General features: G+C 50.9%; 37 protein-coding genes and 1 rRNA gene. 19 read left to right on the top strand and 19 right to left on the bottom strand.

Annotated features, from left to right (window positions below):
* The coding region (locus tag Q320_RS0109100; protein WP_027468745.1) for a retention module-containing protein at positions 1-2,522 on the bottom strand (2,522 nt) is incomplete at its 3' end.
* A 224-nt stretch (positions 2,523-2,746) separates the two neighbouring features.
* Here Q320_RS0109100 and Q320_RS20780 point away from each other — a divergent pair.
* From Q320_RS20780 to Q320_RS0109115, 3 genes are all read left to right on the top strand, one after another.
* Positions 2,747-3,412, top strand: a complete 666-nt coding sequence (locus Q320_RS20780; protein ID WP_211251210.1) for a helix-turn-helix transcriptional regulator — start codon at positions 2,747-2,749, stop codon at positions 3,410-3,412.
* 176 nt (positions 3,413-3,588) lie between these two features.
* Entirely contained in the window at positions 3,589-4,293 is a 705-nt protein-coding gene (locus tag Q320_RS0109110; protein ID WP_027468746.1) for a transglutaminase-like cysteine peptidase, read from the top strand.
* A 22-nt stretch (positions 4,294-4,315) separates the two neighbouring features.
* The gene (locus Q320_RS0109115; protein ID WP_084282519.1) at positions 4,316-6,286 is read left to right on the top strand and encodes an EAL domain-containing protein; all 1,971 of its coding nucleotides are present in this window, start codon (positions 4,316-4,318) and stop codon (positions 6,284-6,286) included.
* Positions 6,287-6,453: 167 nt separating this feature from the next.
* On the opposite strand, the gene Q320_RS19235 is transcribed toward Q320_RS0109115, so the two are convergent.
* Both Q320_RS19235 and Q320_RS0109130 read right to left on the bottom strand, forming a co-directional pair.
* Positions 6,454-8,352 carry a putative bifunctional diguanylate cyclase/phosphodiesterase gene (locus tag Q320_RS19235; RefSeq protein WP_084282521.1) on the bottom strand — a complete coding sequence of 633 codons (1,899 nt, stop codon included), beginning with the start codon at positions 8,350-8,352 and terminating at the stop codon, positions 6,454-6,456.
* Positions 8,353-8,579: 227 nt separating this feature from the next.
* Complete coding sequence (locus Q320_RS0109130; RefSeq protein ID WP_027468748.1) at positions 8,580-9,047, bottom strand: NanQ anomerase/TabA/YiaL family protein; 468 nt, start codon at positions 9,045-9,047, stop codon at positions 8,580-8,582.
* Positions 9,048-9,154: 107 nt separating this feature from the next.
* Between Q320_RS0109130 and Q320_RS0109135 the strand changes: the two genes are divergently transcribed.
* Complete coding sequence (locus Q320_RS0109135; protein WP_051534627.1) at positions 9,155-9,607, top strand: GNAT family N-acetyltransferase; 453 nt, start codon at positions 9,155-9,157, stop codon at positions 9,605-9,607.
* A 47-nt stretch (positions 9,608-9,654) separates the two neighbouring features.
* Here Q320_RS0109135 and Q320_RS0109140 read toward each other — a convergent pair whose 3' ends face one another.
* From Q320_RS0109140 to kdpF, 7 genes are all read right to left on the bottom strand, one after another.
* Positions 9,655-12,546: a valine--tRNA ligase gene (locus Q320_RS0109140; RefSeq protein ID WP_027468750.1), complete on the bottom strand. Its 2,892-nt coding sequence runs from the start codon at positions 12,544-12,546 to the stop codon at positions 9,655-9,657.
* A 127-nt stretch (positions 12,547-12,673) separates the two neighbouring features.
* On the bottom strand, positions 12,674-13,366 hold the full coding sequence (gene kdpE, locus Q320_RS0109145; protein ID WP_027468751.1) for a two-component system response regulator KdpE: 693 nt from the start codon (positions 13,364-13,366) through the stop codon (positions 12,674-12,676).
* Positions 13,363-16,038, bottom strand: coding sequence for a DUF4118 domain-containing protein (locus tag Q320_RS0109150; RefSeq protein ID WP_027468752.1), 2,676 nt, complete (start codon positions 16,036-16,038; stop codon positions 13,363-13,365). Before Q320_RS0109150 ends, kdpE begins: the two co-directional genes overlap by 4 nt.
* Positions 16,039-16,400: 362 nt before the next feature.
* A complete protein-coding gene (gene kdpC, locus Q320_RS0109155; protein WP_027468753.1) occupies positions 16,401-16,982 on the bottom strand; it encodes a potassium-transporting ATPase subunit KdpC in 582 nt (193 codons plus the stop codon).
* A 220-nt stretch (positions 16,983-17,202) separates the two neighbouring features.
* Positions 17,203-19,263, bottom strand: coding sequence for a potassium-transporting ATPase subunit KdpB (kdpB, locus tag Q320_RS0109160; protein WP_035853316.1), 2,061 nt, complete (start codon positions 19,261-19,263; stop codon positions 17,203-17,205).
* A 331-nt stretch (positions 19,264-19,594) separates the two neighbouring features.
* The gene (kdpA, locus tag Q320_RS0109165; protein ID WP_444542287.1) at positions 19,595-21,385 is read right to left on the bottom strand and encodes a potassium-transporting ATPase subunit KdpA; all 1,791 of its coding nucleotides are present in this window, start codon (positions 21,383-21,385) and stop codon (positions 19,595-19,597) included.
* Complete coding sequence (kdpF, locus tag Q320_RS21290; RefSeq protein ID WP_084282523.1) at positions 21,386-21,475, bottom strand: K(+)-transporting ATPase subunit F; 90 nt, start codon at positions 21,473-21,475, stop codon at positions 21,386-21,388.
* A 473-nt stretch (positions 21,476-21,948) separates the two neighbouring features.
* On the opposite strand from kdpF, the gene Q320_RS19240 reads away from it, so the two are divergent.
* Complete coding sequence (locus tag Q320_RS19240) at positions 21,949-22,764, top strand: type 1 glutamine amidotransferase (protein WP_051534628.1); 816 nt, start codon at positions 21,949-21,951, stop codon at positions 22,762-22,764.
* Between the two features lie 184 nt (positions 22,765-22,948).
* Here Q320_RS19240 and Q320_RS0109185 read toward each other — a convergent pair whose 3' ends face one another.
* From Q320_RS0109185 to Q320_RS19245, 3 genes are all read right to left on the bottom strand, one after another.
* Positions 22,949-24,385: a hypothetical protein gene (locus Q320_RS0109185; protein WP_027468756.1), complete on the bottom strand. Its 1,437-nt coding sequence runs from the start codon at positions 24,383-24,385 to the stop codon at positions 22,949-22,951.
* Entirely contained in the window at positions 24,357-24,812 is a 456-nt protein-coding gene (locus Q320_RS0109190) for a DNA polymerase III subunit chi (protein WP_027468757.1), read from the bottom strand. Before Q320_RS0109190 ends, Q320_RS0109185 begins: the two co-directional genes overlap by 29 nt.
* 68 nt (positions 24,813-24,880) lie before the next feature.
* Complete coding sequence (locus Q320_RS19245) at positions 24,881-26,350, bottom strand: leucyl aminopeptidase (protein WP_035853318.1); 1,470 nt, start codon at positions 26,348-26,350, stop codon at positions 24,881-24,883.
* 206 nt (positions 26,351-26,556) lie between these two features.
* Here Q320_RS19245 and lptF point away from each other — a divergent pair, with 206 nt between their 5' ends.
* The 5 genes from lptF (at position 26,557) to Q320_RS0109220 (ending at position 32,548) form a co-directional block, all read left to right on the top strand.
* Entirely contained in the window at positions 26,557-27,618 is a 1,062-nt protein-coding gene (gene lptF, locus Q320_RS19250) for an LPS export ABC transporter permease LptF (protein ID WP_035853320.1), read from the top strand.
* 4 nt (positions 27,619-27,622) lie between these two features.
* Positions 27,623-28,696, top strand: a complete 1,074-nt coding sequence (gene lptG / locus Q320_RS0109205) for an LPS export ABC transporter permease LptG (RefSeq protein ID WP_027468758.1) — start codon at positions 27,623-27,625, stop codon at positions 28,694-28,696.
* Between the two features lie 88 nt (positions 28,697-28,784).
* Positions 28,785-29,798 carry a UDP-glucose 4-epimerase GalE gene (galE, locus tag Q320_RS0109210; RefSeq protein ID WP_027468759.1) on the top strand — a complete coding sequence of 338 codons (1,014 nt, stop codon included), beginning with the start codon at positions 28,785-28,787 and terminating at the stop codon, positions 29,796-29,798.
* 135 nt (positions 29,799-29,933) lie between these two features.
* The gene (locus tag Q320_RS21840; protein WP_027468760.1) at positions 29,934-31,868 is read left to right on the top strand and encodes a pilus assembly FimT family protein; all 1,935 of its coding nucleotides are present in this window, start codon (positions 29,934-29,936) and stop codon (positions 31,866-31,868) included.
* Positions 31,862-32,548, top strand: a complete 687-nt coding sequence (locus tag Q320_RS0109220) for a type II secretion system protein (RefSeq protein WP_027468761.1) — start codon at positions 31,862-31,864, stop codon at positions 32,546-32,548. The genes Q320_RS21840 and Q320_RS0109220 overlap by 7 nt, the downstream gene beginning before the upstream one ends.
* Here Q320_RS0109220 and Q320_RS0109225 read toward each other — a convergent pair.
* The 5 genes from Q320_RS0109225 to ispB all read right to left on the bottom strand — a co-directional run bounded on the left by Q320_RS0109225 (position 32,545) and on the right by ispB (position 36,537).
* Positions 32,545-33,417: a sulfate/molybdate ABC transporter ATP-binding protein gene (locus Q320_RS0109225; protein ID WP_027468762.1), complete on the bottom strand. Its 873-nt coding sequence runs from the start codon at positions 33,415-33,417 to the stop codon at positions 32,545-32,547. The genes Q320_RS0109220 and Q320_RS0109225 overlap by 4 nt on opposite strands.
* Positions 33,410-34,075 (bottom strand): molybdate ABC transporter permease subunit, encoded by a 666-nt coding sequence (modB, locus tag Q320_RS0109230; protein WP_027468763.1) that lies wholly within the window; start codon positions 34,073-34,075, stop codon positions 33,410-33,412. The genes Q320_RS0109225 and modB overlap by 8 nt, the downstream gene beginning before the upstream one ends.
* Positions 34,068-34,469: a TOBE domain-containing protein gene (locus Q320_RS0109235; RefSeq protein WP_027468764.1), complete on the bottom strand. Its 402-nt coding sequence runs from the start codon at positions 34,467-34,469 to the stop codon at positions 34,068-34,070. The genes modB and Q320_RS0109235 overlap by 8 nt, the downstream gene beginning before the upstream one ends.
* Positions 34,466-35,188, bottom strand: a complete 723-nt coding sequence (gene modA / locus Q320_RS0109240; RefSeq protein ID WP_169734445.1) for a molybdate ABC transporter substrate-binding protein — start codon at positions 35,186-35,188, stop codon at positions 34,466-34,468. Before modA ends, Q320_RS0109235 begins: the two co-directional genes overlap by 4 nt.
* 329 nt (positions 35,189-35,517) lie before the next feature.
* Complete coding sequence (ispB, locus tag Q320_RS0109245; protein WP_211251211.1) at positions 35,518-36,537, bottom strand: octaprenyl diphosphate synthase; 1,020 nt, start codon at positions 36,535-36,537, stop codon at positions 35,518-35,520.
* Positions 36,538-36,715: 178 nt separating this feature from the next.
* On the opposite strand from ispB, the gene rplU reads away from it, so the two are divergent.
* The 3 genes from rplU to obgE all read left to right on the top strand — a co-directional run bounded on the left by rplU (position 36,716) and on the right by obgE (position 38,680).
* Positions 36,716-37,027: a 50S ribosomal protein L21 gene (gene rplU, locus Q320_RS0109250; RefSeq protein WP_027468767.1), complete on the top strand. Its 312-nt coding sequence runs from the start codon at positions 36,716-36,718 to the stop codon at positions 37,025-37,027.
* A 16-nt stretch (positions 37,028-37,043) separates the two neighbouring features.
* Complete coding sequence (gene rpmA, locus Q320_RS0109255; protein ID WP_027468768.1) at positions 37,044-37,331, top strand: 50S ribosomal protein L27; 288 nt, start codon at positions 37,044-37,046, stop codon at positions 37,329-37,331.
* A gap of 188 nt (positions 37,332-37,519) precedes the next feature.
* Positions 37,520-38,680: a GTPase ObgE gene (gene obgE, locus Q320_RS0109260; protein WP_027468769.1), complete on the top strand. Its 1,161-nt coding sequence runs from the start codon at positions 37,520-37,522 to the stop codon at positions 38,678-38,680.
* A gap of 250 nt (positions 38,681-38,930) precedes the next feature.
* Here the strand turns inward: obgE and Q320_RS0109265 are convergent, their stop codons facing one another.
* Positions 38,931-39,473, bottom strand: coding sequence for a hypothetical protein (locus Q320_RS0109265; RefSeq protein WP_035853326.1), 543 nt, complete (start codon positions 39,471-39,473; stop codon positions 38,931-38,933).
* Positions 39,474-39,763: 290 nt separating this feature from the next.
* On the opposite strand from Q320_RS0109265, the gene Q320_RS0109270 reads away from it, so the two are divergent.
* The 6 genes from Q320_RS0109270 to Q320_RS0109295 all read left to right on the top strand — a co-directional run.
* Positions 39,764-41,047 carry a hypothetical protein gene (locus Q320_RS0109270; protein ID WP_027468771.1) on the top strand — a complete coding sequence of 428 codons (1,284 nt, stop codon included), beginning with the start codon at positions 39,764-39,766 and terminating at the stop codon, positions 41,045-41,047.
* Entirely contained in the window at positions 41,047-41,709 is a 663-nt protein-coding gene (locus Q320_RS19255) for a hypothetical protein (RefSeq protein ID WP_035853328.1), read from the top strand. Before Q320_RS0109270 ends, Q320_RS19255 begins: the two co-directional genes overlap by 1 nt.
* Entirely contained in the window at positions 41,706-42,242 is a 537-nt protein-coding gene (locus Q320_RS20785) for a GNAT family N-acetyltransferase (protein ID WP_051534630.1), read from the top strand. The genes Q320_RS19255 and Q320_RS20785 overlap by 4 nt, the downstream gene beginning before the upstream one ends.
* Before the next feature lie 58 nt (positions 42,243-42,300).
* Entirely contained in the window at positions 42,301-45,138 is a 2,838-nt protein-coding gene (locus Q320_RS19265) for an ATP-binding protein (protein ID WP_051534631.1), read from the top strand.
* 19 nt (positions 45,139-45,157) lie between these two features.
* Positions 45,158-46,321 (top strand): THUMP domain-containing class I SAM-dependent RNA methyltransferase, encoded by a 1,164-nt coding sequence (locus Q320_RS0109290; protein ID WP_027468772.1) that lies wholly within the window; start codon positions 45,158-45,160, stop codon positions 46,319-46,321.
* A gap of 438 nt (positions 46,322-46,759) precedes the next feature.
* A 16S ribosomal RNA gene (locus Q320_RS0109295) occupies positions 46,760-46,831 on the top strand; the annotation flags it as partial.

A 46,831-nucleotide genomic window follows, 5' to 3' on the forward strand; every position in this document is an offset into this window, starting at 1 on the left:
AGATTTTCAGAATCGTCCAGATCGCCATCGGTGACGGTGTAGGTGAAGGTGTCAGTCAGCGGTGCACTGTCATCATCGAGCGCATTCACCGCGCCATTGTTGTAGTTCAGGGTATAGCTGTACGAGCCATCGGCATGAATGGTCAGCGTGCCATACTCCCCGGCAATGGCGGTGTCGCCCACTGCCGCGACTGCCACAGAACCACCGACGGTGGATTGAATGTTTTTAACGCTGAGCGGATCGCCATCGACATCGACGTCGGCTTTATCACTGAAGTTACCAAAGACACCGTTGTGGGCTTGGTCGAGTAGCACATTGCCGCTAGCCGTTGGGGCGGTCTCGCTCTCATCCAGCGCCACGACATCTTGTACCCAATTGGTGTCAGGCGTGCCTTGGGCGCCATTATTCGCAACCGGACCATCGTTGCTACCAAAGATGCTGATCACCAGATTTTCAGAATCGTCCAGATCGCCATCGGTGACGGTATAGGTGAAGGTGTCAGTCAGCGGCGTGCTGTCATCATCGAGCGCATTCACAGCGGTATTATTGTAGTTGAGGGTATAGCTGTACGAGCCATCTGCATGAATGGTGAGCGTGCCATACTCCCCGGCAATGGCGGTGTCGCCCACTGCCGCGACCACCACAGAACCACCAACGGTGGATTGAATATTTTTAACGCTAAGCGGATCGCCATCGACATCGACGTCGGCTTTATCACTGAAGTTACCAAAGACACCGTTATGCGCTTGGTCGAGTAGCACATTGCCGCTAGCCGCTGGGGCGGTCTCGCTCTCATCCAGCGCCACGACATCCTGTACCCAATTGGTATCAGGCGTGCCTTGGGCGTCATTATTCGCGACCGGACCATCGTTAGTACCGAAGATGCTGATCACTAGATTTTCAGAATCGTCTAGATCGCCATCGGTGACGGTGTAGGTGAAGGTGTCAGTCAGCGGCGCACTGTCATCATCGAGCGCATTCACCGCGCCATTGTTGTAGTTGAGGGTATAGCTGTACGAGCCATCGGCATGAATGGTGAGCGTGCCATACTCCCCTGCAATGGTAGTGTCGCCTACAGCAGCGACTACGACAGAACCACCGACGGTGGATTGAATGTTTTTAACGCTGAGTGGATCGCCATCGACATCGGTATCGGCCAGATCACTAAAGCTGCCGGATGGTGCGCCGGTAGTATGGTCGATTGTCAGCAATACATTGCCGCTGGTGCTTGGTGCGACGTTTTGGATAGAGTCTTCTTGCTCATTGAAATTTTCGCTAACGTCTTGCACCCAGTTGCTGTCATTAACACCATTGGCGGCATTGGCCAGTGGTGCATCATTGACTGGTGTAACGCTGATTGTCAGCGTCGAACCATCGCTCAGCTCGCCGTCGCTGACGACATAGTTGACGACAGGGACACTGCCGTTGAAGTTGCTGACGGGGGTGAAGCTATAGCTACCGTCGCTGGCGATGCTCAGCGTGCCGATGCCGATGATCGCGATGCTGCCCCCTGCGGCGCTGGTTTCTGTTCCCCAGCTAAAACTAGTGACGCTGGCAGGGGCGGGCGTATCGTTGGGGTTGACGGTATTGGCCAATACATTGCCAGTGAGTGGATTAACGGGGTCTTCGGCGAGGCTCACTACTTCGTTGCCATCGCTTAAAAAATTGGCGAGTACGACTTGAGGCGGGATTACGCCAATGGTGACGGTGGCCGTTGCGGTGCCGCCGCGCCCATCGCTCACGGTATAGGTAAATGTATCGCTACCGCTATAGTTGGTATTCGGGGTGTAAGTAATTGAGCCATCGGCGTTTAAAACGGCGGTGCCATTAGTTGCTGCACCGACCCCGATAATGGTTAAGGGGTCGCCATTTGGGTCTGTGTCGTTGACTAGCAAGCGGTCTGTCGTGATTTCTAAGACGCTATTGGCTTGGACGGTGAGGCCATCATCGGCCGCATCGGCGGTGTTGATCGTGCCGTCTGGATTGATTGCACTACTGGTATCGGCCAGTGCATTGGGTGGCAAATTAGCGGAGTTGGGGTCGACATTCACATTCAGTCCGCTCACCGAGATCCCTTCGGTGGGAAAGCCCGTTTCAATATCAACGCGGGAGGAGGGCGTGTCGAGTACCACGACGCTGTGCCCAGCATCTTCATCCCCCCCAGCGCCAGCCGCAGAGGCCGCTGCGACTTGGGTTGGATCAGCCCCTTGGGCGATTAATTCTTGAATTTTTGCGGCATCATCGGCGGCACTGGCGGCGGGTTTTAGTATATTAGCGAGTAATTCAGCAGTCATCGTGAGTGAGTCTGAATGGCCTAAACTCATTTGCCCAGCGCCTTCAAAAGCAATCGCTACTGCGCCATTCGCGCCGGTTTGGATCGTGTCGCCGATATTGATTTTGTCGCCGACTTGCAGTACCCGCGTTTCACCGCTGGCTGTGGTGACTTTGACTTCGCCGATCACTTGGGTCACGGTGCCTTTGCTGCTGGCGGTGCTTACTGGGGTATTGATTTGCTTGGCCATGATAGTTCTCACTTTGCATTGAGTGGCCTAACTTGCCGCTTGTTGGCTTTGTGCAAGGGATAGACCTAGACTGATTAAGTTAGATAGAGATCAAAATGCTGACCCATAGCTTCAGCAGTCATTTTATGACAGGGAGCTAAAATAGAAATCGTACTCAAGCACTAAGGCTAAACCCGTACATTGTCGGCCTCGCCTCGCTTCAGTACGATCTGTGGCTCATCTTCTTGTCATTTCTGATCCAGAACTTGAATGAGGTCAATGTGTCTGCGCCACATTATGTGATTTCAAATCGCCATGAGTTTCAAGTCGCTTGGGGGAGCTTGCTTACTGCTAAAGGCGCAGTGCAGCAGCATTTAGATGCCTTGGTGTTGATGGATTGTCTGGCGGCGCCGCCTTTATCTTGCGTATTGGATATGCACGTTTTTGCAACGATACCGCCCCCGAGTGCCTTAATGGGGCTCGCTAAACTCACGCCTTTGCTACTGGTTTTTGAGCAACTCTCCGTTGATGAAGAACTGTCTTGGTTGGCGATTGGCGTGCGTGCGTGTTGTACACCCGATTTATCGCAAGAGCGCCTGGCGGTGATTATTGATGTCACGCATCGTGGCGGAATTTGGGTATCGAATGCCGCTTTACCCTTGTTGTTAAAGGGTTTACAGCATTACACCGCACACCACACGGAACAAAATACGCCGCCTAATTTAGCGCTACTCACGCCGCAAGAGCGCAAAATCGCAGATCTGGTGGGGCGGGGCGATTCGAATAAATTGATTGCGCGCGAACTGAATATTTCGGATCGAACGGTGAAAACGCATCTGGGCGCAATATTTTCAAAACTACAGGTAGCCGATCGGGTGCATTTGGCTTTATTGCTCAATCAATCACATTAGTGTTATGGGTATATTGATTTGGTCTTTATCTGAAATGGCCTAACTTAATATACCCACTATATTGATTCTGTACTATTTGCCTGTGCCGCTGAGCGTGGCAAACACATGGGTTTTCCTTGTGGTTTTGGTGATTGCCGCGCATACCGATGTATATGTGCTTTTTTAGGGCTTGTTTCGTGCGAGGCTCGGCTGATTTTTCCGCTCAGTTTTCCTGTCGACGCTGGATTCTCAGCTTCTCTGCGCTGCTGCCCGTTATTTTATTTTTGCCGCAAGGCTTGGGCGAAGATCCATTTAAATTTAGTAGTGCCACCTTAGAAAAAGCCGAAAGTAAATACGGTGCCGACACGCGCAAACGCCTCGAAAGTTGGCAGGCTTTGCTCGCCAGTGATAAAAAAGGCGACGATCTAAGCAAGATCAAGCTGGTGAATGACTATTTTAATGAGCGGATTATGTTCGTCTCCGACGCCCAAAACTGGGGTGTCGAGGATTACTGGGCAACGCCAGTCGAGATGCTGGTGAAAGGGCGCGGCGACTGTGAAGACTTTGCGATCGCCAAGTATTTCTCTTTGCAGGCCTTGGGCGTGCCTGAAAGTAAAATGCGGATTACCTATGTTCAAGCGGCTGGGTATGGCCCGACTAATCTGGCGCATATGGTTTTAACCTATTACTCGACACCTGCTGCCGTGCCCTTGGTACTAGATAATTTAATTCCCGAAATCCGCCCCGCATCGAAGCGTCCCGATTTAACGCCGGTATATGGTTTTAACGGGCAAGGGCTGTGGCTGGCCAGAGATCGTACCAGCGGGAATGCCGCGCCGCGTAAAAACAATATTAGCTATTGGGATAAATTAATGTCACGCCGTGGGCGCGAGCTAGATTAATGCTGCAACGACTGAGGAGACGATGATGACGCTGCTCAAACAGTTGATTCTAATGATTGTTTTGTTATTTACCTTGCTGTTTTGCGGTACGGTCTACCTGAGCGTACAAAATTCGCGGGCGTTTTTGACCGAGCAATTGACGACCATCTCGCAAGACACTGCCACGTCGCTCGGCATGCAATTGTCGCCGCTGATTTTGGATAAAAATAATCAAGTTATTGTGCAAAGTATGCTTGATGCTGTGTTTGATAGCGGCTACTACCGCAAGATTCGGATTGTCGATGTGGAAGGCAAACTCGTCATCGAGCGCACCGCGCCACCGCATGTGAATCAAGTGCCCGATTGGTTTATTCGCTTGTTTCATATCGAAACGCCAACGGGTGAAGCGCTGATGACCAGTGGTTGGCAACAGGCCGGCACAATTACAATCGCCGCCAATCCGGGGATTGCCTATGCGTCTTTGTGGGCGAGCAGTATGAATGCGCTGTATTGGTTTTTGGGTGCCTCGCTTTTCACGCTGTGCATTGGCGTGGTGATTTTGCATTTTGTACTGCGACCGCTCAAAGCCGTCGAGCAGCAGGCGATGGCGATTTGCAACCGTGAATATCCCGAGCAAAGCGAAATACCGTGGACTTTAGATTTGCGTAGCGTCGTTCAAGCGATGAATCGGATGACGCAAAAAGTGAAAGAAATGTTTGCTGAGCAAGCGGCGAGTATCGAGCGAATGCGCGCCGAAGCATATTTGGATACGCTGACGGGCTTGGCCAATCGGCGTTATTTTGATCTGCATGTGAAACAGTTGCTAGAGGCCGACGAGCCGCTGGTCCACGGTGCGCTGCTGTTTTTTGAAATTAGCCACTTAAAAGAAATCAACGATCAAAAAGGCTTTCGCGTCGTCGATCATCTACTGATCGAAAGCGGACAAATTATTAAAACGCTGGTTGCCGAAAGTGGCAATCCCGAAGCATTTGCAGCGCGCATGAGTGGCAATACTTTTGCCGCTTTTTTTGCTGGGATTGATCAAGACAAAGCGCGGCAATTGGCGAGCCATTTATCGCATAATCTGACGGGCTTGCATGAGCGCGGTATGACGCCGTTTAGTGATGTGGGGCATATTGGCGGAGCGATGTATCACGGCCAGCGGCTAAATAATTGGTTGTCCGAAGTCGATCTGGCGCTGCGTACTGCGCAAAGTGAAGGCCCCAATACGATGCATTTCTTTACGCCGCAAGAAGCCAGCGGCATGGGGGCATGGAGTGCTTCAGATTGGAAGGGTATTTTGCTGGAGGCATTAAATTCACATAGGGTAGAGCTATATACCCAAGTGCTTAATTCGGTAGAGGATCAGCTCATCCATCGTGAGGTTTTCCTGCGTTTACGGGATGAATTGGGCGAGCAAATTCCGGCGGGTTTATTTGTACCGATGGCGAAACGACATGGCTTGATTCAAGAATTTGATCGGATTGTGATTGAGCTGTGCTGGCAGGAAGTACTGAAAGATCCCTCGCTCAAACTGGCGATTAATCTATTTCCCGCATCGATTTCTCAGCCGAATTTTGTGAACTGGCTGATGGCTTTACTGGGTGAAAAACCAGAACTCGCATCGCAGTTGAGCTTTGAATTGCCAGAGCAAGAAGCGTTGATTCAGCTGGATGATTTGCGCGCTTTTATCGCGCAAGTGGGCACGCTGGGGGTTGAAGTCGGGCTGGATAATTTCGGTCGAGGCTTTGGTTCTTTCACTTATTTAAGTACGCTGAAAGTGCATTACTTAAAAGTGGATGGCTCATTCAGTAAAGACATTGAGCAAAACAGAGAAAATCAGTTCTTTGTGGATGCGATTGTAAAGATCGCACACGGGCTAGATTTGCAGGTGTATGCCAAATCAGTTGAAACACCGGCCGAGCAAGCGATGCTGATGTCATTGCGCGTCGACGGCGCGCAGGGCTACGGGATTGGCGGAACTGAGTTATGGCAAAAAGCGCGTAGTTTGTAATACGCGGTTTTGTCGTCGTTGGGTATGTCAATCCGTGTTTGAGCTGATTTTGTGGCTGCCGTGCGATGGCAGTTTGCACTGCGGCTGCAAAACTCCGTGCCGCAGGCTGATGATCAACACCAGTAGCTTGCCCAAATCAAACCTAAAGCACACTCAATCTGATTACCCTATGCCTCCGCCAGCTTTTGCCGATGCGCTAATACAAAGGCTTTAAATTCATCCGCAGGTAATGCTGGCGACCAATGGTAGCCCTGACCTTGCTTGCAACCCAGCTCGATTAAGCGCTGCAAGGTGGCGGCATTTTCAATGCCCTCGGCAATCAGCGCCAGTTGCAGGCTATCGGCTACTTGGATAATGGCGCTAACAATCGCTGCATCATGGGGGTCTTCGGTGAGGCGGCGAATAAAGGATTGATCAATTTTTAGGCGCTCGACTTCAAAATGCTTCAGGTAGCTGAGGTTGGAATAGCCGGTACCAAAATCGTCAATTGAAAAACTAATTCCATGGCCACGCAATTGTTGCAAGGTACTGCGTAGCGCGCTGCTGTCTTCTAATAGTAAAGATTCGGTGAGCTCCAGCTCAACGTACTGCGCGGCCAGCCCAGAGCGCGCCAAAGCTTGCAGGACTAAATTCTCAACATCGCCACGGCGAAACTGGATGGGCGAAATATTAATCCCAATCATCAAATCGCGAATGCCTTCATCTTGCCATTGGCGAGTTTGTTGGCAAGCTTGATGCACAATCCATTCGCCAATTTCAATAATCAGGCCGGCATTTTCTGCGATGGGAATGAATTTTGCAGGTGGAACTAGGCCTAATTCGGGATGCCGCCAACGCACTAGCGCTTCAGCGCCAATTACATCACCCGTTAATAGATCGATTTGTGGTTGGTAGTGCAGCATGAATTCGCCGCGTGCAATCGCATTTCGCATCGAAGACGCCAGCTGCAAATGCTCGACAGCATTGGTATTGATCGCTGCATCGTAAAAAAAGTAGCTATTGCGGCCTGCGGCTTTAGCGCGATACATCGCCATATCGGCTTTTTGTAGCAGCGTATCAAAATCATCTCCATCGAGCGGGCTGAGCGCGATGCCCAACGAGCAGGTCGTTGTGAGTGTGATACTGCCAAAAGTAACGGGTTCGGCCACGGTTGCGATGATGGTGGCGGCGATGTGTTGGGCGGCTTTGGCCGATGCAATATTTTCCAGAATAATCAGAAACTCATCACCGCCTTGTCGCGCCACAGTATCAGAGGCTCGCACGCAGGTTTGTAGGCGGCGCGCCATTTCTGTTAGCAGCGCATCGCCTGCGCTATGTCCGAGTGAATCATTAATAGTTTTGAAATTATCTAAATCAATAAAAATCAGCGCCGCCATGCTGTTTTGGCGCGCAGCATGCGCCAAAGCGTGTTCGCAGCGATCTTTGGCCAGTACGCGATTGGGCAACTGCGTCAGTGCATCGTGATGCGCCAAAAATTCAATGTGGGCTTTGGATTTGAGCGTTTGTAGGTTTTCTTCTTGCAACGTTGCCAAGGCATGCTGCAAGTCCTGAGTGAAAACGTAAATCATCAAGGCGGTGATGAATAAAATACACATTAAATCAATCCAGAAACCGATATCAATCGGCGCCACTCTGGAAGGATGCCAGCCTTGCATATCGCCCAAGCTGAGTAGAGTCAGGCTCAGTAGAATCAGTGCAAAAATGCTCCAAAAGACCCTGCGGGAGCAGGCAATCGCCGCTAGAACAATCAGCGTTGGATAAGCGATCATTGCGGGATCATAAAGTCCGGTGCTGGACCAGTGCACTAGCGTGAGCACGCCGGCGATGGAATAACAGAAAAGGGCACCTGCTCTATCGAGCTGCTGGCGACGGATCAGTGCCAGCGAGATCAGTGCTGGAATCGCCGCGCTGAAAATAATCGCCACGTCGTACCAGCGCTGGAAATACACGTTTTGCAAGCCACTCAACAACATGCCGAAGAGCACCAAATGAATCATTTGTTGCAAGCGGAGTTGTCGACGGTCGAGCTGGTTATCGCTGTGGTAGGTCAAGTCGAAAAATTTCATATGCGACGTAAGATGCCTAATCTAGGGCTTACAAATATAGCGCAAACGAAGCAGCTCGGGCGTGATTTTTTAAGCTGGGAATTGCTGCTATAAAATAGTAGCCGTAAGCATTTAAAACCATCCAGACGTAATCTGAAAAAAATATTTATTTTGGTATATACACACAGGCTTTTATTAATAAAGCTTAGGTGTATATACCTTGCTTAAAATTGCAGAAAAATAGCGCATCAACCGGTGATTAGCGTTTGATCAATTTTTATGACGACTTTACGGATTAGCATCGGCGCATTCAGCGCACGGCAGGGTTTGTGTAATTCGCCAGGGAAAAAGATTGCAAACATGCCCGGCGTTAATACCAGACGCGTTTCATTGGCTTGTGGATGCACAAAAGCAATATCGCGCTCAGTCAATTGATCGGTCACACGCTCTAATTCCAAATTGGCGGGCAAATAGCCAATTACTTCTTCGCCTTCCAGCAAATATTGAATATCAATATAGCGCTGATGAAACTCAGGCATCCCCGTCTCCCACGGCTGCGTCAGCGGGGTTTGTACGATGGCAATCATGTTGTCGCCATCAATCGGATAACGCCCCGGCGCCATTTGGCTGAAATCGGTATGGCGCAAATAGTTGAGCGCAGCGTTGAGTGCGACAGGAAGGGGAAGGTGGGTTTGATCGATGTGGCCGAGGAACATAATGAGATCGTTTCAAAAGCAAACGCCTATTGTAAACTGCGCCTGCGTTTTTTGTAGAAAGCGGTCGCTTGACGATGAAAACTGTAGCTAATCACGAGAGTAGATCAATGATTTTTCGCCCGACCTTAGAACAAGATATTGAAGCATTATTTATACTGCGCGCCGTAACGCGGGAAAACCCAATGTCGATTGAGCAATTGGCTGCATTAGGCATTACGCCTGAAAGTAGTAAGGCGGCTTTAGCGGCTGGCGAGATCGCTGGCTGGGTGTGTTCCGTGCAAGATCAAATCGTTGGGTTTTGTTCGGGGGATTGCGCTAGTGGCGAAGTGCTGGTGTTGGCCGTGTTGCCAGAGTATGAAGGGCAGGGCGTTGGTAAAGGCTTATTGCAGCGCATGGTTGAGCAGCTCGGGCAGCAGCACTCAAGAATTTGGCTCGCCGCCAATCCCGATCCGCAAGGGCGCGCGTATGGTTTTTATCGTCGGCAAGGATTTGTCGCCGCTAGGCATTTTGATGCTGCTGGGGATGAGATTTTGGAATTAGCGCTGACGTCACAGCGCTAAGTAAAAAGGCCACTGATTAATCAGTGGCCTTTTTTGACTCTAATGCTTTATTTCAATTTATCGACTTGCACATTCAAGCTATGCAATTTGTCGTGTAGCTCGATCACTTGTGCTTGATCTTTGGCGACCAAATGCGCTGGCGCTTTGTCGGTGTAACCGGGTTTTTCCAGCTTGGCGACGAGTTTTTCTAAGGCGTCCGCAGTTTTGCCGATTTCCTTATTCAAACGCGCCGTTTCAGCGGCTTTATCGATTTCCACTTTCAGCATCAAGCGCGTCGTGCCAGCGACTGCCACGGGCGCATCGCCTTCGGGCAATTTCTCAACGATATTCACTTCAGACAATTTCGCCAGCGGCAGTAAATACTTGGCGTATTTTTGCAGCTCGCTACTGCCTTCAACAAACATTGGCACTTTCAGCGCAGGGCTTAGGCCCATTTCACCGCGCAAATTACGTGCTGCAAAGGCAATCGCTTTGAGTTCAACCATCGCTGCCATTGCTGCTGGCTTGATTTTGGACTCGTCAGCGATAGGCCATGCCGCCATCATTAGCGATTCAGTGTCTTTTTTGCCGGCGAGTGGGGCAACGGTTTGCCACAGCTCTTCGGTAATAAACGGCATGATAGGGTGAATCAGGCGCAGGATAGTTTCTAGTACGCGAATCAAAGTACGGCGCGCCGCACGTTGTTGTGGCTCGGTGCCGTGCTGAGTTTGCACTTTTGCCAGCTCAATATACCAATCGCAATATTCATTCCACGTGAATTCGTAGATCGCTTGCGCGGCCAAATCGAAACGGAAAGTATCGAGCGCCGTGGTCATGGTTTGTTCGGTTTCTTGCAGGCGACCGATAATCCATTCATCGGCAAAGCTGTATTCCAGCTCTGCACCGTCTTCGAGGCCGCAATCTTTGTCGACGACATTCATCATCACAAAGCGCGTCGCGTTCCAGATTTTATTGCAGAAATTGCGATAACCATCGCAGCGTTTCTGGTCAAAATTGATCGAACGGCCGAGTGACGCGAGCGATGCAAACGTAAAGCGCAATGCATCCACACCATACGCAGGTATCCCTTCTGGGAATTCTTTGGCGGTTTTGGCGGCGACTTTCGGCGCGTTTTCTGGGCGACGTAATCCCGTCGTGCGCTTTTCTAGCAAGGGCTCCAGAGCAATACCGTCGATTAAATCAACTGGGTCGAGCACATTGCCTTCGGATTTGGACATTTTCTGCCCTTCCGCATCGCGCACCAAACCGTGGATATACACGTGTTTGAACGGTACTTTGCCAGTGAAATGCTTGGTCATCATAATCATCCGAGCAACCCAGAAGAAAATAATGTCGTAGCCCGTCACGAGCACCGCAGATGGCAAGAACGCTTTCAAGTCGGGTGTCTCGTTCGGCCAGCCGTGGCTAGAGAATGGAACCAACGCCGAGCTAAACCAAGTATCCAAAACGTCGTTATCGCGCGTTACAGACTTACCGCCAGCCTTCGCAATTGCTTCCGCTTCGGTACGCGCCACATACACTTGGCCGTCTTCATCGTACCAAGCCGGGATTTGATGACCCCACCAGAGTTGGCGAGAAATACACCAATCTTGGATGTTATTGAGCCATGAATTATAAGTATTTACCCAATCATTCGGCACGAACTGCACTTCGCCGCTGTGCACTGCTTCGAGCGCTTTTTCGGTAATGCTTTGGCCCGTTGCATCAGGCTTAGTCATCGCCATAAACCATTGATTCGTCAACATCGGTTCGATAACTACGCCAGTGCGATCACCACGTGGAACCATTAATTTGTGCTTTTTAACTTCCGCTAATAAGCCCGCAGTTTTTAAATCCTCGACAATTTGTTTGCGAGCATCGAAACGATCTACCCCACAATATTCAGCTGGAATAGCGCTGATGATCGTAAGTTGCGATCCTGCAATACCAATCACATTTCCATTTAGGTTCGGAGCATTGTCGTAGCGCTCAGTAACTTCTCTATTTTGTGCAAATTGATTAGTTTCAATTTTTGCATCAAGAGTGAAAATTGAAACGGGTGTAACCCCTTGCAGCGAGCCATCTTTGTGGCGTTGCCAAACGGCATAGTCATTCGCATCATGTGCGGGCGTAACTTTAACGACGCCAGTGCCAAAGTCTTTATCGACATAGTCATCGGCAATGATTGGAATTTCACGATTACACAATGGCAATTTCACCATGTGACCGATTAAATGTTTGTAGCGCTCGTCTTCTGGATTAACCATAACCGCAACGTCGCCAAGCATTGTTTCTGGGCGGGTTGTTGCAACGGTTAAATATTCAAGACCGAGACTTTGATCGACGAGCGGGTAGTGGATATGCCACATAAAGCCATCTTCTTCTTCGGAAATTACTTCCAAATCAGAAACTGCAGTGCCGAGAACTGGATCCCAATTCACTAGGCGTTTACCGCGATAAATTAGGCCTTCATCAAATAGACGTACAAATGCCTCTGTTACGGCGGTCGACATTTTGTCGTCCATCGTGAAATATTCGCGGCTCCAATCGACCGACGAGCCCATGCGGCGCATTTGGCCAGTGATGGTATCCCCGGATTCTTTTTTCCAATCCCAGACTTTTTCAAGGAATTTGGCGCGACCGAGTTCATGGCGGCTAATGCCTTGCGCATCCAGCTGGCGTTCAACGACGATTTGCGTCGCGATACCGGCGTGATCCGTTCCCGGTACCCAGACTGTATTGTCGCCGCGCATGCGGTGGTAACGCGCTAAACCATCGTTAATCGTTTGATTAAACGCATGGCCCATATGCAGCGTGCCAGTGACGTTCGGCGGTGGTAGTAGGGTACAAAATGCCTCGCGTGCGAGGTCCATATTCGGTTGGAAATAGCCTTGGCTTTCCCAAAATGGGTACCAATGCGATTCAATATTCTGTGGCTCGAAGCTCTTGGCGAGTTCCATGGTGCGTGCTCAGTAAAAGCGAAACCGTAGATTATACGTGAGCTGCGAGCAGTTGGGTGCGAGGTGTGCGTGGCTTTGAATAATGATGACAGCTTGATCGCCGACAGCATTTTTTGGGTGCTGCTGATTACGCCAGCAAGCGGTAGCCAACGCCCGTTTCGGTTAGGAAGTGTTGCGGCAGCGCCGGATCGGTTTCAAGTTTTTGTCGTAAATGCCCCATATACACGCGTAAATACTGGCTGGATTCACTGTGGTTTGGGCCCCAGACTTCACGCAATAATTCGCGCTGTGTCATCACTTTGCCCGCGTGGCGAATCAAGGTGGCAAGGAGGCGGTATTCAATTGGTGTTAAATGAACGGCTTGCTCGGCTTTAATGACTTGCCGCTGCACCAGATCAACGCGCACATCACCAAAAGTAAAGGTTTGCTCATTACGCGCACTGTTTCCCGCATGGCGGCGCAATAGTACGCGGATTCGCGCCAAGCATTCGTCAACGCCAAATGGCTTGGTCAAATAGTCATCGGCTCCTGCGTCTAGCGCCGTGACTTTGATGTCTTCTTGCTCTCTGGCCGACAAAACTAAAATCGGCAAATCGCTCCAATCACGCAATTGGCGAATCACTTCAATGCCATCGATGTCGGGTAGGCCTAAATCTAAAATCACTAAATCGGGTTTGCGGCTGGCGACCGCCATTAGCCCGCGTTGGCCGGTTTCGGCTTCATGCACGATCATTCCGGCGTGCTCTAGCGTCGTTTTCAAAAAACGGCGAATCGGCGCTTCGTCTTCAATCAGCACCAGCGTAATGGGGAGTTCGTTCATTCGGTTTCGCAGAGAGTGGGGGGATTGCCTAGCGGCAGCGTAAAGCTAAATTCAGCACCATGCGGATTTAAGTTTCTCGCGGCAATTTTACCGCCATGCGCCGCGACAATCGCACGGCAAATCGCCAAACCCAAGCCCACACCTGGCGTTGAGGTTTCGCTCGTACCGCGCGTAAATTTATCAAACAAACGCTCGGCCGCGCCAACTGGCAGACCTGCGCCATTATCGCTGACGCGGATGAGTACCGTCTCATTGTCGACGCTGGCGGCCAGATTAATTTCGCTGCCCATCGGCGTGTATTTCGCCGCATTTTCGAGCAAATTCACCAATACGCGTTCAATCAAAATCGCATCGTATTCTAAAAGTGGCAAATCGGGCGGCAAATGAACGCGCAAATGATGCTGTGCCAATGCCGTGCCACACGCCCGCGCCGCGCTGCCGACCACTTCTTCGAGCACCTGCCATTCCATTTTCAGCTTCACACCCGATTGCAATTTGGCCATATCGAGCAAATTAATCACCAGACTATTCATCCGCAATACTTCGTGATTGAGCGCGTCCAAAGTACTGTCTTGCTCGGTGGCGTCCAAGCGACCAGACTGCAAGAGGCTCACCATGCCAATCAAACTGGTGAGTGGCGTGCGCAAATCGTGCGAAACGGTAGAGAGCACGCTATTTCTTAGCCGCTCACTTTCCATCGCAACAATCGCGTCTTGCGCCACTTCAACATAATGCACGCGCTCTAAAGACAGCGCGATTTGGCTGGCGCAGGTTTCAAGTAATCGTTGCTGCTCGGGGCTGGCGATCAGCGCATCGTCAGCCGGAATCAGCGCCATCACGCCGCGCAAACGCATCGGCGCTTTTAAGGGCAAATACAGCGCCTTGGAGGCTGGCAAAGTATGCGTACCGCGCCCCGCCATTTCATTGCGATCAAACACCCATTGCGCCAGACCAATATCAAACTCGGCCATTTCACCGGCCGGCTGCAATTGATCATGTGCATCGGGCAATAAAATCAGCAATTGCGAATCAAATAATTCGGCCAAACGCCGCACGCCCATTTCGACGACGCTGGCAGCAGTTAACGCACCCGCCAGTTCGCGGCCTAATTCGTATAACGCCCGCGTACGGCGCTCGCGGTAGGTGGCGACTTGCGCTTCGAAACGCAAACTGGCCGCGAGCTGGCTGATAATCAGCGCCACGCTCAGCATCAGCACAAAGGTAAACACATACTGCGTGTCGGCAACGGTGAGCGAAAATTTGGGATGGACGAAAAAGAAATCAAAAGCAAATACGCTGAGAATAGACGCCAGCACGCCCGGCCCACGGCCATAGCGCATCGCGACCAAGACCACCGTCAGCAAAAACACGATAACGACATTGGCTAAATCAAACACATTGAGTAATGCCGCCGCCAGTAGCGTCGTCAGCGTACACGCGCCAATCGCAATGCCATAGCCGCGCCATTGCGTCGCTTGATCTGCGACGTGAAATAATAAGCTAGGGGTATTCGCTGCTGGCGTGTAGCTTATATCGTGTGCAACAACATACACATCAACATCCTGCGCGCGCTGTGCCAATTGCTCGGATAACGGCGTGCGCCACAAACGTGAAACGCGGCCGCGCAGCGATTTGCCTACGACCAATTTTGATACATTGCGGCTACGGGCATACGCCAGCAAAGTCAGCGGCAAATCCGCGCCCGCCAGTACCGAGGTTTCCGCGCCCAATTCCTGTGCCAAGCGCAAGTTCGCCAGGATGCGCTCCCGATCCACATTGCTTTGCCGTTGCAGCGATGGGGTTTCGACATAGATCGCCAACCAATCGGCGTGCAAATTCACCGCCAAACGCGCTGCGCTGCGGATCAATTTTTCGGCATCAACGCCAGGGCCAACGCAAACCAGCAAGCGTTCACGCGCCTGCCAAACGGGTTGAATCGCTTGGTCAGCGCGATACTCACGCATCTGTGCATCAACGCGATCCGCCGTGCGGCGCAGCGCCAGTTCACGCAGCGCCAGCAAATTACCTTTGCGGAAAAAATGCTGCGCAGCGCGATTAGCCTGCTCGCCGAGATAAACCTTTCCCGCCGCCAAGCGCCCAAGCAGCTCCTCTGGCGGTAAATCGACCAAAGTGACTTCATCGGCCAGATCAAACATTCGATCCGGCACGGTTTCACGCACGATAATGCCGGTAATTTGGCCGACGATGTCGTTGAGGCTTTCTAAATGCTGCACATTCAATGTCGTATAAACATCAATCCCCGCCGCCAGCAGCTCCTCAACGTCTTGCCAGCGTTTGGTATGGCGGCTACCCGCGACATTGGAATGCGCAAATTCATCAATCAGAATCAGCGCGGGCTGGCGCAACAGCGCTTGGTCTAAATCGAACTCGCCCAATGAACGGCCTCGATATTCAATTTGCTTCGCGGGCAGTACTTCCAAGCCATTGAGCTGCGCCTGCGTTTCACTACGCCCATGTGTTTCAACGACGCCAACGACGACTTCAACGCCCTCGCGAATCCGCGCATGCGCCGCCGCCAGCATCGCGTAGGTTTTACCTACGCCTGCGCAAGCACCAAAAAAAATCTTGAGCCGCCCACGCTGCGATTTCTCTTCATCGCGCTGCAACTGCGCAATCAAGGCATCGGGGTCGGGTCTTAGGGTTTCGTTCACTGTTAATGTCCGTCTAAATTCAAATGATTGGATCACGAAAGGCACGAAAAAAGGCCGAAATTAAAATCTAAGAAAACACTGATTTAATTCGTTATCTCCGACTACTTTGCCACACCAAAAACCTTTCAACGCAGAGACGCAGAGAAAAGCAAAAAATCATCAATTCGTCATTCCGGCGAAGGCCGGAATCCAGCTGCAATGCTGGTTTTACCTGAGCTCTGGATACCGGCCTGCGCCGGTATGACGATATAAATGAATAGTTTTGAACTTGTGTAGATACTTATGCTCTGCGTCGAAAAGGTTTTTACTAACGACTGACTGATGTTATTTTCGGCTTTTTCATGCTTTTCGTGATCCCCGTTTTACTGCGCGGCGGGAACTCGATCTAAGGCCAGATTTAGTTCCAGCACATTCACAACCGGTTCGCCCAGAATACCCCATTGTTTGCCTGCGGTATGCGCGCTGACCAGTTGCGCAACTTGGTCTGGCGATAAATTCCTTGCCTTGGCGACGCGTTCTAGCTGATACGTCGCTGCGGCGGGGCTGATATGGGGATCAAGCCCACTGGCTGAGGCGGTGACTAAATCGAGCGGAACGGGATTGCTCTGCGCCGGATGCGCGGCTTTCATCGCAGCTACGCGCTCGGCCACGGTTTTCAAAAATGCGGGATTGGTCGGCCCAAGATTCGAGCCCGACGAGCCTGCGCCGTTATACGCCATGGGCGCAGTCGCCGATGGCCGCGACCAGAAATATTTGCTGTCGCTAAACGATTGACCAATCAAGCTCGAACCGACAATTTTGCCGTTTTGTTCAATCAAGCTACCAGCGGCTTGTTCTGGAAACAAAACTTTAGCGATACCTGTGACTGCGAGTGGGTAGGCCACGCCAGTGATCAGTGTGAGCGCGGTAAAAATAACTAGCGCAGGGCGGAGTTGTTGCAACATGATTTAATCCTTTATTTGGGTGAAACAATAATCATCAATTCGTCATTCCGGCGAAAGCCGGAATCCAGCTGCAATGCTGACTTCACCGAAGCTCTGGATACCGGCCTACGCCGGTATGACGATCTAAATGAAAAATTTTGAGCCGATGTAGATACCGATTTTCTAATCATCAATACCTAATCTAAGCTGTCTCTAGTTAGATTGAGTATTGGCTTGTAGGCTAAATAAAACCTAATCCACCGAGCAATACATCAATTAATTTAATCCCAACAAACGGCACAATCAGCCCGCCCAAGCCATACACCAGCATATTATTGCGCAGCAATTGCGCGGCGCTTTGGGCTTTGTAGCTGACGCCTTTGAGCGCCAATGGGATCAAGAAAATAATGATGATCGCGTTGAAAATCACCGCTGACAAAATCGCCGACGAAGGCGAATTCAGCCCCATTACGTTCAGCGCATTGAGCTGCGGATACGTTAGCGCAAACGCCGCTGGAATAATCGCAAAATATTTGGCGACGTCATTCGCCACAGAGAATGTCGTCAGCGAGCCGCGCGTCATCAGCATTTGCTTACCGATCTCGACGATTTCGATTAATTTGGTCGGATTTGAATCCAGATCGACCATATTGCCGGCCTCTTTCGCCGCTTGCGTGCCGCTATTCATTGCGACCGCCACGTCCGCTTGCGCCAGCGCAGGTGCATCGTTGGTACCGTCGCCCGTCATCGCGACGAGTTTGCCCTCAGATTGATGCTGGCGAATCAGTGCCAATTTGGCTTCGGGTGTCGCTTCGGCCAGAAAGTCATCGACACCCGCTTCGGCGGCAATCGCTGCGGCGGTCAATGGATTGTCGCCGGTGATCATAATGGTTTTGATCCCCATTTCGCGCAGCTCGGCAAAGCGCTCTTTGATGCCGCCTTTGACGATGTCTTTCAGTTCAATGACGCCCAGCACTTTATGGTTTTCGCACACCAACAGCGGCGTTGCGCCACGGCGAGCGACTTCATCGGCGGCCTTACCGACCGCTTCTGGGAAGCTCGCGCCCGCTTCGTTCACATAGCGGCGAATCGCATCGACCGCACCTTTACGAATTTCGCGTTGATCAAAATTCACGCCGCTCATTCGTGTTTGCGCAGTAAAGGCAATGAATTCGACTTCGTGACTTTCTAGCGTGCGTTCGCGCAAATTAAATAATTGTTTGGCGAGTACCACGACGCTGCGGCCTTCAGGCGTTTCATCGGCGAGAGACGCAAATTGCGCCGCATCAGCGAGTTGCTGCTCAGACACACCGGGCGCAGGAATAAATTTCACGGCTTGGCGATTACCCAGCGTAATCGTGCCGGTTTTATCCAGCAGCAATACATCGACGTCACCCGCTGCTTCAACCGCACGGCCTGAAGTCGCAATAACGTTCGCACCCAGCATCCGGCTCATCCCAGCCACGCCAATCGCCGACAGCAAGCCACCAATCGTCGTTGGAATCAAGCAAACCAATAGCGCAATCAATACCGTCAAACTCACCGGAGAACCGCTGCCGCTGGCCAGAACACTGAACTGCGAGAACGGTAGCAAAGTCACCGTCACAATTAAAAACACAATAGTGAGCGCAACCAATAAAATTGTTAGCGCAATTTCATTCGGTGTTTTTTGGCGTTTTGCGCCTTCGACCATGGCAATCATTCGATCCAAAAACGCTTCGCCCGGATTCGCGGTAACGCGGGCAACGATCCAATCAGACAGCACGCGCGTTCCGCCAGTCACCGCTGAAAAATCGCCGCCGCCTTCACGAATCACTGGCGCAGATTCGCCGGTAATCGCCGATTCATCGACCGATGCGACACCCTCAACGACTTCGCCATCGGCTGGAATCACTTCGCCAGCTTTGATCAAAATAAAATCGCCTTTGCGTAGACTGGCGCTGTCGGTGATTTCTTTGGCGGCAGTGTGTGAAGCCGATTTGAGCTTCCACGCCATGACGTTTTTCTTGGTATTACGCAGGCTGGCGGCTTGCGCTTTGCTGCGGCCTTCGGCCAATGCCTCGGCAAAATTGGCAAACAGCAAGGTAAACCACAGCCAAATACTAATCGCCGCGATAAAACCAGTCGGTGCTTCGCCTTGGCCAAAGAGTGCTTGGCCGAACAATAAAGTGGTCAAAATCGCGCCGATGTAAACGACAAACATCACCGGATTTCGCCATTGCACACGCGGCGACAATTTAGTCACCGCAGCCCAGATCGCTGGTTTTACCAGCGCAGGGTCAAGTAATGAAAGCGTTGTCATATTTCTATCCTTAATCGCAAATTTAGTGCGGGTATTGAGCTGAAGCTTTTTAATTAAAATGGCTGCAAGTTAATACCCATTGGTGTGTAGCAATTATCAGAAAACGTGCTGACTCGTATCGTATCGCTGCATTCCCTCCCCCTTGACGGGGGAGGGTTAGGGTGGGGGTGATACTACGGAGTGCATCTGCAGGCTCAACACCCCCATCCCAGCCTTCCCCCGTCAAGGGGGAAGGAGCTACAGCATTGGCCGCTAACGCATCTGCGTAACGATCAAAATATTGTTGAAACACACTGTGTTCATATTTTTTCGTGTCTTTCGTGAGCAAGGCTTAGTGCATCGCCATCATCTGCAATTGCTCAACAATCGGCCCTAGCGCCAGCGCGGGAATGTAGTTCAGCATGCCGACCAGTAGCACTGCGCCGACCAAGAGCGTGACAAACAAAGGACCATGGGTCGGTAAAGTACCGGCGTTGACGGGTAGGCGCGGTTTGGCAGCAAGCGCCCCAGCCATCGCGAGCACCGGAATGATGATGCCAAAGCGCCCAAACCACATCGCGATGCCCAGCAGCGTGTTATAAAACGGCGTGTTGGCTGACAATCCGGCAAACGCCGAGCCATTGTTATTCGCGGCACTGGATAAGGCGTACAAGACTTCGCTAAAACCATGCGCACCTGGATTGAAAATCCCCGCCCGACCCGCTGTGGTGCTGACGGCCAAAGCGGTGCCGAGTAGTACCAGTAGCGGCGTCATCAAAATCACTAAGGCGGTCATTTTCATTTCGAACGATTCGATTTTTTTGCCCAAGTATTCTGGTGTGCGACCGACCATTAATCCGGCGATAAACACTGCCAAGATGGCAAACACCAACATGCCGTACAGACCCGAACCCACGCCGCCGAACACGACTTCACCGAGCTGCATCAACAGCGTTGGTACCATGCCACCAATCGGCGTTAAGGACGCGTGCATTGCGTTGACCGCGCCACACGATGCCGCCGTGGTGATCGTTGCAAACAGGCTGGAAGCAATAATGCCAAAGCGTGTTTCTTTGCCTTCTAGATTGGCGATGGAATCAACACCCAGTTTGCTAAACGCCGGATTGCCGATGAGTTCGGCGCTGACCAAGACGCTGTAGGCAATCACAAACAGAATCGTCATCGCCGCCAGAATCGTCCAGCCTTGGCGCTTATCACCGACCATGCTGCCAAAAGTGAAGCACAGCGCCGCCGGAATCAAAAAGATCGCCAACATTTGCAATAGGTTGGATAGCGGAGTTGGGTTTTCAAATGGGTGCGCTGAATTGGCGTTAAAGAAACCACCGCCATTGGTACCAAGCATTTTAATTGCTTCTTGCGACGCCACTGGGCCCATTGCGAGCAATTGGCTGTGATTGGTAACGGTTTCCATCACGGCTTGACCTGCTGCATCTTTCACCGGATTGCTGGCTGAATCGAGCTTGGCTTGCTGGTAAGTCACTGCTTCAACGGTTTGCACTTCTTGGTACGGTTTAAAGTTCTGGATCACGCCTTGGCCGACCAAGAGCAGCGCGATGACCAGCGCAATCGGCGTCAGGACATATAAAGTAATCCGCGTTAAATCCGCCCAGATATTGCCGATGGTCGTCGCGCTTTTTCTAGCGAAGCCGCGAATCAGTGCAATCGCCACCGCAATGCCGCTGGCGGCCGACAAGAAGTTTTGTACCGCAAGGCCGAGCATTTGCGTCAGATAGCTCATCGTGCCTTCACCTGCGTAACCTTGCCAATTGGTATTGGTAACAAAGGAAATCGCCGTGTTGAATGCCGAATCAGCCGAAACGCCAGACATTGCTTGTGGATTCAGCGGCAGGCCACCTTGCATGCGTTGCAATAAATACACCGCTAGCACGCCTAAAATATTAAACAGCAGCAGCCCTAAAGCATAAGACTGCCATTTTTGCTCTGCCTCGGGTTTCACCCCAGCCAAGCGATAAAAGCCACGTTCAAGCGGGCGAAGGAGTTTCAAGCCCAAAGGGATATTACCGACCATTACGCGAGTAATTAAGAGACTCAGCGGCCAAGCCAGCACCAGCAACACGGTCAAATACAGACCGAGTTGCAATACAGCATTTGCGTCCATCATTTAAAAACGCTCCGGTTTAAATAGGGCATAAAACAAGTACACCAGCAAAGCGACAGCAAAAATCGCCGCCAGCCATTCGACTAAATTCATGATTGACCTCCAGTTTTCGCGCAGGCTTGCAGCAAACCGCGCAAGGCCAAGATCATCAGTAAGACCAAGCCAATATATCCAGCATCTAACATACGTCCTCCAAAGCGTCTGCACCAACAGGGCAGCCTAGGGTTCAACTGTAAGAATTAGGGGCTAAAGTTGCTGCAAAGATTGGCGAGCTGGGTATAAAAAAAGTATAAAAATGGCGTAGGGAATGGCTGAGAAGTGCCTACAAAAGATGACTTGGATTCTGTAGGAGCGAGCTTGCTCGCGAATGAAATGCTTCACGAGCAAGCTCGCTTCTACGAAAAGAAATGGTGTTTTCTTGGTGATTGATTGCGCTTGGCTTTGTCGGGTAAGGGCTAAAGAATGTTGCGTTTTGATGGATTCTTTATACCGAGAGCCGAACTATTTACAGTGTTTTTGCGGGCTGGATTTTAAGCTGAGTGGGTGTTCAACGCTTGGAAAACACCATGCTCACTACCGTCAAACCCATCGCCATTTGCCGCCATGAAGCCACGCAAGGCCCGGCTTATCTGCAAACGTTTTTAGATTTGCATGAGGTTCCTTATCGTATTTTTGCGATTGATGCTGGCGACACGCCGCCGAGTCGTGCGGCTGAATTTTCTGGCGTCGTGATTTTGGGCTCGAACGCCAGTGCGAATGATGGCTTTAGCTGGATTCGCCGTGAAGATCAATTGCTGCAAGATGCATTACAGCGCAATTGCCCGATTCTGGGGCATTGCTTTGGTGGGCAAATGTTGGCGCGGGCTTTGGGCGCGAAAGTACGGCGCAATAGCGTGCCGCAAATTGGTTGGGGCAAAGTGCTCGCGACGACTTTTCCAGAGGCGCAGTATTGGATGGGTGCGAAGCGCGAGCTGAATTTATTTCACTGGCATTTTGATACATTCGAAATTCCGCGTGGCGCGAAACGGATGTTATTTGGCCATTACTGCATGAATAAAGGCTTTGCTTATGGTCCGCATTTGGCCTTGCAATCGCATTTGGAAGTGACTGCCGCCAGTATTCGCCAATGGTGTGCAGAGGATCAAGCATCATTGCTGAAATATCAGCATTTGTCGTCGGTGCAAAGCGAGATGGAGATCATGCACAACATCGAGCAGAAAGTGGCAGTACTCCATCAATTAGCCAATCACACGTATCGGCAATGGTTGCGGAATATTCCAAATCTGCACTATGTGGATCTGCCGATTTTTGCGGATAGCTTTCGCCCGAAAGGCGGCCAAGGCTGGGGGAGTGCGCTGGTGCGGTATGAGGTGGGCGGGTAAGTGCTCGACGCGCTAAGTCAAATCAGAAACAAGCAATTTGTCCACGAAAAACACGAAAAGAAAGCAAAAATCACGAAGCGTTTTAGTGTTTTTTGCTCTTGTTCTCACCCTAAGAATATTTCCCTAGGGTGATGATCTTTGTGTTTTTCGTGGCGCCGGTTTTTGATTTTGGCGACATGCGAACTTATTTTTGGATTAAGCCTTTGCTGATCAGCTCTTGCTCGACCAATTCAACAATGCGCGGCGCGAGGCGCTCTTCAAGTTCGCGGCTGATTTCGCCGGTGAGTTCTCGAAGTGTATCGCCATAAAATTGCGCCATCAATTTCGAGAAATGCTGGCGCGCCAATTGCTCGACTTCACTGGCAATATCCACCGCCAATTGCGCACCGACGACGGCAGTGAGTTCGGCAATGGCATCGGCGCTTAGGCTGGTGCTGGTTTTAGTTTCTGGATCTGGCTCTTGTTCAACTTCAGCGTGTTGCTCAGCTTCAACTTCAGCTTGCGGCTCGGCAATGGGATCTTCAGGTATTTGAATAGGGGCATTAATTAATAAGGCTTCTGGCTCAATACATTGGCTTTCGTGAAACTCATCGAGTGTGATTTCAATGTGATTTTCTTCAGCAACGCTAAGGCTGATGTGTTCATCATCATCCCAATGCAGGCTAGGTGCAGCTACTGGCTCTACGGGCACGTGCGCTAGCGCGATGGGGGCTGGAGATTCAATGACTTCAGGTTTTGAATCTAAGTTGATCGCTAAGTCCACACTCGCTAAATCATCGTCGCTCGATTCATTGCTGATGGCTTTAACAAGAACCGCCTCAATCCGCGTTGATTCAACGGGTTCAAGCGTGGCTGTTTCGGTGATTTCAGGCTCAAAGTTGACTGCTTCTATCGCTACTGTTTCAAGTTCCGTTGCTTCAAGTGTGACGGCTTGATTGCTATCGCTCTCGTCGGCAAAATCGTTGATATCGAGTTCTGCGCTGAGGTCGGCATCAGTGGGGCTTGAAAAATCAATAATCAGATCATCGGCGACAAAGTTGAATTCGCTTGCGGCGATGGATGGTGTTGCAGGCTTGCCAGTAGGAATGACGGGGGCTGCTTCGATGGCGTTTAAATCAAGTAGTGGCAGGTCTAAAAAGACAGGCTGCTCGATGACTGGAGCGGTGCGTATCGCCGGTTTAAAGCGCGTTGGTGGTGTGAGTTCTAAATCGAGTTTTGCAATCGGTTCTGAAATGGCGCTGGCTTTTGGACTGGGTTCAACGGGCTTTTGTACCGTTGCGGCCTTGGGGGAAAACATCAGGCTTGGAATGCCTTGTTCATTTTCGCTGGCCAGTTTTTCTTCTAATCTGCGCCGCGCTTTAGCTGATTGGGCTTGGGCAAGGCTGCGCTCGATATTTTCGATTTTTTGGATTAAATCTTCGTTAATCACGTCGGTCAAAATCGGAATGTCGAAGGCTTCGGGTGCAATATCGGTGAGGACGGGAATGTCTTCATGATGCTGGCCCGCAGGGCTGCGATGGCGCGCCATCAGTGCATCCATTTTATTAAATAAAGGGCTGACCGACTCATCGCTCGGCAAGGAGTTTAGATCATCAGTCAGTGGTCGATTCTGTTCTGCCACGATTTAGCAGCTCCTGCATGTCGGTTGCATTGGGCGTGTAGCCTTGCGCTTTATAAGCAGCCCAGCGTGTGCGGGCCGCGGTTTTTAGTTCTTCGTCGGTATCAACGATTTCAATCAGACGGCCATACTCAGTAAAACGCGGTGCGATACGGTTCGTCCAATTAAATAGTATATCGCGTGGCGTAATGATTTCGACACGATGATCGACAATGATCGGTGTTTCTGCGGCAAAGGACGCATCGGCTTGGCAGTGCGGTAAAAAACCTGCGGGCGGAACTTCCCACAACAGGCGATCAATCGCGCTGGTCGCAGCTTCTGAACCCGTCAGAATCACCATGCGTTTGCCGCTCATTAAGGCTTTGCCAACCAGCTGACACAGTGCAGATTCTCTGTCATTGACATTAAAGTAGAAAGAAATTTCGGTCATGAGTGAGAAGGAAAAGCGCAGCAATGCACAGGGCTAGGTATTGCCACCTATGCATTGCTATGTTTGGCTTAGCCTTGTATACCTCTTAGATATTCAACGAGCAGTGGCACAGGGCGACCCGTTGCGCCTTTCGCTGCGCCCGATTTCCATGCCGTACCGGCAATATCCAAATGCGCCCATTTGTATTTTTTGGTAAAGCGCGACAGGAAAGCGGCGGCAGTGATTGATCCGGCTGGGCGACCACCAATATTGGCGACGTCGGCAAAGTTCGATTTGAGTTGCTCTTGGTATTCATCAAACAAAGGCATTTGCCAAGCTTTATCGTCCGCTTGGCGCGAGGCTTTGAGCAAATCTGCGGCCAGATCATCGTCATTGGCGTAGAGGCCACTGGTGGTGTGGCCGAGCGCGATAATGCACGCGCCAGTCAGCGTGGCGATGTCGATGACGGCAGCAGGCTCGAAACGCTCAACGTAGGTCAGTGCATCGCACAAAATCAAACGGCCTTCGGCATCGGTATTGAGGATTTCAATCGTTGTCCCGTTCATGCTGGTGACGATGTCACCCGGTTTCACCGCGTTGCCGTTCGGCATGTTTTCGCACGATGGAATCACGCCGACGAGATTGATTTTTAAATCCAGCTCAGCCACAGCACGGAATACGCCGAGCACGGTGGCGGCACCGCACATATCGTATTTCATTTCGTCCATGCCTTCGCCGGGTTTCAATGAAATGCCGCCCGAATCAAAGGTAATGCCTTTGCCGACTAGCACCGTAGGTGCAGTTTTTTTGTCGGCGTTGCGATATTCCATGACGATAAATTTCGGCGGAACGATCGAGCCTTTGGCAACCGACAGGAATGAGCCCATTTTCAAGGCTTCGAGTTCTTCTTGCTCTAATACGTCGCAAGAGAAATCGTAGGTATGCGCCAAGTGCTCTGCAGTCGCGGCAAGGTAATCTGGCGTGCAGACGTTCGGTGGCAAATTGCCCAAGTCGCGCGTTAGATTCATGCCGTGACCCACGCCCAGCCCGTAAACCAAACCGGCTTCAACCGCTTCAAGATCCGACTTTTTCGGCGCCAGCAGGCTGACGATGTCGAGTTTGCTGGCTGGCGCAGGTTCAGATTTGAATTGCTCAAAACGATAAGATTCCAGCATCAAAGCTTGGACGAATTCTTGCGCGAGAATTTCATTGTCTTGCTTTTTGTATTGCGCCAGCGAAACGGCAAGGCAAACGCTGCTGTTTTTACTGGCAATCAGTGCTTTGGCAACGGCCGTTGCTGCAATACGAATTTCTTTGGCGTTCGGTTCTTTGCCCAATTGCACCAAGAGCACGCGTTTGTAACCAAGGCTGGCAGGTAGACCTAAAGTGAGCGTGCTGCCCACTTTTGCGGCAAGTTCGCCGTCTTTAATTGCGGTGCTGAATATTTGTCCGCAAGTGATGTCTAACTCTTTGGCAAAGGCGGGTAATTTTTCGCCTAGAACGGGTAAAACGACACAATCTGCATGCTCGGGGGCAGGGGAAACTATGGTAAATTCCACGGAGGACTCCTTGAGGGTCTAGCGCTAGTCAACATTGGGTAGTCAAGCAAAAGTTTTCTTGCATCGTTGTTTCGCCTTGTCGTACGAATCAGTACTGCCTGCGGCTTGCACGCCTTGCCATAAAACTTTTGCACTAGGACTTATGCTTAATGGGCTGATTATTCACTGACCCTCGGGTCAAGTCAAAAGACAGATTAAAATATTCCATGCTGTTTCGAAAAACACTGATACATGAAATGACCTGGGTAGCCTTTGGGCTATTCGTGGTGCTGCTGGTGATCGTGATGACCTCACAGATCGTGCGCCTGTTGGGTGAGGCGGCGGTTGGCGCATTGGCTTCATCGGCCGTGTGGGCGGTGATGGGCTTTGCTGCGGTGCGCTATTTTCCGATTTTATTTTCCTTAATGCTATTTATCTCCATTTTGTCGGTACTGACTCGGCTATGGAAAGATCACGAAATGGTGGTGTGGTTTGCGGCTGGGCGCTCGATTACCAGTTTTATCACGCCCGTATTGCAAATGGGCGTGCCAGTGGTGGTGCTGATTGCGGCGCTATCTTTATATGTGTCGCCATGGGCGCAACTTAAAGGGCGCGAATACCGTGCAGCCAGTTTAAAAAATCAAGAAGTCTCGCAAGTATCCCCCGGTGTGTTTCGTGAATCGCGCGGTGCGGATCGCGTGTATTTTATTGAGAATTTTTCGGGCGAAGGCGGGCAGGGCGAGAATGTGTTTGTGCAAATTCGCCAAGATGGCAAAACTTCGACGGTTTTAGCCAATAAAGGTGGCCTATTTGTGGATGAGATGGGCGATCGCTGGCTATGGCTAAAAGATGCAACGGCGTATCAAGCGGCCGCGGATTCACCACAATACGATATTTTGACCTTTAAAGATGGCAAGGTCAGGGTAGAAGATCCAACGCCCGCCGTGATTAATCCTGGGACTGAATCAATGCGCAGTGTTGACCTTTGGCGCAGTAGTGATGCCATGCATCAAGCTGAATTGGCGTGGCGAATTGCATTGCCCATTCAGGCTTTTCTGTTGATGTTGGCCGCAATTCCATTGGCGTTTGCCAATCCGCGTGGTGGCAGAGGCTATCACATGGTGATCGCCGCATTGCTGGCTTTTGGCTATTACAACGGCATTAATGTGATGCAGGCTTGGCTGGCGGTGGGTAAAATTCCGCCGCAGATTGGCATGTGGCCTTTACACGCAGCGGTCGCAGTGCTGACTGCTGGCCTGTTTTGGTGGCGTAGCCGAGTGCGAGGTTAATGGCATGAATCGATTAGGCCGTTATGTATTTAGCTCCGTGTTTGGCTATGTATTGATCACCTTGCTGGTGCTGACCAGTATATTTTTATTTTTTGACATGATCGCCGAGCTGCGCGATGTGGGCAAAGAAGGCTATACGCTCAAAGACGCGTTGATTTATGTGAGCTTGACCCTGCCCAGTCGTCTGTATCAACTCATGCCCGTTGCGGTGTTGATTGGTAGTATTTTTGCGTTGTCGGGCATGGCGGACACCTCGCAAATTACCGTTATGCGCACGGCAGGGGTGTCGATCTTGCGTCTTAGTTTGTGGATGTTGGTGTGTGGGCTGGTGTATGCGGCAGCGACTTATGCCATCGGGGAGTTTTTAGCGCCGATGGGAACGGAAGCAGCGAAGCGCTATCAAGTTGAAGCCAAGCAGTCGGTGCTACTGGGCAAGTTTCGCTCTGGGGTTTGGGTGAAAGACGGGCCACAAATCATGAATGTGTCGGTGATGAATCCGGACATGAGTTTGGAAAATGTTCGAATCTATGTTTTGGGCGAAGGAGCCAAGCTGTCACATATTTTTGATGCTGAGCGTGCACAATACAAAAAAGATCAAACTTGGCAACTCAGTGGCGTACGTCGCACCGATTTTGCGGATGACAAAGTGACCATCACGCCGCTGAAAAACCACGCTTGGAAAAGCTTGGTGAATCCCGATATGTTGGCGGTGCTGATGGTGAAACCGCAAGAAATGTCGATCGAAGCCTTGCGCAGCTATATCGGGCATTTGCAGGCCAATAAGCAAAGCACGTCGCGTTATGAATTGGCATTTTGGGGCAAATTATTTTATCCGCTGGCTTGTATTTCGATGATGTTGATTGCGCTGCCATTTGCGCTGGCGCAGCGCCGCGCAGGTAATGTGGGCGTGAAGATTTTCTTAGGCATTTTGCTGGGTGTGACATTTAACTTTGCCAGCCAATTGGTGACTTATGTGGGTGAGCTGTATGCCTTGCCGCCGATATTGGCGGCAGGATTTCCGACTTTCGTCCTGATGGGGATTGCGATCTTTTTCTTGTGGCGTCAAGAGCGCGGTTGAAGCTTTGCTGTGATGTACAACACCGCATCCTTGCGCCGTCTGCTACTACAATGGCGCGCTGATTTTTAATTTTTTTGAGAAAACATCGATGTATATCTTGCTAACCGGCGGTGCGGGCTACATTGGCTCGCATACCTATATTGAACTTGTAAAAGCTGGTTTCAAACCGGTGATTTTAGATAACTTTAGTAATGCCAAGCCTGAAGTATTTAATCGGATCAAAGCTATTACCGGCCAAGATATCGAATGGGTGAAAGCCGACGTGCGCGATCGTGCCGCGCTCGATGCCGTGTTCGCCAAATGGTCGTTTAGCGCCGTGGTGCATTTTGCCGGTTGGAAAGCGGTCGGTGAATCGGTCGCCAAGCCGCTGGAATATTACGATAACAATGTCGTTGGCACGTTGCGTTTGCTGGATGCAATGAAAGCGGCTAACGTCAAAAATCTGGTATTTTCATCCAGTGCGACAGTGTATGGCGATCCGCATGCGGTGCCGATTTTGGAAGACTTCCCGCTATCGGCCACCAATCCGTACGGGCGCAGTAAATTGATGGTTGAAGACATTTTGCGCGATTTGCGCGTCGCTGAGCCAGATTGGAATATCGCCTTGCTGCGTTATTTCAATCCAGTCGGCGCACATGAGTCAGGCTTGATTGGTGAAGATCCGCAAGGCATTCCGAACAATCTAATGCCGTTTGTATCGCAAGTGGCCGTCGGTAAACGCGAGCGCTTGTCGGTGTTTGGCGGTGATTATGCAACGGCTGATGGTACTGGCGTACGTGACTACATTCACGTCGTTGATCTGGCGATTGGCCATGTGAAAGCTTTGCAAAAGCTCGCTACTCAGCCGGGCAATGTGACAGTGAGTTTGGGAACGGGCGTCGGTTATTCAGTGCTCGATATGGTTAAAGCCTTTGAGCAAGCCAGCAGCAAACCCGTGCCGTATGACATCGTCGCACGCCGTCCTGGCGACATCGCCGCGTGTTACGCCAATCCAGCGAAAGCTTTGGCGGAACTAGGCTGGCGCGCAGAGAAAAGCTTGCAAGACATGTGTAACGACAGCTGGCGCTGGCAAAGCCAGAATCCAAATGGCTATGGCGATTAATTAGCGTCAAAATGTATGAGGGGTATTGCCCTCTAGCCAATATGAAATAAAAGCTACACCCCAATACCCATTGGGGTGTTTTTTCGTCTGCTGTCGACTATGGTTTAAGTCCAATCTACGCAGGCGCAGTAATTCATGGTTATCCCTCATTCCCGCCAATCCGGCGCGACTTTATTAATCCTCGTGCTGGTGATGCTGTCGGTCTTCGCTACCTTGTTGGTATCTAGCTTGCGTGGGCGCAATCCTGAAGAGACTCGCCGCGATCAGAGTGCGGCAGCAATAGAGCAAGCGCGCCAAGCGCTGATTGCTTGGTCTTTGAGCCGGGATGGGACTTCTGGTGCTGCTCGACTCAACCCAGTGGAGTTGCCTTGCCCTGCCAATCCAAATGAAGCGAGTCCTAACTCTATCGGCACATCTCGTCTTGGTAACTGCACAGGTACTGCTGCACGAATTGGTTGGTTGCCGTGGAAAACTATGGGTATCCCCAAAATTGTGGACGCATATGGCGAGCCCCTTTGGTATGCGGTGGATCTAGGTTTTTTGGTTCGTGACAGTAGCAATCCAGCAAGAAAAGTAAATAGTGATAGTCTTTCTATTTTTCAGGTGTTTGCTGCCGATGGAATTACATCGTTGAGTTTGAATGGAGAAACGCCTGCCGCCATTATTTTTGCAGCAGGGCCACCGATATCAGGACAGACTCGTGCGTCCCCTTATGCTGCTGCGCAGTATTTAGAGGGGGTAAACGGTCAAAACAATGCAGCTTTAGGTGGCCCCTATATTGCCGGTGATTTAAGTAACGTATTCAATGATCAGCTTGGCGTGATTACGGGTCGAGAGTTAATTGATCGAGTTGCCCCACGATTGGGGGCGGAGCTTAGTCAACAATTAAAGGTCTATTACCAAGCTTTTGCCACCAATTATCCTGGCTTGGTACAAGCGCCGAGTTCGCCATTTGCCAAACAAAATGTGCTGGTTTATTTGCAGCAGTTATTCGGTGTAACTGCGAGAAATGCTAGTGCTGCTGGTTATGATTTTGGTGATACGTCAATTTGCCGCCGAGTTTGGAGTCCGACGAGCGAATATTACAGCCCAATGATGGTTAGTGAGCGAACAGGCAATAGTTCAAACTTCAAGAACTACACAGCGACGGGATACTCGCTGAATAAAGATCCTAGCAAGGGAAATAACCCTTGGAATAGCTTGGGAAAATGCGATACAGCTTGTGCCGCAGCGTGGACGAGCTCGGGGCGCAATTCGGGTGGAACTGCTTATTTTCAGAATGATGTGGTTAGTCAAAATGGTAAGAACTGGCAGGCGATTTATCAGATTGGTATTGGCTCAACAGTCCCCCCCACTGGCGAGTGGGCTGATGCAGGTAGCTGTACCGGAACGCCTCCGACCCCTACGCCGGCAGTGACGCCAACTCCATCTACAACGCCTTCGGTCACGCCGACGGCATCCCCAGCAACGCCAACGCCTTCGGCCACTCCGACAGTTACACCAACGCCAGTTCCTGCGCCATATCCCTATCCTGCAGATATTACAGATGGCGATGGTAACGGCGTAGCCGATACCTATTGTCGAGATAATCAGCCTGATACGGGTATTAATCCTTGCGCTAGCAAAGCAAATTTATGCGCCGGAATTTTGCCTCGCGCGGCCAATAGTTGGAAAGGTGTTGGGCTATTGCCAAGTCCCGCTTCGAACAATTTGCCAGAATGGTTTAAACAGAATGTCTGGCATCGCGGCGTTCTATATGCCGTCAAGCAAGGTAGTAGTTGCACGGCGAGTTTTAATCTTGATGGCACGGTTGATGCGTCGATTGATGCGCTGTTTATTCTGCCTGGTGCAGTGATCCGACCAACGCCAAGTCCGTTTACGCGCGCTAATAATTTATTGAGCGATGCCCAAGCTAGTACGGATTTGACTTTGTATCTGGAAGACATTGCCAATCAAAATAAATGGCTAATTCCTAATGATCGCAACTATGTAACGCCCTCGTGTACCAGTAATGATGTGATGTACACCTGCAATAAAGGCGTGTGTAGTAAAAGGAAAAGAGCATGTTAATACGGCAGCAACGCGGTTTTTCTCTGGCTGAAATGGCGATTGTATTAGTCATTGTGGGAATACTAATGGCGTCAGGACTGGGGGCGTTGAGTAGCCAGATGAGCAATCAGCGCTTGAACGAAACTAAGCTGGCGCTTGATCGCGCGAATGAGGCATTGCTGGGTTATGCCTTGAGCCACAATCGTCTGCCTTGCCCTGCTGATAATGCGGGTTTGGAGCTGGTTCGGAATGGTGCAGGTGATTGTCCGCAGGCCAGTGGGAACTTACCTTGGCTGGATTTGGGTCTACCTGAGTTTGATGCTTGGGGGCGGCATTTGCAGTATCGTGTCACGCCAATTTTCGCTCGCAAAACGGCTACGTGCGGTGATTTGGCAACGCCCAATAGCGCACCGTGCTTTACTTTGCAAACTGCAGGTGACAATACGGTGAAGTCAGCGAGTCGCCGCAATGGTGCGCCAGTTACTGCGAGCAATTTGATTTCTAGTGCCGCGCCGGCCGCAGCTATTATTTTTTCTGAAGGGGCAAGTGGTGCAGGTGCTGGTGCAGACGAGCTAGAAAATCGCAACGGGGACGTTAAATTTATACAAGACACGCCAGATGAGGATTTCGACGATCTGTTAGTTTGGTTGCCCACATCGACGTTGCTGTATCGCCTTTCTGCTGTGGGGAAGTGGAATTAGCTGAGCGTAGTAATCTGTGCGCTCGCCCCCGATAAACTCACCGACACCGATTGCCCAATCGCATAGCGTTTGGCCTCATCGGGGCTAACTAAGGTTGCGATGACTTCTGTGCCGCAGGCAACCGTCATCAGCGCCGCAACGCCAGCAGTTTCAATCGCTAATAAAGTCCCTGTTAGTTGTAAACGGCCACTCGCGCGTTGCGGTAATAGCACTTGCGCTGGCGTGCCATCTGCGACGATTTGGCCGTGTTCTAGTTTTAACACTCGCGTTGCCAGCCGAAAAATCTCCCCCAAATCATGACTGACGGCGATTACAATCGCGCCGCTTTGCTGCTGCCAGTCGAGTACGGCTTGTTGGAGTTCCAAGCGCAAGCGGTGATCGAGCGCCGAGAGCGCTTCGTCCAGCAGTAGGATTTGCGGTTCAGCGGCGAGCGAGCGCGCCAGTGCTACGCGTTGCTGTTGCCCGCCAGAGAGTTGCGCCGGTTTGCGTTCTGCCAGCTGTGCCAAGCCCATTTGATCGAGTAGCGCGTTAATGCGCTGCGGATTGCGTTCGCGCTGCGCGTACATAAGCTGCTCGCGCACGCTCATATTGGGGAATAGTGCGTAATCTTGAAACACCAAGCCAACCCGGCGATGTCGTGCGGCGAGATGTGTTTTACCTTGAAACCAGACGGTATCGCCGTAAAAAATCTCACCTTGTTCTGGCGGTTTTAATCCGGCAATCAGCCGCAATAAAGTCGATTTTCCTGCGCCAGAACCACCTGAAATCGCAGTAATGCTGTCCGCTGCAAATTCAGTTTTGACTTGCAAACGCAGAGCGCCCTGCGCGGAGTGCATTGTGGTGCTGAGATCAAGGCGCAGATTATTCATGCTTCGCTCGCACGCTCAATAGCCGTAGCGCCAGTAATATAAGAAAAGAAAATCCGACCAAGACGGCTGCATACCAATGCGCGGCGGCGTAATTGAGCGTTTCGACTTCGTGATACAAAGCAATCGACGCGACTTGAGTTTGCCCCGGAATATTCCCACCTATCATCAACACCACGCCAAACTCGCCGACCGTATGTGCGAACGTCAAAATCAGCGCGCCGATTAAGCCGATTTTGCAATTTGGCAAAATCACACGGGCGAGGATATTGATCTCCGATTTACCTAGCGTGCGCGCTGCATCGAGTAGATTGGGCGGCACAGCTCGAAACGCACTGGTGAGCGGCAAGAGCATAAAAGGCAGGCTAAATAGCATCGAGCCGATAACCAGCCCCGCATAAGAAAACGCGAGGCGAATATCCCACACCTGCGCCAGCCAGCCGCCGACGGGGCTGGTCGGGCTAAATAGCAGTAAAAGATAAAAGCCCAGCACTGTTGGTGGTAAGACTAAAGGCAGGCTACTAATCACTTCGACGATATACCGTATACGGCTGCGGCCAAAGGCTAGAAAGTACGCCAGCGGTATACCCACGATGGTGAGTAGCAAGGTCGTATGCGTAGCGAGTTTGAGCGTCAGCAGCAGCGGTTGTGGATCAAGCACGGCGCACCTGCATTGCATTGGATTTAACCAGCCATTCGATTTTTTTGCCGATGGCGAGCTGCATTCGTTCGCATGAAGCTCGCGTAATCAGCGCGTGTAATGTTTGTCCTGCAAACTCAAAGGCAATTCGGCTGAGGAGGGGGCTACTTTCAATGCCGCTAATCACGGCATCAAAGCGATTACGCAAACTAATTTCGCCTTGCAGATTTACCGCGATGGCGACTTCATTTTCTGCAAAAGTCAGCTCCAGCGCATCATCAATCTGCCATTGCATCACATCGTCGCTAATGCCAAGCAGCATCGCGCTCAAGCTGTGCTCTTCGCACTGCGCGGCAACAAAAGCAAATCCGCCGTGGATTTCGATACTTTGCAATTGCGCGGGAAGTCGATTCATTTCGGTGCCAAAAAGCCATAACGCAGCAAAATTGCACGCGCTGCTGGGCTTTGCAAGTAGGCCATAAAGGCGACAGCGGCGGGGTTGTCTTTGCCGCGCGCGCTAAGCACTGCGCCTTGAGCGATGGGCTGGTGTGAAGATTGCGGTATTTCGATCCACGCACCGGTTTGTGGTTGATCGGGATTGGCGACGATGGATTTAGCGGTAAAGCCTGCTTGCGCCGCGCCAGCGCTAATAAATTGGCTGGCTTGCGCAATGCTCTCGCCGTAAACGAGCTTGTCTTGCAGCGCAGGCAATAGATTTTGCGTCGTTAAAAGCCGCAGTGCCTCGCGGCCATACGGCGCACTTTCAGGTTGGGCAATCGCTATTTTTTGTACCGCCGCCGATTTCAGCCAGCTGGCCCAATCTTTGGGAATGCTCTTTTGGCTGGTCCATAACACCAACACGCCATTGGCGTAATGCACAACAGCGCCGCTGCCAGCACCGGTTTTGACGAGTTCTTGTGGGTATTTCAAATCGGCAGACATAAACACATCGAATGGCGCACCATTGCTAATTTGCGCGAATAGTTTGCCCGATGCGCCAAAGCTGGTTTGAAAAGTGTGGCCCGTTTGCTGGGTGAAATCTTTGCTGAGGGCTTGAGCTACTGGCTGCAAACTTGCCGCTGCAGCGAGGCGAAACTCGTCGGCGTGGCTGAGCGCGCTCAGCAGGAATGACATGCAAAAAAGCCAGGTTTTCATACATCAACTCGCAAGGAAGGTGAGTGAGAACTATAAGTGGATTGCCGCATAAAATCGATACCCCAATGTGAGCAGATATCGACACAACTTAAAAACCGTAAAAATCATCAATTCGTCATTCCGGCGAAGGCCGGAATCCAGCTGCAATGGCTATTTTAGCGATGCTCTGGATACCGACCTGCGTCGGTATGACGATCTAAATAAATGGCTTTGAACTTGTGTAAATTATTCTATCTGGGAGCAGATGGTTTCTACAGGATGAAGACCACGTAAAAAAGCCCAAGGCTTTCGACTTGGGCTGTTTGGTATTAGCTATTTCGGTCAATCGCCAATGTGGCCAAGGCATGCAAGCATTGCGTGTATGGATTGTCGGGCAGCAGAGCGAGGCAGGCTTTGGCGCGTTCAGCCTCGGCTTCGGCGGTTTTGCGTGCGTAATCGAGCGCGCCTGATTGTTGCACTGCGGCCAGCACCGCATCGAAGTTTTCGCGTTTGGCGTTTTCGAGTGCATCTTTCACGACCGCAGCAGCAGTGGCTTCGCCATATTTCATCACGTAAATGAGCGGCAGCGTGGGTTTACCTTCGGCCAAATCATCGCCCAGTGATTTACCGATTTCTTCCTGCTTGCCACTGTAATCGAGCACGTCGTCAATGATTTGAAATGCCGTACCCAAATGCATGCCATAACGCGCAATCGCATCTTCAGTCGCCGCATCGCTGTCGGTCAGAATTGCACCTAGACGTGCCGCCGCTTCAAAGAGTTTGGCCGTTTTGTAACGAATGACTTTGAGGTAGCCGTCTTCATCAATATCGGTATTGCCGATATTCATCAATTGCAACACTTCGCCTTCGGCGATGATATTGGTTGCATCGGATAACACTTCCATCACGCGCATCGAGCCGCAGCCGACCATAATCTGAAACGCGCGGCTGTAGAGAAAATCACCAACCAACACGGATGCCGCATTACCGAATAGCGCATTGGCGGTATCGCGGCCGCGGCGCAGGCTGGATTCATCGACGACATCATCATGCAAGAGCGTCGCGGTATGGATGAATTCAATCACCGCAGCCAGTTCGTGGTGTTTGTGTCCTTGGTAGCCCAGTGCTTGCGCGGCGAGCAATACAATCATTGGGCGCAGGCGTTTGCCGCCAGAAGCCACGATATATTCGGCCACTTGGCGCACCAAAACGACTTCTGAATATAAACGCTCACGAATGACGCTATCTACCGAGGCCATATCGGCATCTATGACCGACTTCACAAACTTCATCGACACGCTGGGTTCACCCTGATTTGAGGCGGCATACGCGGTTTGCTGCGTAGCCATTTGAATAGAATCCCGCGATATTAGCAGAAAACTAGAAATCCCGTCTTGCTTCAGATTTGCAGGCGAGTTAAGTGCTTGACTCTATTGGGAATCGTTAGTAGAATGCCCGATTCCCAATTTTGGGAAGGCACGTTAGCGTTTGTGCAACGTGTTGGGCCAAACTCCCTAGGAGCTTGTTATGTATGCAGTCGTAAAAACCGGTGGCAAGCAGTATAAAGTTGTCGTCGGCCAAAAATTAAACATAGAACAGATTACTGCAGACGTTGACAGCCAGATCGTACTCGAAGAAGTATTGATGGTTGCAGACGGTGAAGCCGTACAAATCGGCGCGCCTTTGGTTGCAGGTGCTTCCATCAAGGCTACTGTGGTATCTCATGGTCGTGCTGACAAGGTAACCATCTTCAAGATGCGTCGCCGTAAGCATTATATGCGTCGTGCTGGTCATCGCCAGAACTTCACTGAAATCCGTATCGACGCTATCGTCGCTTAATTAAGGAGCTTAAATAATGGCACATAAGAAAGCTGGTGGTAGTTCACGTAACGGTCGTGATTCAGAATCAAAACGCCTTGGTATCAAAGTATACGGTGGCGAGTTGATCCCTGCAGGTTCAATCATTGTTCGTCAACGTGGTACTGAATTCCACGCCGGCGACAACGTTGGCATGGGTAAAGATCATACTTTGTTCGCGAAATGTGACGGCTACGTTAAATACGCAGTGAAAGGCGCTTTGAAACGCCGCACTGTAATCGTATTGCCGTACGTTGGCGAAGAAGAAGCAGTAGCAGCGGTTTAATCGCTCTTACTGAGTAGGTTTGAAAGCCCTGTCCACGCGATAGGGCTTTTTTTGTTTTATAAATACGATGCGGTTTTAAGTCTAAGCGGTTTGCTGGATAGAGTTGCTAGTATCCAGCTCTATGTAGCAAGCCACTTCGCCTGCAAAGCAATACCTATGCTTTGCACCGAGATCGCCAGGAGAAGAAAATGAAATTTATTGATGAAGCACGGATTGAAGCCATTGGCGGCAAGGGCGGTAATGGCTCGGCCAGTATGCGCCGTGAAAAATTCGTTCCACGTGGCGGCCCAGACGGTGGCGACGGTGGTAAAGGCGGTACGGTGTGGGCGATTGCCGACGAAGACATCAACACGCTAGTTGATTATCGCTTCCAGAAAAAATACAAAGCGCGTGATGGCGACAATGGCCGTGGTGCGGATTGCTACGGCAAAGGCGGCGATGATATCGAATTGCGTATGCCGATTGGTACCGTCATTACCGATGCTGAAACCGGCGAAGTTGTTGCTGATTTGACGAGCAATGGCATGCGCTTTGCGATTGCGAAGGGTGGCACAGGCGGTTTTGGTAACTTGCACTTTAAATCGTCTATCAACCGCGCACCGCGCCAAACCACACCCGGTTTTGAAGGCCAGCGCCGTGACTTGCGTTTGGAATTGAAAGTGCTGGCTGATGTGGGTTTGCTGGGCATGCCTAATGCCGGTAAATCAACGTTTATTCGCGCCGTATCGGCAGCCAAACCGAAAGTGGCTGATTATCCATTTACCACTTTGTATCCCAACTTGGGTGTGGTGCGTATCGATGAAAACCGCAGTTTTGTCATTGCTGACGTTCCGGGTTTGATCGAAGGCGCAGCGGAAGGCGCTGGCTTGGGCCATCGTTTCTTGAAGCATTTGCAACGTACCGGCATTTTGCTGCATCTGGTTGATTTGGCTCCGTTTGATGCGGAAACTGATCCCGTTGCTGAAGCCAAAGCCATTGTTGAAGAGTTGCGTAAATACGACGAAGACCTACACCAAAAGCCACGTTGGTTGGTGCTGAATAAAGTCGACATGATTCCAGAAGACGAACGTGAAGAGCGCGTTGCCGCCTTCTTGGAAGCCTACGGTTGGGATGCGGGTGAACAAAATCCGTACGCCGATTTCGAGCCGTTAAAACCGCGCTTGTTTGTGATCGCAGGCTTGACCGGCGAAGGCTGCCGCGATTTGACCTACGCGATTATGGATTACCTCGAAGCCGCGAAAAAACTCGCGAAAGAAGCGGCCGCCGTTGAGGCTGACCGCCTCGCCGCCGAAAAGGCCGTCTTGCTGGCAGCGCGCGCTGCTGCGTTGGAAGCGGGTGATGTGAAGTAATTGATGGTTCGGAAGTGCATCTACTGAGTGCACTGACTAGCTAAAATATAAAAAGTCCTAATCGTATTGATCGGGGCTTTTTTTACGTTTTAAATTTAATAATGTATGGTGGGTATTTTAATCTGGCCTTTTATTGTCAATGGGTAGATGGATATACCTTTATTTTTAGTCAATACATCATCCAGTATGCTTGCTTAGGCGTAGGCGTAATTCGCTAATCTGGCTTAAGTATCAGGAATTGTGTTTAAGGCTAGTTAAGGGGGTAATCCTCTCTACTCAGCTTGGGGAACCGTTGAAGTACTTTGATTTCTTGAAGACTCGTTGGGTCACATGTATGTTCAAACTCCTTCATTTGTAGAGCGCTGTGGTCGTTTGGTCCCGTAAGAATAGCCTCCGCTGGAGCATAGGCGCTGAGCAGCACTCCTCCAGATTCCAGTGCATTTAAACCGCTTGCAAAAAGGCTGGCAACTTTAATATCAGGACTCCAGCAAAAACCAATTTTTTGCTGTTCGTAAAGGTGCTGACCTTCCCCACGGTAGAGAGTTAAGCCGCTGCCTTGATAGCCGGGCATAGTTTTTTTGAGTACTCGTAATATCAATGCGTCATCCCTTATCTTGTTTCTCAGGTGTCCGCCATTTACTGTCCACAGCATATGGGTTGCTGACTTATCAAAAGATACTGATGCTGCATGCTCATCAATGTAATTGAACGCCTCTATCCAAGTTTTACTATCCAGATCGTATACATATTCTCCTCGGAAGAAGAGCTCTGCTAAAGCTATTGGGCTGGTCATGGCAATAATGCTCTTTGTTATAAGGCTATGGTCGTACTGTGTAGCGTAGAAGCTCGGCAGAAGTAACGATTCTAGCAATTTGCAATAAATAAAGTGGTCTTACGTGTATTTCATGCAGGTTTGTGCCGATATCCAGCTCGTTTAGCCTTGCTTATGACAACGATTTGGCTGAAATTGGTGAATTCGAATTTGCGCCATTAATCATTTTTACCCTCCACCATCAGTCGAAAAGGATTGTCTTTCTAACGGTTTAGCTTTAGCCTTGCCCCTCCCTGATTTCTGTCATTTCCATGCAAGACGAAAACGATCTCTCCCAATTTTTTGCCCATGGCTTTGCGCCGCAGGATTTGCCGCCGATGGCGGGTTTATTGCGCGCGCGGCATTATTTGGATGCGTTTATTACGCTATTTCGCGGTGGCGACGATGAAGTACTCGTTCGCCTGCTGATTTTGCGTGAAATTGGCGCGCGCGCTGATGCGCCGCGCTGGTCGCCGCAAGATTTGCAATCGCATTTTTCCTATTTGAATTCGATCAAGCTCGATACGGTACTCAAGCGCCTGCGCGAAAATGGCCTGTTGATTTGGGATGGCGACGAGCAACTCTACGCAATGTCCGAATCGGGCCGCGTCGCGTTGGCTGCGCTCAGTACCGTGGTGCAATTTGCCGATGGCGATGCGGAACTCGGTTATCTGACGTCGCAGGTTGCTGCCGGGCAGTCGCTTGGCCAAGTGTCGAATGAAGTCTTGCTCAATTTGCTCGCGCGCTTGAATGAGCTGTACAGCGATTTTGAAGCGGCGCTTGAATCACAGTCCGAATTTCAAATCCGCGCCGCGCGTGAAAAGCTCGAAAAAGTCTGGCAGTGGGTCGAAAAAGGCACTGATGTGATTCGCACGGTGTTGACCGACGAAGAAACCGATCCGCGCGTGTATCAAATTGCGCAATCGATCGCGCTGGCGCAAGCCAGAATGCTGCGTTTGACCTCGGTGTTTCATCGCCGTTTATCCGAGCTGGCATCGCAGCGTGTGCATTTGGGGCAGTCCGGTCTGTCGACGACCAATGTCGCCGATTGGTTGCGCCAACAAACGCAAGAAAAACTGGCCGATATGGGGCGCGATTTGATTTTGTTCCATCCAGAGCCCGCGTTTGTCGTATCGGACGTGTTGCTGGATATTACCGAGTTTGAAGTGCTGGAGCGTGAGCGCCCAGTGAATCTCGTTAGTGAAATGCCGCAAGGTGCAGCAGCGCAGGTTGTGGGCGAAATCGAAGCCGAACGCCTGATGTTGGCTGAATCTTTGTATGAAGAGCTGCAACAGATGGCGGCAAACGGCATGGGTGGTGATTTGCCGACGGCCGTGCTTGCGCCAACCTACAAAGAAACTGCTTATCGACTCTCGCTGTTGTCACTGCTGGGCGATGCTGAAGCAGCGCTAGAGAAAAGCATCGTCGCCGATATTGTGAAGCTGCCTTTAAGTATTGAAATTACGGGCGAATTGCACGAGCCCGATCACCCCGAAGTCGCCAGTATTAGTGCTGGACGACTGATGTCTACCGTTTTGAAAAAGGCTGATAAGTAATGGATCAAGCCCTGAATATTTTAGTCGCTCGCCTATTGGCGCAGCGTTTTGTACTGCGTAAAGATCCGCTGGCGCGGCGCGCTTTGATTGACGAAGCGTTTCGCGAGTCGCTAGAGCATCGGCTCGCCGATTGCGGCCTGCAATTATTAGAAAATCCTTACGCCGAACACATTGCCGTTGCATTGCAGCCGCAAATGGAAGAATGGGTGTTTGGTGAGGGCGAAAACTGGTTGTCCAATAATATGGGTCTGCCGCGCGATGGGATTGCGCTGTTGGTCGTGGTTTGGGCGCTGATTATTTTGCCAAAACGCGAACGGCAAATCGCCCGCGTTGCCGTCGGTTCAGAAGATCAAAGCGATATGTTTGGCGCGGAAAAGCCGATTGAACACGGTGAAGGCGTCGCGCAAGGCATTTCGGAGGATGCGTTGTACGCCGATTTCGGCAAGGTGCTCGGCGGCAAAATGCGCTTTGCGACCAATCTGGGGCAACTCTCCAAACTCGGGTTTATTAATCGCCGCAATCGGATGATTTATGAAGGTCCATTGCTCGATTTGATGATCGACTACGCCAAACTCGCCCCGCGCATTATTAATGGTGCGCTGGCAGATATTTTGAAATTGACGGGCACGCAGATTGCGCCAGAAGCTGAGCTGCAAGAATGATTTTGCGTCCAGCGACACGTGATGATGTTGATTTTTTAATGTCTTTGCGTCGCGATGTGGAATCTTTACGTTTTATGCCGTTGAACGCATTGTCGTACGCTGAGTTGTCTGTTCGCGTTGCTGAATGTGCTGATGCATTAAAATTTGATGATTCGGCAGAGCTCATTTATGTGCTTGAGTTTGAAGGTTGTACGATTGGCATGGTTGGGGCTCGGCAGCGTTCAGCTCAAATGCGGTATGCCGAATTAACATACGCGCTGCTGCCGCAATGGCGTCAGCGTGGTTTGGCAACTCAGGCGATGAGGATGTGGATTGCTCAATTATTTGCAGTGGGTTATCGCCGTTTAGGTTTGATGATTTCGGCAGAAAATACAGCCTCACTCGCGTTGGCAAATAAATTGGGTTTCCAGCAGGAAGGCCTATTGCGTGAGCATTTTTTGATTGGCGGAATGCCGCAAGATCAAGTGGTTTTAGGTTTGCTCGCTACAGAATGGCAGCAAACATTACAAGGAAGTCAAAATGTTCCAGATTAAAGCTTTAGTAGGGCTGCATTGGGATTTCTGGCAAGAGTGTGTGGCGGAGATGCGCTAAATGTTTCAGATTAAAACGTTAGAAATGGTGCACTGGGATTTCTGGCAACGGATTTCAGTGCCGCTGGATGCTCAGATTGTGACGGTGGTGGGACCCAATGGTTCGGGTAAGACGACCTTGCTCGACGCGCTACGGACAATGCTGGCGCTGAAATGCTCGGGTCGCCGCGATTACAAGCGCTATGTTCGCAATAACAAAGAAAACATTGCGTGGTTGCGTGCTGTGGTGAGTAATCCGCGCCGCAGCGGTGGCGGATTTTTTCCCTATTTGTTTTTCCCGCTTTCTAGCGAAACGGTCACGCTGTTTTGTCGGATTAAAAAGCAGGGTGGTGATTGGGTGCGCCAGTACGCGATTGCTGAAGGCGATGCGCAGCTCGACGGCACGACTGAAACCACGCTGCAATGGTTGGGTGTGGGCGATTATCGTCGCCGTTTGGAGCAAGCCGGTTTAACGCCAGCGATTGCCGAGGTATTGGCCTTGGAGCAAGGCGATACCGACAAGCTATGCGAATACTCCCCTAAAACACTATTAGATTTGGTGTTTCAGGTGTTTGGCGATAAAGAAGTGCTGGATCATTACAGCGAGGCTAAATTGCGCTTGCGCGAGGCCGAGGGCGAGCTGGATAAAATGAACCAGCAACTGTCGCAATTGGGATTAGATGTTGAGCGTTTCCGCTTGCGTGCCAGTAGCTATTTAGAATGGTGTTCTTTGGGAACGGATACGGCGCGTTTGGAGCAGGAAGTGATTCCGGCGCTGCAAGTGGCCGAAGCGCAGGATAATTTGCGTAATTACTTGGCGCAATTTAAGCAAAATCGTCGCAGCCTGTGGAATCGGCGTGGTGATTTGGCGCAGCTGGAAAAGCAGCTTGCCGTGGCGCGCGTATCGGCGCAGCAAACTTTGCAGGGTGAATCGCAAAGCAAAGCGGATTACGATTTGCAATTTCAGGCCTTCCAAGCGGTGCGTGATGCCGCGCGCGATACTGAAAAGCTGATCAAAGAAGGCGAGCGCCTGCGTGAACTCGCTGAGCGTGAGCATGGCGCGGATGCGGTCGGTTTGAATGACCGCCTTGGCGAATTGAAATTACAAGAAGGCGATCTGAAATCGTGGCTGAAAACCGCCAAAGAAGAGCGCCAGCAGCTCTCTGAAGCGCAATTTGCGCTGCAAGCCGGTAAAGCGCCGTCGCCGGAATTTGTGCGGCAAATGCGCTCGGCGCTGGATGCTGCGGGAATTCCGCACCAATTGCTGACTGAAATTTGCGAAGTCAAAGACAATACTTGGCAAGACGCGGTGGAGGCTTTGCTTGCGCCATCCAAGCATTTGATTCTGTTGCAACGCGAAGCGGATAAACAACGCGCTTGGGAAGTGGGCGAGCGTTTGCGTTATCGCAGCTTTATTGTGTCCGAGCGCGAAGCTGCGCCGCGTGCGACCTTGGGCTCGATTTTAGAAATCCTTGATTTTAAAGCGCCAGTGCCAGCGTGGTTGGCGCGGCAAATGAATGGCATTCAACGCGTGAAATCGGTTGAGGCAGGTGCTCGCATTAACGGCGACTGGATCACGCGCGAGGGGTATCTGCGTGAACGCCGTGGTGCACGGTTCATTGGGGTCGATACCCGTGACTATGCTTTTGGCGAAGCCGCACGCCATTCTCGTTTAGCGGATATTGCACTGCGCTTAAAAGCGCTGAACGATGAAATCCTGAATAAAGAAGCCGACCTGAATAGTCTGATGCGCGACATCGCGGCAATCACTCAGCAATTGATGGGGATGCAGGCGGTGGTGCAATTGGCGAGTCGTCAGGCCGAATTGGCAGCCGCCGCCGCGCGTTATCCAGAAGAGCAAGCGGCTGTACAGCGTTTGGGTGCGGAATTGGCAGCGGCGCAAGCTGCGCTGGAGTCGTCGCGTGAAGGCCGTGCTGATTTGCGTTTGGGCGCACAAAAAATCGAAATCGAACGCGATCAATTGCAACGCGGCATTGATGAAATGCAGGCGCAAATGCAGCGCCAACGTAATGAAATCAGCCGCCAGCTCGGTATGATTCGCGTACTGAAAGAAAAAGCTTTGCCAGCGTGGTTAGTGCCTGCAACGCTGCGTCAGTTGAAAGAAGACTACAACAGCGTGTCTGAAGTTCGTCACATGATGGCGCGCCAAGCCGAGCAATTGAGCCAAGCGCATTGGGAAAAAGACGAAAGCATCGTGCAGCGCCGCGATAAGCTGGTGAATGATTACAAAGCATTGGAAGGTGAGTCGGTCGGCCATCGTCAAGAAGTTGATCGCACCGCGCAGCTGACCGACGAAGCGCGCGCAGCGTATATTAATAAATTGCGCGCGACGGTTCGCGCCTACGGTCGAAATGTGAAAGGCTTGGGCGAATTGGCGGGGATTGATGTTGAGCTTGATATGCCGCATTTGGAAAACGACGATGTGGTGCTGGCGCAAGCGGGTTTGACGGCGCGCTTCAATTTCGATCAAAAAGGCATGATGGGCTTGAACGATGGCGAAGCGTCGGGCGGTCAGCAGGTAATGAAATCGCTCATTCTGTTGATTGGCTTGATGATGGATGAAAGTAATCCATCGGGCTTTGTATTTATCGACGAGCCCTTCGCGCATTTGGATATTTTCAATATTGATCGTGTCGGCGCTTTCTTAAAAGCAACCAATGCGCAGTATTTGATTACGACGCCGCTGACGCACAATACCAATGTTTACGGCCCTGCCGAGTTAACGCTAACGACGCGTAAAAAACGTCCAGGCGAAACTTGGGCGCCGCTCATAATGCAAACACGGCGTCGTACCGAGCAAAATTCGCTCGATGCGAGTAAAGTGCCAACAACTATTTAGTTTTTAAAAGAAGAACTCAGTGCTACAAATTTTTGATTTTTTTGCCCCTTGCCCACGCGGCCTTGAAACCGTTCTGGAAAAAGAGCTAGAAGCATTGGCCGCCAAGAATATTAATGTCACCGATGGTGGCGTGTCGTTTTCTGGCCCGTGGACCTTGATGTATAAAGCCAATCTGTATTCACGCGTTGCGAGCCGCGTGTTGTGGAAATTGGTTGAGAAGCCTTATCGATCAGAAGACGATATTTTCCGTTTGGCACGCGATACCGAATGGGCCGAGATTTTTGCCGTAGAAAATACGATTAAAGTCAGCGTAACCGCAGTGCGCTCGCCAGTGCGGAGTACCAATTTTGTCGCGCTGAAAGTGAAAGACGGCATTTGCGATCGCTTTCGCCTCAAATGCGGCAATCGTCCTAGCGTGAACACTGAAGCGCCCGATATGCGGATTAATGTTTATCTATCAGAGAAAAACGTCACGCTGTATTTAGATACTTCAGGCGAACCGCTATTTAAACGGGGTTATCGAGTTGAAACTGGGGATGCGCCATTGCGTGAAAATCTAGCTGCGGGGATTTTATCCCTGAGCGGCTGGACGCCCGATCAAGCGTTTTACGATCCAATGTGCGGTTCGGGCACTTTCTTGGTTGAAGCGGCCATGATTGCGCGCCGCGTTGCGCCGGGTAAAGATAGAGAATTTGCCTTCCAAAAAATGCGCATGTTCGACAAAACCTTCTGGCAAAACATTTTGAACGAGGCTAAAGCGCAAGAACTCAGTGCCGCGCCGAATGTGATCATGGGTAGCGATGTATCGAGTACCGTGTTGGTTCATGCAAAAGCTAATATCGAAGCTGCGGGTATGCAAGATAGTATTCAGTTAAAACAATTGAATGTACTCGATGCAAAACCGCCAGCAGAGTCGGGCGTGTGGATCTGTAATCCACCATATGGCGCGCGGATGGATGAGAAAGAACATCTGGCGACCTTGTACCCAGAATGGGCGACGGTATTAAAGCAACGCTTTGCTGGCTGGAATACTTATTTCCTCACTGCCGACTTGGATATGCCTAAACATATGCGTTTGAAAGCATCAAAACGCACGGTATTGTTTAACGGCCCACTGGAATGCCGCCTGTTTGAATACAAAATGATTGCTGGCGGCAATCGGGATAAGCCAAAAGAGGAATAAAATCGCAGTAATAGCAGTGTTTACACTGTTTTAGTTTGATTTCACATAAAGGGCGCATCAGCGCCCTTTATGGTTTCTAGCGTTTGCGGCATTTTTGTTTCAAATCTGTTTCTTTGTAAATCAACAACTTATCGCCTTCTGTCTATTTTCTTTGCACGCAGGTGTTGACGTGTTTGGGGCTGGGGCGTATATTTCGGCCTCTCTGCTGCTGACACAGCAAACGAAACAAGCGGTTCTCTAGCTAGTTTCGGTGTCTAAGCCACTGATCTTTAACAAAATACAGCCGATGAGTGTGAGTGCTTGGTTTGCCAGTCAAACAAGTGCTTACACTCTCAAAATGATCTGTTGAATGTAAATTCTTCAGGTTTGAAGTGATGTAGGAATGGCGTTAAAACCATTTCAAAAGTAAGCCAAGTTGTACAAATTAGCACAGAGATTAAACGAAAGAGTTTGATCCTGGCTCAGATTGAACGCTGGCGGCATGCTTTACACATGCAAGTCGAACGGTAA

Origin of the sequence: Deefgea rivuli DSM 18356 (genome assembly GCF_000620145.1) — a bacterium.
GTDB classification, from domain to species: domain Bacteria; phylum Pseudomonadota; class Gammaproteobacteria; order Burkholderiales; family Chitinibacteraceae; genus Deefgea; species Deefgea rivuli.

Bases quoted from the DNA above. Each gene is read 5' to 3' on its own strand.
- Q320_RS0109115 (WP_084282519.1), top strand. From the start codon at position 4,316: ATGATGACGCTGCTCAAACAGTTGATTCTAATGATTGTTTTGTTATTT.
- Q320_RS19235 (WP_084282521.1), bottom strand. From the start codon at position 8,352: ATGAAATTTTTCGACTTGACCTACCACAGCGATAACCAGCTCGACCGT.
- Q320_RS0109130 (WP_027468748.1), bottom strand. From the start codon at position 9,047: ATGTTCCTCGGCCACATCGATCAAACCCACCTTCCCCTTCCTGTCGCA.
- Q320_RS0109135 (WP_051534627.1), top strand. From the start codon at position 9,155: ATGATTTTTCGCCCGACCTTAGAACAAGATATTGAAGCATTATTTATA.
- Q320_RS0109140 (WP_027468750.1), bottom strand. From the start codon at position 12,546: ATGGAACTCGCCAAGAGCTTCGAGCCACAGAATATTGAATCGCATTGG.
- kdpE (WP_027468751.1), bottom strand. From the start codon at position 13,366: ATGAACGAACTCCCCATTACGCTGGTGCTGATTGAAGACGAAGCGCCG.
- kdpC (WP_027468753.1), bottom strand. From the start codon at position 16,982: ATGTTGCAACAACTCCGCCCTGCGCTAGTTATTTTTACCGCGCTCACA.
- kdpB (WP_035853316.1), bottom strand. From the start codon at position 19,263: ATGACAACGCTTTCATTACTTGACCCTGCGCTGGTAAAACCAGCGATC.
- kdpA (WP_444542287.1), bottom strand. From the start codon at position 21,385: ATGATGGACGCAAATGCTGTATTGCAACTCGGTCTGTATTTGACCGTG.
- kdpF (WP_084282523.1), bottom strand. From the start codon at position 21,475: ATGAATTTAGTCGAATGGCTGGCGGCGATTTTTGCTGTCGCTTTGCTG.
- Q320_RS19240 (WP_051534628.1), top strand. From the start codon at position 21,949: ATGCTCACTACCGTCAAACCCATCGCCATTTGCCGCCATGAAGCCACG.
- Q320_RS0109190 (WP_027468757.1), bottom strand. From the start codon at position 24,812: ATGACCGAAATTTCTTTCTACTTTAATGTCAATGACAGAGAATCTGCA.
- lptF (WP_035853320.1), top strand. From the start codon at position 26,557: ATGCTGTTTCGAAAAACACTGATACATGAAATGACCTGGGTAGCCTTT.
- lptG (WP_027468758.1), top strand. From the start codon at position 27,623: ATGAATCGATTAGGCCGTTATGTATTTAGCTCCGTGTTTGGCTATGTA.
- galE (WP_027468759.1), top strand. From the start codon at position 28,785: ATGTATATCTTGCTAACCGGCGGTGCGGGCTACATTGGCTCGCATACC.
- Q320_RS21840 (WP_027468760.1), top strand. From the start codon at position 29,934: ATGGTTATCCCTCATTCCCGCCAATCCGGCGCGACTTTATTAATCCTC.
- Q320_RS0109220 (WP_027468761.1), top strand. From the start codon at position 31,862: ATGTTAATACGGCAGCAACGCGGTTTTTCTCTGGCTGAAATGGCGATT.
- Q320_RS0109225 (WP_027468762.1), bottom strand. From the start codon at position 33,417: ATGAATAATCTGCGCCTTGATCTCAGCACCACAATGCACTCCGCGCAG.
- Q320_RS0109235 (WP_027468764.1), bottom strand. From the start codon at position 34,469: ATGAATCGACTTCCCGCGCAATTGCAAAGTATCGAAATCCACGGCGGA.
- modA (WP_169734445.1), bottom strand. From the start codon at position 35,188: ATGTCATTCCTGCTGAGCGCGCTCAGCCACGCCGACGAGTTTCGCCTC.
- ispB (WP_211251211.1), bottom strand. From the start codon at position 36,537: ATGGCTACGCAGCAAACCGCGTATGCCGCCTCAAATCAGGGTGAACCC.
- rplU (WP_027468767.1), top strand. From the start codon at position 36,716: ATGTATGCAGTCGTAAAAACCGGTGGCAAGCAGTATAAAGTTGTCGTC.
- rpmA (WP_027468768.1), top strand. From the start codon at position 37,044: ATGGCACATAAGAAAGCTGGTGGTAGTTCACGTAACGGTCGTGATTCA.
- obgE (WP_027468769.1), top strand. From the start codon at position 37,520: ATGAAATTTATTGATGAAGCACGGATTGAAGCCATTGGCGGCAAGGGC.
- Q320_RS0109265 (WP_035853326.1), bottom strand. From the start codon at position 39,473: ATGACCAGCCCAATAGCTTTAGCAGAGCTCTTCTTCCGAGGAGAATAT.
- Q320_RS0109270 (WP_027468771.1), top strand. From the start codon at position 39,764: ATGCAAGACGAAAACGATCTCTCCCAATTTTTTGCCCATGGCTTTGCG.
- Q320_RS19255 (WP_035853328.1), top strand. From the start codon at position 41,047: ATGGATCAAGCCCTGAATATTTTAGTCGCTCGCCTATTGGCGCAGCGT.
- Q320_RS20785 (WP_051534630.1), top strand. From the start codon at position 41,706: ATGATTTTGCGTCCAGCGACACGTGATGATGTTGATTTTTTAATGTCT.
- Q320_RS19265 (WP_051534631.1), top strand. From the start codon at position 42,301: ATGTTTCAGATTAAAACGTTAGAAATGGTGCACTGGGATTTCTGGCAA.